The organism is Carnobacterium inhibens subsp. inhibens DSM 13024 (assembly GCF_000746825.1).
Taxonomy (GTDB): domain Bacteria; phylum Bacillota; class Bacilli; order Lactobacillales; family Carnobacteriaceae; genus Carnobacterium_B; species Carnobacterium_B inhibens.
Genome location: NZ_JQIV01000006.1, coordinates 2,489,212 through 2,544,383, shown reverse-complemented (window position 1 = coordinate 2,544,383; position 55,172 = coordinate 2,489,212). Strand labels below are relative to the sequence as shown.

At 33.1% G+C, this 55,172-nt stretch carries 76 protein-coding genes and 1 pseudogene (2 of these 77 only partly in view); 15 read left to right on the top strand and 62 right to left on the bottom strand.

The annotated features are described in order from the left end of the window. From BR65_RS13350 to BR65_RS13320, 8 genes are all read left to right on the top strand, one after another. A protein-coding gene (locus BR65_RS13350; protein WP_051932786.1) for a helix-turn-helix domain-containing protein crosses the window boundary here: on the top strand, positions 1-582 show its 3' portion. 96 nt of this gene lie to the left of the window's left edge; only the last 582 of its 678 coding nucleotides appear in the window; its start codon lies off the left edge, out of view; the stop codon is at positions 580-582. A gap of 17 nt (positions 583-599) precedes the next feature. Further along, a complete protein-coding gene (locus BR65_RS13345) occupies positions 600-911 on the top strand; it encodes a hypothetical protein (RefSeq protein ID WP_034538522.1) in 312 nt (103 codons plus the stop codon). A 111-nt stretch (positions 912-1,022) separates the two neighbouring features. Next, positions 1,023-1,658 (top strand): DUF4352 domain-containing protein, encoded by a 636-nt coding sequence (locus BR65_RS13340; protein ID WP_034538520.1) that lies wholly within the window; start codon positions 1,023-1,025, stop codon positions 1,656-1,658. A 132-nt stretch (positions 1,659-1,790) separates the two neighbouring features. Next, on the top strand, positions 1,791-2,978 hold the full coding sequence (locus BR65_RS13335) for a tyrosine-type recombinase/integrase (protein WP_034538518.1): 1,188 nt from the start codon (positions 1,791-1,793) through the stop codon (positions 2,976-2,978). A 769-nt stretch (positions 2,979-3,747) separates the two neighbouring features. Continuing rightward, positions 3,748-4,095, top strand: a complete 348-nt coding sequence (locus BR65_RS13330; protein ID WP_034536392.1) for a hypothetical protein — start codon at positions 3,748-3,750, stop codon at positions 4,093-4,095. A gap of 185 nt (positions 4,096-4,280) precedes the next feature. Further along, a complete protein-coding gene (locus BR65_RS13995) occupies positions 4,281-4,448 on the top strand; it encodes a hypothetical protein (protein ID WP_169741889.1) in 168 nt (55 codons plus the stop codon). Positions 4,449-4,807: 359 nt separating this feature from the next. Further along, entirely contained in the window at positions 4,808-5,029 is a 222-nt protein-coding gene (locus BR65_RS13325; RefSeq protein ID WP_051932609.1) for a glycine zipper domain-containing protein, read from the top strand. Between the two features lie 96 nt (positions 5,030-5,125). Continuing rightward, positions 5,126-5,764: a hypothetical protein gene (locus tag BR65_RS13320; protein WP_034536391.1), complete on the top strand. Its 639-nt coding sequence runs from the start codon at positions 5,126-5,128 to the stop codon at positions 5,762-5,764. A 157-nt stretch (positions 5,765-5,921) separates the two neighbouring features. Here BR65_RS13320 and BR65_RS13315 read toward each other — a convergent pair whose 3' ends face one another. From BR65_RS13315 to BR65_RS13100, 47 genes and pseudogenes are all read right to left on the bottom strand, one after another. Then, positions 5,922-6,914 (bottom strand): N-acetylmuramoyl-L-alanine amidase, encoded by a 993-nt coding sequence (locus tag BR65_RS13315; RefSeq protein WP_051932607.1) that lies wholly within the window; start codon positions 6,912-6,914, stop codon positions 5,922-5,924. After that, on the bottom strand, positions 6,911-7,048 hold the full coding sequence (locus BR65_RS13870) for a hypothetical protein (RefSeq protein ID WP_156098835.1): 138 nt from the start codon (positions 7,046-7,048) through the stop codon (positions 6,911-6,913). The genes BR65_RS13315 and BR65_RS13870 overlap by 4 nt, the downstream gene beginning before the upstream one ends. Continuing rightward, a complete protein-coding gene (locus BR65_RS13310; RefSeq protein WP_034536389.1) occupies positions 7,048-7,332 on the bottom strand; it encodes a phage holin in 285 nt (94 codons plus the stop codon). Before BR65_RS13310 ends, BR65_RS13870 begins: the two co-directional genes overlap by 1 nt. Then, positions 7,333-7,764 (bottom strand): hypothetical protein, encoded by a 432-nt coding sequence (locus tag BR65_RS13305; RefSeq protein WP_034538559.1) that lies wholly within the window; start codon positions 7,762-7,764, stop codon positions 7,333-7,335. Then, on the bottom strand, positions 7,754-8,167 hold the full coding sequence (locus BR65_RS13300; protein WP_034538558.1) for a hypothetical protein: 414 nt from the start codon (positions 8,165-8,167) through the stop codon (positions 7,754-7,756). Before BR65_RS13300 ends, BR65_RS13305 begins: the two co-directional genes overlap by 11 nt. Before the next feature lie 43 nt (positions 8,168-8,210). Continuing rightward, the gene (locus BR65_RS13295; protein WP_034536384.1) at positions 8,211-8,408 is read right to left on the bottom strand and encodes a hypothetical protein; all 198 of its coding nucleotides are present in this window, start codon (positions 8,406-8,408) and stop codon (positions 8,211-8,213) included. After that, the gene (locus BR65_RS13290) at positions 8,408-8,890 is read right to left on the bottom strand and encodes a DUF1617 family protein (protein WP_051932806.1); all 483 of its coding nucleotides are present in this window, start codon (positions 8,888-8,890) and stop codon (positions 8,408-8,410) included. The genes BR65_RS13295 and BR65_RS13290 overlap by 1 nt, the downstream gene beginning before the upstream one ends. Then, a complete protein-coding gene (locus BR65_RS13540; protein ID WP_051932804.1) occupies positions 8,891-13,282 on the bottom strand; it encodes a phage tail spike protein in 4,392 nt (1,463 codons plus the stop codon). After that, positions 13,283-13,978, bottom strand: coding sequence for a distal tail protein Dit (locus BR65_RS13280; protein ID WP_081901390.1), 696 nt, complete (start codon positions 13,976-13,978; stop codon positions 13,283-13,285). Next, positions 13,978-17,334 carry a phage tail tape measure protein gene (locus tag BR65_RS13275; RefSeq protein WP_051932802.1) on the bottom strand — a complete coding sequence of 1,119 codons (3,357 nt, stop codon included), beginning with the start codon at positions 17,332-17,334 and terminating at the stop codon, positions 13,978-13,980. Before BR65_RS13275 ends, BR65_RS13280 begins: the two co-directional genes overlap by 1 nt. A gap of 221 nt (positions 17,335-17,555) precedes the next feature. Further along, complete coding sequence (locus BR65_RS13270; protein WP_034538557.1) at positions 17,556-17,903, bottom strand: hypothetical protein; 348 nt, start codon at positions 17,901-17,903, stop codon at positions 17,556-17,558. A gap of 65 nt (positions 17,904-17,968) precedes the next feature. Continuing rightward, entirely contained in the window at positions 17,969-18,649 is a 681-nt protein-coding gene (locus tag BR65_RS13265; protein WP_051932800.1) for a hypothetical protein, read from the bottom strand. A gap of 17 nt (positions 18,650-18,666) precedes the next feature. Next, positions 18,667-19,077, bottom strand: a complete 411-nt coding sequence (locus tag BR65_RS13260; RefSeq protein WP_034538556.1) for a hypothetical protein — start codon at positions 19,075-19,077, stop codon at positions 18,667-18,669. Then, complete coding sequence (locus BR65_RS13255; protein ID WP_034538555.1) at positions 19,078-19,431, bottom strand: hypothetical protein; 354 nt, start codon at positions 19,429-19,431, stop codon at positions 19,078-19,080. Then, entirely contained in the window at positions 19,394-19,768 is a 375-nt protein-coding gene (locus BR65_RS13250) for a phage head closure protein (protein ID WP_034538554.1), read from the bottom strand. Before BR65_RS13250 ends, BR65_RS13255 begins: the two co-directional genes overlap by 38 nt. Continuing rightward, positions 19,761-20,069 carry a hypothetical protein gene (locus BR65_RS13245; RefSeq protein ID WP_034538553.1) on the bottom strand — a complete coding sequence of 103 codons (309 nt, stop codon included), beginning with the start codon at positions 20,067-20,069 and terminating at the stop codon, positions 19,761-19,763. Before BR65_RS13245 ends, BR65_RS13250 begins: the two co-directional genes overlap by 8 nt. A 42-nt stretch (positions 20,070-20,111) precedes the next feature. After that, positions 20,112-20,360, bottom strand: a complete 249-nt coding sequence (locus BR65_RS13240; RefSeq protein ID WP_034538552.1) for a hypothetical protein — start codon at positions 20,358-20,360, stop codon at positions 20,112-20,114. Positions 20,361-20,384: 24 nt separating this feature from the next. Then, positions 20,385-21,527: a phage major capsid protein gene (locus BR65_RS13235; RefSeq protein ID WP_051932798.1), complete on the bottom strand. Its 1,143-nt coding sequence runs from the start codon at positions 21,525-21,527 to the stop codon at positions 20,385-20,387. A 1-nt stretch (position 21,528) separates the two neighbouring features. After that, complete coding sequence (locus tag BR65_RS13230; RefSeq protein WP_051932797.1) at positions 21,529-22,254, bottom strand: head maturation protease, ClpP-related; 726 nt, start codon at positions 22,252-22,254, stop codon at positions 21,529-21,531. Next, on the bottom strand, positions 22,223-23,467 hold the full coding sequence (locus tag BR65_RS13225; RefSeq protein WP_051932795.1) for a phage portal protein: 1,245 nt from the start codon (positions 23,465-23,467) through the stop codon (positions 22,223-22,225). The genes BR65_RS13230 and BR65_RS13225 overlap by 32 nt, the downstream gene beginning before the upstream one ends. Before the next feature lie 20 nt (positions 23,468-23,487). Beyond that, positions 23,488-25,146 (bottom strand): terminase TerL endonuclease subunit, encoded by a 1,659-nt coding sequence (locus tag BR65_RS13220; RefSeq protein WP_051932793.1) that lies wholly within the window; start codon positions 25,144-25,146, stop codon positions 23,488-23,490. Next, positions 25,124-25,441: a hypothetical protein gene (locus BR65_RS13215; RefSeq protein ID WP_211251493.1), complete on the bottom strand. Its 318-nt coding sequence runs from the start codon at positions 25,439-25,441 to the stop codon at positions 25,124-25,126. Before BR65_RS13215 ends, BR65_RS13220 begins: the two co-directional genes overlap by 23 nt. Before the next feature lie 110 nt (positions 25,442-25,551). Beyond that, positions 25,552-25,875: an HNH endonuclease gene (locus tag BR65_RS13210; protein WP_051932791.1), complete on the bottom strand. Its 324-nt coding sequence runs from the start codon at positions 25,873-25,875 to the stop codon at positions 25,552-25,554. 22 nt (positions 25,876-25,897) lie between these two features. Further along, on the bottom strand, positions 25,898-26,161 hold the full coding sequence (locus tag BR65_RS13205) for a DUF6275 family protein (RefSeq protein WP_034538551.1): 264 nt from the start codon (positions 26,159-26,161) through the stop codon (positions 25,898-25,900). Positions 26,162-26,373: 212 nt separating this feature from the next. Continuing rightward, a complete protein-coding gene (locus tag BR65_RS13535) occupies positions 26,374-26,808 on the bottom strand; it encodes a hypothetical protein (RefSeq protein ID WP_280512911.1) in 435 nt (144 codons plus the stop codon). Further along, entirely contained in the window at positions 26,805-27,512 is a 708-nt protein-coding gene (locus tag BR65_RS13195; protein WP_034538550.1) for a putative HNHc nuclease, read from the bottom strand. The genes BR65_RS13535 and BR65_RS13195 overlap by 4 nt, the downstream gene beginning before the upstream one ends. 15 nt (positions 27,513-27,527) lie before the next feature. Continuing rightward, entirely contained in the window at positions 27,528-28,034 is a 507-nt protein-coding gene (gene ssb, locus BR65_RS13190; protein WP_034538549.1) for a single-stranded DNA-binding protein, read from the bottom strand. After that, positions 28,024-28,287: a hypothetical protein gene (locus tag BR65_RS13185; protein ID WP_034538548.1), complete on the bottom strand. Its 264-nt coding sequence runs from the start codon at positions 28,285-28,287 to the stop codon at positions 28,024-28,026. The genes ssb and BR65_RS13185 overlap by 11 nt, the downstream gene beginning before the upstream one ends. Continuing rightward, on the bottom strand, positions 28,284-28,826 hold the full coding sequence (locus tag BR65_RS13180; RefSeq protein WP_034538546.1) for a hypothetical protein: 543 nt from the start codon (positions 28,824-28,826) through the stop codon (positions 28,284-28,286). The genes BR65_RS13185 and BR65_RS13180 overlap by 4 nt, the downstream gene beginning before the upstream one ends. Further along, positions 28,819-29,019 carry a hypothetical protein gene (locus BR65_RS13175; protein WP_034538545.1) on the bottom strand — a complete coding sequence of 67 codons (201 nt, stop codon included), beginning with the start codon at positions 29,017-29,019 and terminating at the stop codon, positions 28,819-28,821. Before BR65_RS13175 ends, BR65_RS13180 begins: the two co-directional genes overlap by 8 nt. Next, the gene (locus BR65_RS13170; protein ID WP_034538544.1) at positions 29,000-29,371 is read right to left on the bottom strand and encodes a hypothetical protein; all 372 of its coding nucleotides are present in this window, start codon (positions 29,369-29,371) and stop codon (positions 29,000-29,002) included. Before BR65_RS13170 ends, BR65_RS13175 begins: the two co-directional genes overlap by 20 nt. Then, a complete protein-coding gene (locus BR65_RS13165; protein ID WP_034538543.1) occupies positions 29,368-29,652 on the bottom strand; it encodes a hypothetical protein in 285 nt (94 codons plus the stop codon). Before BR65_RS13165 ends, BR65_RS13170 begins: the two co-directional genes overlap by 4 nt. A 3-nt stretch (positions 29,653-29,655) precedes the next feature. Next, positions 29,656-30,066 (bottom strand): hypothetical protein, encoded by a 411-nt coding sequence (locus tag BR65_RS13160; protein ID WP_034538541.1) that lies wholly within the window; start codon positions 30,064-30,066, stop codon positions 29,656-29,658. Between the two features lie 189 nt (positions 30,067-30,255). Next, positions 30,256-30,561, bottom strand: a pseudogene (locus tag BR65_RS14120) (MazG-like family protein); the annotation flags it as partial. After that, on the bottom strand, positions 30,562-30,729 hold the full coding sequence (locus BR65_RS13865; RefSeq protein ID WP_156098871.1) for a hypothetical protein: 168 nt from the start codon (positions 30,727-30,729) through the stop codon (positions 30,562-30,564). It abuts the pseudogene before it with no gap. Continuing rightward, positions 30,730-31,050 carry a hypothetical protein gene (locus BR65_RS13150; RefSeq protein WP_034538540.1) on the bottom strand — a complete coding sequence of 107 codons (321 nt, stop codon included), beginning with the start codon at positions 31,048-31,050 and terminating at the stop codon, positions 30,730-30,732. It abuts the gene before it with no gap. 1 nt (position 31,051) lies between these two features. After that, positions 31,052-31,276, bottom strand: coding sequence for a hypothetical protein (locus tag BR65_RS13145; protein ID WP_034538539.1), 225 nt, complete (start codon positions 31,274-31,276; stop codon positions 31,052-31,054). Beyond that, a complete protein-coding gene (locus BR65_RS13140) occupies positions 31,273-31,458 on the bottom strand; it encodes a DUF6877 family protein (protein ID WP_034538538.1) in 186 nt (61 codons plus the stop codon). Before BR65_RS13140 ends, BR65_RS13145 begins: the two co-directional genes overlap by 4 nt. Beyond that, positions 31,455-31,667, bottom strand: a complete 213-nt coding sequence (locus BR65_RS13135; protein WP_034538537.1) for a hypothetical protein — start codon at positions 31,665-31,667, stop codon at positions 31,455-31,457. Before BR65_RS13135 ends, BR65_RS13140 begins: the two co-directional genes overlap by 4 nt. Continuing rightward, positions 31,660-31,845, bottom strand: coding sequence for a hypothetical protein (locus tag BR65_RS13130; RefSeq protein WP_034538536.1), 186 nt, complete (start codon positions 31,843-31,845; stop codon positions 31,660-31,662). The genes BR65_RS13135 and BR65_RS13130 overlap by 8 nt, the downstream gene beginning before the upstream one ends. A 2-nt stretch (positions 31,846-31,847) precedes the next feature. After that, positions 31,848-32,069, bottom strand: a complete 222-nt coding sequence (locus BR65_RS13125; RefSeq protein ID WP_034538535.1) for a helix-turn-helix domain-containing protein — start codon at positions 32,067-32,069, stop codon at positions 31,848-31,850. Between the two features lie 11 nt (positions 32,070-32,080). Further along, positions 32,081-32,263 carry a hypothetical protein gene (locus BR65_RS13120; protein WP_034538534.1) on the bottom strand — a complete coding sequence of 61 codons (183 nt, stop codon included), beginning with the start codon at positions 32,261-32,263 and terminating at the stop codon, positions 32,081-32,083. Positions 32,264-32,281: 18 nt separating this feature from the next. Continuing rightward, on the bottom strand, positions 32,282-32,485 hold the full coding sequence (locus BR65_RS13115; protein ID WP_034538532.1) for a hypothetical protein: 204 nt from the start codon (positions 32,483-32,485) through the stop codon (positions 32,282-32,284). A 26-nt stretch (positions 32,486-32,511) separates the two neighbouring features. Then, positions 32,512-33,135 carry a Holliday junction resolvase RecU gene (locus tag BR65_RS13110; protein WP_034538530.1) on the bottom strand — a complete coding sequence of 208 codons (624 nt, stop codon included), beginning with the start codon at positions 33,133-33,135 and terminating at the stop codon, positions 32,512-32,514. Positions 33,136-33,244: 109 nt separating this feature from the next. After that, positions 33,245-34,189, bottom strand: coding sequence for a DnaD domain protein (locus tag BR65_RS13530; protein WP_051932787.1), 945 nt, complete (start codon positions 34,187-34,189; stop codon positions 33,245-33,247). 118 nt (positions 34,190-34,307) lie between these two features. Continuing rightward, complete coding sequence (locus BR65_RS13860; RefSeq protein WP_156098870.1) at positions 34,308-34,463, bottom strand: hypothetical protein; 156 nt, start codon at positions 34,461-34,463, stop codon at positions 34,308-34,310. A 12-nt stretch (positions 34,464-34,475) separates the two neighbouring features. Further along, entirely contained in the window at positions 34,476-34,748 is a 273-nt protein-coding gene (locus BR65_RS13100) for a helix-turn-helix domain-containing protein (RefSeq protein ID WP_034538528.1), read from the bottom strand. A gap of 102 nt (positions 34,749-34,850) precedes the next feature. Between BR65_RS13100 and BR65_RS13095 the strand changes: the two genes are divergently transcribed. Further along, positions 34,851-35,105 (top strand): hypothetical protein, encoded by a 255-nt coding sequence (locus BR65_RS13095; RefSeq protein WP_034538527.1) that lies wholly within the window; start codon positions 34,851-34,853, stop codon positions 35,103-35,105. 120 nt (positions 35,106-35,225) lie between these two features. Here the strand turns inward: BR65_RS13095 and BR65_RS13090 are convergent, their stop codons facing one another. Beyond that, on the bottom strand, positions 35,226-35,954 hold the full coding sequence (locus tag BR65_RS13090; RefSeq protein ID WP_034538525.1) for a BRO family protein: 729 nt from the start codon (positions 35,952-35,954) through the stop codon (positions 35,226-35,228). 24 nt (positions 35,955-35,978) lie between these two features. After that, a complete protein-coding gene (locus tag BR65_RS13085; RefSeq protein WP_034538523.1) occupies positions 35,979-36,248 on the bottom strand; it encodes a helix-turn-helix transcriptional regulator in 270 nt (89 codons plus the stop codon). A 167-nt stretch (positions 36,249-36,415) separates the two neighbouring features. On the opposite strand from BR65_RS13085, the gene BR65_RS13080 reads away from it, so the two are divergent. From BR65_RS13080 to BR65_RS13065, 4 genes are all read left to right on the top strand, one after another. Next, positions 36,416-37,093, top strand: a complete 678-nt coding sequence (locus tag BR65_RS13080; RefSeq protein WP_051932786.1) for a helix-turn-helix domain-containing protein — start codon at positions 36,416-36,418, stop codon at positions 37,091-37,093. A 17-nt stretch (positions 37,094-37,110) separates the two neighbouring features. Next, positions 37,111-37,422 carry a hypothetical protein gene (locus BR65_RS13075; RefSeq protein ID WP_034538522.1) on the top strand — a complete coding sequence of 104 codons (312 nt, stop codon included), beginning with the start codon at positions 37,111-37,113 and terminating at the stop codon, positions 37,420-37,422. A gap of 111 nt (positions 37,423-37,533) precedes the next feature. After that, positions 37,534-38,169, top strand: a complete 636-nt coding sequence (locus tag BR65_RS13070; RefSeq protein WP_034538520.1) for a DUF4352 domain-containing protein — start codon at positions 37,534-37,536, stop codon at positions 38,167-38,169. Positions 38,170-38,301: 132 nt separating this feature from the next. After that, positions 38,302-39,489, top strand: coding sequence for a tyrosine-type recombinase/integrase (locus BR65_RS13065; protein ID WP_034538518.1), 1,188 nt, complete (start codon positions 38,302-38,304; stop codon positions 39,487-39,489). Positions 39,490-39,541: 52 nt separating this feature from the next. On the opposite strand, the gene BR65_RS13060 is transcribed toward BR65_RS13065, so the two are convergent. From BR65_RS13060 to BR65_RS13040, 5 genes are all read right to left on the bottom strand, one after another. Continuing rightward, positions 39,542-41,125, bottom strand: a complete 1,584-nt coding sequence (locus BR65_RS13060) for a peptide chain release factor 3 (protein ID WP_034538517.1) — start codon at positions 41,123-41,125, stop codon at positions 39,542-39,544. Positions 41,126-41,263: 138 nt separating this feature from the next. After that, the gene (locus tag BR65_RS13055; protein ID WP_034538516.1) at positions 41,264-41,818 is read right to left on the bottom strand and encodes a thermonuclease family protein; all 555 of its coding nucleotides are present in this window, start codon (positions 41,816-41,818) and stop codon (positions 41,264-41,266) included. 164 nt (positions 41,819-41,982) lie between these two features. Continuing rightward, entirely contained in the window at positions 41,983-43,338 is a 1,356-nt protein-coding gene (locus BR65_RS13050; protein WP_034538515.1) for an FAD-dependent oxidoreductase, read from the bottom strand. Positions 43,339-43,466: 128 nt separating this feature from the next. Then, complete coding sequence (locus BR65_RS13045) at positions 43,467-44,576, bottom strand: AI-2E family transporter (protein ID WP_023177342.1); 1,110 nt, start codon at positions 44,574-44,576, stop codon at positions 43,467-43,469. Between the two features lie 18 nt (positions 44,577-44,594). Further along, positions 44,595-45,629, bottom strand: a complete 1,035-nt coding sequence (locus BR65_RS13040) for a M42 family metallopeptidase (RefSeq protein ID WP_023177341.1) — start codon at positions 45,627-45,629, stop codon at positions 44,595-44,597. Between the two features lie 156 nt (positions 45,630-45,785). Here BR65_RS13040 and BR65_RS13035 point away from each other — a divergent pair, with 156 nt between their 5' ends. Further along, on the top strand, positions 45,786-46,223 hold the full coding sequence (locus BR65_RS13035) for a GNAT family N-acetyltransferase (protein ID WP_034538514.1): 438 nt from the start codon (positions 45,786-45,788) through the stop codon (positions 46,221-46,223). Positions 46,224-46,299: 76 nt separating this feature from the next. On the opposite strand, the gene BR65_RS13030 is transcribed toward BR65_RS13035, so the two are convergent. The 6 genes from BR65_RS13030 to yjbM form a co-directional block, all read right to left on the bottom strand. Continuing rightward, positions 46,300-46,539, bottom strand: a complete 240-nt coding sequence (locus BR65_RS13030; RefSeq protein WP_034538513.1) for a DUF3006 family protein — start codon at positions 46,537-46,539, stop codon at positions 46,300-46,302. Next, a complete protein-coding gene (locus BR65_RS13025; protein ID WP_244877177.1) occupies positions 46,523-47,539 on the bottom strand; it encodes a ComEC/Rec2 family competence protein in 1,017 nt (338 codons plus the stop codon). The genes BR65_RS13030 and BR65_RS13025 overlap by 17 nt, the downstream gene beginning before the upstream one ends. A gap of 66 nt (positions 47,540-47,605) precedes the next feature. Continuing rightward, the gene (gene mgtE, locus BR65_RS13020; RefSeq protein WP_034538512.1) at positions 47,606-48,970 is read right to left on the bottom strand and encodes a magnesium transporter; all 1,365 of its coding nucleotides are present in this window, start codon (positions 48,968-48,970) and stop codon (positions 47,606-47,608) included. Between the two features lie 28 nt (positions 48,971-48,998). After that, positions 48,999-49,910 (bottom strand): RluA family pseudouridine synthase, encoded by a 912-nt coding sequence (locus tag BR65_RS13015; protein WP_034538853.1) that lies wholly within the window; start codon positions 49,908-49,910, stop codon positions 48,999-49,001. Next, positions 49,900-50,712, bottom strand: coding sequence for an NAD kinase (locus tag BR65_RS13010; RefSeq protein WP_023177330.1), 813 nt, complete (start codon positions 50,710-50,712; stop codon positions 49,900-49,902). The genes BR65_RS13015 and BR65_RS13010 overlap by 11 nt, the downstream gene beginning before the upstream one ends. 94 nt (positions 50,713-50,806) lie before the next feature. Continuing rightward, positions 50,807-51,454 (bottom strand): GTP diphosphokinase, encoded by a 648-nt coding sequence (yjbM, locus tag BR65_RS13005; RefSeq protein ID WP_023177328.1) that lies wholly within the window; start codon positions 51,452-51,454, stop codon positions 50,807-50,809. Between the two features lie 450 nt (positions 51,455-51,904). Between yjbM and BR65_RS13000 the strand changes: the two genes are divergently transcribed. Beyond that, complete coding sequence (locus BR65_RS13000; protein ID WP_034538510.1) at positions 51,905-52,591, top strand: DsbA family protein; 687 nt, start codon at positions 51,905-51,907, stop codon at positions 52,589-52,591. Positions 52,592-52,933: 342 nt separating this feature from the next. Here BR65_RS13000 and pepF read toward each other — a convergent pair whose 3' ends face one another. Further along, entirely contained in the window at positions 52,934-54,751 is a 1,818-nt protein-coding gene (gene pepF, locus BR65_RS12995; RefSeq protein ID WP_034538508.1) for an oligoendopeptidase F, read from the bottom strand. Positions 54,752-54,842: 91 nt separating this feature from the next. After that, on the bottom strand, positions 54,843-55,172 hold the 3' portion of the coding sequence (locus BR65_RS13525) for a competence protein CoiA (RefSeq protein ID WP_051932785.1). The gene runs 837 nt beyond the window's last position; only the last 330 of its 1,167 coding nucleotides appear in the window; its start codon lies beyond the right edge, outside the window; its stop codon occupies positions 54,843-54,845.

Sequence of the window (55,172 nt, the reverse complement as noted above, 5' to 3'; positions counted from 1 at the left end):
AGTCCGTCTACAATGAGTGATTATATTAATTTAAGATCAAAACCATCACATGCAGTTTTACAAAAAATTGCTGACTATTTTGGTGTAGGTAAAAGCGATATTGATACCACTTATAAAGATATCGAATTTATAAGCACTTTAAACAAAATTCCATCAAGAACATATAAGCTGTTTAATGGCTCTATTGCGGCAGGTTTACCAAGTACAATAGAAGCTGTATTTGAAGATGACTTAAAAGATATAGAATTACCAGACGTAATTATGAATGGGTACGCAGGTCATAGCGATATATTGATTATGAAAGTAAATGGGGATTCTATGAATAATGTTATTCCACATGATTCAATGATAGGTGTCAAAAAATGGGAAGTTAATAACCTAAAGAAGAACGATATAGTAGTTTTTTCAGATAATGGCGAATTTTCTATGAAAAGATATCTTAATGACGAGAAAAACAAACGAATTATATTTAGACCTGATTCTTCTGATGATAGCTTTTCAGATGTTGTGATAAGTTACGAAAGTGCAGATAATTTAAATATATTAGGAAAAGTTATAGTTTCAATTATTAATTACGATTAAAATATAGGGGTGAAAAGATGAATTTCAAAGATTTTGTAGAATATATGGATTCTAATTTTGCTGGTAAAAACATATTTTATCAAAAAGCGATGGAAGATCAACTAGCAAGAAATGCTAGACGTCCACAAAAAAAGCGGTGGAATGAAAATAAAATTGACAGAGCTATAGATAAAATTTGGGTTGAATTAATGAGAAATGTTTACGATAAATTCAAAACTGTTATTAATTCGAAGTCAGCTGATCCATATCAATCTTGGATTAATTATATAGAAAAGAACGAGGCTTTAGAAAGTTTAGATGAAATGATAGTGGATTTAGAGTTTGAATAAAAATAGCAAATAAATATAGCGTTATCAATATAAATAGATATAATTAAGTTATCCCTGAAGGTTGCCAACCATCAGGGATAATAAAAATACATATACATTGGAGGAATTAAAATGGCGAAAAGAAAATTATTTGACGAACATGGTAACGAAGTTAAAGGAAGAATTAAGAAGCCTTTTTACAAGAAAGTTTGGTTTTGGGTTGTAGCTGTTATATTAATCGCTATTATAGGTGGTAGTCTAGGTGGAGAAGAAACTGTAAGTGATACTACAGAAACCAAAGACGCGACTGAAACAAAAGATTCAACACCAGCAAAAGAAGAATCAACATTTAAAGTTGGTGATTTAGTGACTGTAGGAGATATGGAATATACTGTCAACGGAATGGAAGTTAGCAAATCAGTTGGTCCAAGCATCATGCCCACAGAAGCTAAAGGAACTTTCTTGATTGTGGATGTAACAGTTAAAAATAACGGAAACGAAGCAAAAATGGTTGATAGTTCTTTTTTCAAATTGAAAGAAGGAGATAAAAGTTTTGAAGCAGATGCTACTGGTTCTATGTCAGCGAACCAAGGTGAAGATGGTCAAATTACAAATTCTTTCTTCTTAGAAAACTTGAATCCCGATATTGAAATGCAAGGTAAAATAGCGTTTGACATCTCTGAAGAACAAGCAAACTCTACAAAAACTCAGTTAGAAGTATCTACAGGAGCTTTTGGAACAGAAACAGAAACAATCAATTTACATTAATATACACAAAAAAAGAACACTCCCCCACCGACTAAAATTGAGGAGTGTTCAACCTAATATTCTGCAAAATGCCACGCTGTCATACGGTGCTATTTGCTATATCCAATTATAACATAGAGAGGAGAAAAATAAATGGCTAGTATACAAAAATATACAACAAAAACTAAAGGATCTCTTTATTTATTTAAAGCCGTTTCTGGTTATGATAAATCTGGTAAAGCTATTACAACAACAAGACGTGGTTTTAAAACTAAAAAGCAAGCAAAAGATGCAGCAGTTGATTTTGAGGCAGCTGTAAAAAATGGCGGTATCGTTAATGATACTAATTCTACTTTTGAAGCAGTCGCTATTGAATGGCTTGAAAAACATAATAATGAAGTCAAACAATCAACAATCAAATCTCAAAAATCGAAAATAAATACAGCTTGCACCTATTTTGGAAATCGAAGAATAAAAGATATAAAGCGTAGAGAAGTTGAAAATATGATAGCAGACTTATTAGACAATGAAGAAAAGATAGATATGCGCAAAAGCGGAAAATATAAAAGAGGCACAGTAATTAATATTTTCCAAGTTGTTAAGATGGTATTTCGCTATGCTAAGACATACGAACTAATTAACATAGATCCTACTATTGATGTCGGCTTACCTAGAAGAGTTAAAACCTTAAGTGATAAAAAGCAAAATAAAATAAAATTTTTAAATAAACCTGAGCTTATTAATTTTTTAGAAAACGTTAATAAATACAGTCTTGATATTGAACAAGCTTATCTACATTTATTAGCCTACTCCGGCATGCGTGCTGGTGAAGGTTTAGCTTTACAATGGAATGATATAGATTTCAAAAACAATACCTTAGACATCAATAAAACGTTGTTTACAGATGGAAATTCAAATAAAAGATACGAACTAAATACACCAAAAAGCGAGGCATCAAATCGTCTGATATCTATTGATCCTTTAGTAATTGAACTACTAAAGAAACTAAAGCAATATCAAAACGAATCGAAACTCGCTTTTGGAAAAGGATATCATGATGCTAATTTTGTCTTTGCTGCACCAGATGGACGACCCAAAACAATTGGTTTCATGCAATGGCGTTTAGAACGTATTTGTAAAATGTATGGATCTAAAGTTAATCTTCACATGCTAAGACATACACACACAAGTTTGTGTATTTCTTCTGGTATGAGCATATTTGAAATACAAAAAAGATTGGGTCATTCAGATATTCAAACAACTATGAATGTCTATGCTCATTTAACAAAAGAAACAGAAGAAATTGCAGCCGAGAAATTTTCAGCTTTTATGGCCAATTAGGTCATTAGTAGGTCATAAACGAAATGCAGATATGAATTAGTCACTAGAACCCTTATAACAGTGACGTTAATTCAACATTTGGATATTTATCCGCGGACTATATAATAGTAGAAACAATATATATTTACAATAAATATATCTGTTAAACCTACGTTAAAAAGAGATATAAATATTTTGAACACATTTGAGATGAATCTATTATAATTAGTTTTCAGGTCATAAATAGGTCATAACCATTATGACCTGAAATTAAATTTCTAAACCTTAGCGAGTAGGATGATAAAATAATCATAACATAAATAAATCAATTGAGATAATTTGCATATATTATAGATACCCAACCTTCACTACTCATCCGGTGAGGGTATTTTAATATAAAGAAATAACCCCTAACCTTTGCGGAGACAAAGTTAGGGGTTACCGGTAACCTCCGTGAAAAGAATACCGTATACTTTTTTGAGCTCATACAAGCAAATGAGCTCTATTTTAAAATACTGTGACTAAAATTCTAATTACTCTCATAAATTGGCTCCGGAGATGGAGAGCAATGAAATTGAGTAATAGGAATTTTTTAAGTACAATGTTTTAATAATTTTATTATAAACTACATTTATTACATTATGAAAGCGATATCCATTGCTTTTTTTTGTAACTTGTAACTTTTTAGTCACAATATTCTTATTTCTAAATGTATTATTTTAATATCTATGTTATTTTTTTCGTTTAATCGTTATACTAACAGCATATTGAGCGCAAGGAGCGTGCACCTGTGTTAGTTAACTTAGATAATGAATTTTATGAAAGAATATCAGCTTTATCAGAAGCCTTGGAGATTACTCCAGGAGAATACTTAGAAAGACAACATGATAGTAACGCTAATTTAAAAGGGGTTCTCCTTACAGAAAAGGATGAATTCGTAAAATTTGTTAAAGACTATAAACACATTTTAGATGAATTATTTTTCTTATCAGACGATTCTTTACAATGTTTGAGTACAGTTGATGATTCTCCAGAAATGAAAAGAGTTTTTTCTCGTTTAAATACCCTCGTTGGTGAAGATGTTGGTTTTATTACTAAACTTTACATGGTATACAAAGAAAAATCACTAATTAATTGATGTATTATTAATAATCATAAGCAATTGATCATTCAAGTATATAAAATTTATAGTCAGCCAACCCTTCTTCGCCAATCGTGGGGTTATAAAGGAATAAGATTGCCCCATAAGAAAGTTATAATTCAAAATTAAAGTATTCTTTTTGAATATGATTGTTTACAATTGTGAAAAGAGGAGTTGGTTATATGCCAAGCGAATATTGTGAATGTAAAAATTCAACAAACGTTTTTACTAAGATTAATGATAAAGGAACATTTGACATATGTGATGATTGTAATAAAGAAATTGAAGGTTCTTTTAAGTACTTTAATCAGCATGATGGAAAAAAACACGATTTTTATGATGAATACTAAAACAATAACCCTACCTCAATTAGGAGGTAGGGTTTTGTTTATATATAAATAAAAAAAGGAACAAGCAGTTTCCGCTACTCGTTCCAATTAAGTATAAAAGTCTAAGTACAAATAAATTTTATCATTTTTTTTGATTTATCACAATATATTACGTTTCTTTATACTCAAAATTTTATATAAAAAAAAGCCACTTCAATTAAGAAGTGGCTTCTAAAATAATAATTGTTGGATAAACATAATTTAACATATTTTAAAAATTCACACAAGTGAAAACGGTTCATTTTATATAGTTTAAATTCAAATAATAGACTATTTATCCTACTATGCTAAAATTAAATCATAAGGAGGAGGTGTTCTTTATGGGAGAATTGAATAATAAAGAAAATAACCAGAAAAATGTTGAGGAGAAGACAGATGAAACGTCTTATCTTGCTTTAGGTATATCTTTAGGTCTTTCATTTGGTGCTGCTTTAGGACTGGTATTTGATAATCTAGCTATTGGAATTGCTATAGGTATGGCTCTTGGTGTTGCAGTTGGTGCAGGTGTGGATAGTCAAAAATCAAAAAACAAATCAAAATAAACAAAAAAGCCACCTCAATTAAGAAGTGGCTTTTACTATTTACTTAGTTATTTTTTGTCTAATATTATATACTCAAACGAGAAAGGAGTTGTTGATATGGATAAAGATGAGAAATTGAGTTGGAAAGAACGCAAAGACATTATTATAGAAGCGGGTATAGTAAGCATTCCTACTGTTGGAGGTGCTTTGCAAACTTTATATTTTGGAGCAAAAAACGAAAAAAGATTTAAGCGAGTGGAAAGATTTTACGAAGAATTGTACATAGAGATTGAGAGTATTAAAGAAAAATTACCTATTATTCATGAAACTGAGAATGCTGATGAAGCTATTAGTATTTTAGAGTCAATAAATGATGAAGTTGAAAAAGCCTCATCTCAGTCTAAAATTTATAATTATAAAAAAGCTTTTAAAAATGTACTGCTTAGATTTAATAACGATTCTTTTGATGAAGAAAAATACTATATACAGTTATTACCAGCTTTAACTGACTTAGAATTAAATATTTTGTTCAGTTCTAATAAAAATGAGTATAAGAAAGTGAGCAAAGGTGATTTCTATAATCATGACAAGAGCAATTCAAATCTTGTAATGGGAAATATAAATAGATTATCAGACTTAGGGCTTCTACACATAGTATTCGGAACTCTATTATCAGGTGGACAAGGTGCTTATATTGATCAGAGTTTTGCTGTAAGTGACTTAGGTTCAAAATTTATCAGTTTTATTTTTGAATAATTCATAAACAAAAGCAATAATTATAATGATTAGCCATATCCACCAGTATTTTACTAGTAATTCACCTTGAGTTAAATGTATAAAATCATTTAAACACACCATTTTAAACCTCCTAAAAATACCCCTACCTCAATTAAGAGATAGGGGTTTATTGTGTTTATTTTTTAATAGCATCCCAGTCGTATATAATACCTCTGAAAGTACCATTATCAATATACAATGTGTTGCCCTTGATACGTTCACGAACTGAATACTCTGCTTTTTTCATTGCATCTGTTAATTTAGAACCACCGAACCAATGGGTAGCTTGTGGACGTAATGTAATAATATCATCTTTCATAATATTATTATTGCGAACATTTTCGATGTCGCTTTCTAATACATTACCGCCCCAATCAGCACCTACTGGTTTAATATAAATCGTTCCATCTGCGTTTAGCCAATCAACTACATAAATTGATTTGAATGAACCTAAATCAAAACTGGAACTACGTAGCCACGTTTTTGCAGATGGTGATAACCTCACCTTATCTCCTCTTTTGAATTTTGTTGAACGTCCTTCTTTATCTGGATTTGATGCTAAACTTTTAACTACCACTGTTTTTCCTCCTTTTAATTCTAAATAACGAGCTTTCACTCTAGCAACATAAGTGTTCCAATACCCTTCTTCAATCATTCGTTGAGGGCAATTCTTTTTACTATGATCATAGTGTCTCCAAATATTCTTGCCAGCTTCAGGAGTTCCCCACTTCGGATGATCAATAAACAACCGAGCAATTAGTTCAATTCCATTTGACAAGGATTTTTGATACAAAGCATTATACTTAGGATCATTTTTAGTAGTTGCTTTACCATTCCAGTTATAACAATGTTCAACGCCAATTGTTTTTGCATTACCTGTTCCGCGACTTCCATCACTTGAATGATAGCCATTACGAGTTAAAGGCAAACCTTGCACTGCTCTTGTATCATCAACAGCAAAGTGATATGAAGTAGATGTATCGTTTCCGATCATATAAGAGATTTCTGACATAGCTGTAGCTTTATTACCAGTTTCATGAACCGTAACCCCGATTGGGTCCATTGCGTTAGGACATTTCAGATAGTATTTGCTAGCAGGCAACAACATTTTAGTAATCAATAAAGTCATTCTTCATCTACTCCTTTCCCATCTTTACCCTCATACGTTTCTTTTGGTGAAAAGTCATTTTCTTTCAAGTTTCTTTCGTAAAGTTCTTGATCAAACTTAACTTCATTGATTACTACTTTGTTTTCTTCGCTCACTATTTATCATCCTCTCTAGGTTCTGTATAGTTTAAAGCTTGCTTACTATCTGATAAACCTTTTGTCGTTGGATCAATTACAGCATTATAAACAGCTACCGCAATAGTAATAAGAACGTATGGGTTGCTTACTGCAGCTAGAATTAAATCAAATAAAATAGCCCAAGAAGTGATATCCTGCGCTGTGATTCCTGCATAAGCTAATATTGGTCCAAATACTGATACGATTAGCTGAATAATGAATTGTGGATTTTTGAATCGGACTTTCCAGTTAATAGTTTTCATTTAAATTCCTTCTTTCATTTTTTCTATTTTTTTCATTGCATCATTAAATTTCATTTGCATAGCCATAAAACTTTCTTTCCATTTTTTAGCTTCATCACGTGCAGCATTTCGTTCAAGCCTAAGACGGACATTATCTTTGTTGCTATTAGACAAATCTTTTTCTAAACCTTCGACTTTAGAAGATACTTTAGCTAGCTCTTTATAAACTTTTCTAAATTCTTCATCCTTGTCATCCATTCTTTCTTGCAAAGTTTTGATTTCAAATTCCTTATCTTTTTTATCTTTTTTTATTTCGTCTACCCAATATTTATCAAGTCCGTCTTCTCTATCGCGATTCGCCTTTCTACTTTCAAAATATTTACTAACAATAACCGCAATAATACTACTTAACGTTCCTCCACCAAGTAAAGCAACCCAATCACTACCTTCCAATAGTTCTCCCCTCCTCAACATAAGCACCTACAAGATTGAGGATGACATAAGCAGAAAAATAAAGACCAACTGCCGGTATGCCGTTAATAAGTTGGATTAAATATCCGGCAAAAATCAAACTCCAAATGAATAATAGTACGATTAAAAATATTTGTTTAGTTTTCCAATTAAAGTAAATTGCACTCATTTTAAGTGCTCCAGCTATAATTAAGCATGCTGGTAAAAAAACATTTCCGAATACATCTGCCAATTCACTCATAAACTTATAACTCACTTGATTATTTATTAGATTTGGATTATCCAATAGATATCCACCATATCCAATCGAAAACAAAGTAGTTGTAAACGCTAAATAACGATAGAAAAAAATATTAGTCAATCTTTCTTTTATTCTGCTTATCATTATTCACCTTCCTTTTCTCAAATTAAAAAGAGCAACCCGAAGGCTACTCTTCAATTTTTTCAACTAATTTCCCTTTAATTTTACTGACTTTATCACCAGTCGATTCCCATTCTTCAGCTGAAAACTCGACTGTTCCACTAATATAAATATTTCCACCAACATTTCCAAAATCAACTGTTACTGCTTCCACTTCACCGTTTTCACCATATCTATAATTTGCTGTTTTTAATCTGATTTCCATTATTTTTCCTCCTTAGTTTTTGCTTTTTTATTTTTTTTATTTGTTTTTGCTTCTTCTTCGCTTGATTCATAAGCATCTAACAGCTCATCATAAGATAGTGCATCTTCACCACAAAGTTCAACTTCGGAATTTTCTAAAGCCTCAAACATTGCTTCGAATTTACTAGTATGTTCTGAAAAACTGATTTCAAATTCTTCATTATTTAATTCCAATAAGCGATCACCAAATTCCTTTTTACCTTCTTTAGTTATATCCTTTTTAAAAGTATATTTATTTTCTTTAATTAAGAGTTCTCCTGTTTCATCAGTTTCAAAATAATCTTTTCGAATAACAAAAATACCCTCATTAAAATCATTTTGCTTTTCCTCAAGTCGCTTTATGAACTTAATTGCTCCGCGGCTTGCTGCTCCTTTAAATTTAGTTTTCTTTAGAAACTCCCCTGTTCTAATAATTGCATCATTCTTCATTTTGATTGTTTTCATTTATGCCACTTTCCCTTCAAGGTCTTTTATTTTTTTTTCTAACTCTTTGATTCTTTTTTCGTGATCTGTTAGTTGTAACTCGTTCACTACAGTTAGGTTAATACAATCATTCAGCTCTTTTTCTACTTTACTTAATCGAACTGAATCTAAATCAACGATATTGCTTAATTCTTGGATTGCTTGCGTATTAAGCATATTTTGTTTGCTGCTGTCTAACACTAAATATCCATCAGGTCCTACACTACTTAGATACTCAGTTTCCTGAGCAATCAAACCAGTCTGCAATCCTTGTGGCTTATCTTTATTTATCCATAAGAAATCTACAAACCGATAACTTTTAATTAGATCTAAGGCTCTTAAATCTGTATCTCTGATTGCTGTTTTTAAACGGCTATCAGATTGATTAGTGATAGAGTTCCCATTCATATTGAGATTTTTGAAAAAGGTAATATCATTGACACCAAAAGCTGCTCTTTCATAGACAGTTTTACCATCGTCTGATAAGTGGCCAATTCTTGTACCCCACTTACCACCCATCCACAGCCAATTATCTGTTGAGTTAAAAACTCTTGACCCTGACTTTGAATCTAAATCATTAACTAGAGAAATCATATTTACGTTATTTAAATCATTTAACCTCATATTAATAGGGGCATAAGCATCAATAAATGGGTTTATTCCATTTCCTCCACCAACTGCAAATCTAACTGAATGTTGGCCATTCACTACAGCGCCTAATTCAACACCGTTATAACTTGAAATAGCAATACGTGCATTACCTGCAATGTATTCAACTTTAGCTGGTACTCCTCCACCAGAAGGATAAAACGTAAATCCTGTAGAAGTATAAGACGTTGCTTTCCCTTCATATTCAACACTTAAGCCTTGAGAGGTTAACTCCCAACCCCAAAACTTTGTTCCGTTACTTTTATAATTTGTTGACGACAAAGCAACTGGTGATATGAGGGTATTCCCATATTGCCCTGTGGTAGGTATTCTATAATCAACTGTATAGTTTCCGGAAATAGTAGTGGTACCAGTCATGGTAGCTCCCTCAGCAGTTATTGAGAATGGGTTAGTGATTTTAGAACCGGTAATATTGATTGACGTTAATATACCTGAAGTGATTTTTGAAGCATCCAAGTTAATAATAGTTACATTGGCAGCATTTAGTATTCCTGTTTTAATTTTGTCTGCTGAAATATCAATAGCCTTTATATTGGTTATAAAGGCTGAATTAGATGTCAGGATATTAACATTAGCTGCTGTAGCAAATAACTTAGTTATCGTAGCTACATCAGCTTTAAGCATGGTTGCATCTACAACATTAGCGATTAGTACTTGAGATCGAATAGTCGCAATGTTTGCAGTAATAGCAGTCAATGTTTTGGCGTTTAAATTATCTACAAAAGCCGTCTTAGTAAACAAATAATTAACTACTGCAGTAGTTGCGGTTAGTTTATCCATCATGGCATTATCGACTTTTAAATGAACGGAAGTAATCACATCTGCTGTTAAGAATTTAGTTCTTAAGGTAGCGATGTCAGCATAGACAGATTCTAAAGATTTGGCTTTAATATCATTTGCAAAAGTAGTACCCATGATGTAAGTGTCTGCGTCAAGCAATAACTGTCCGTTTTTAATGAGCGTTCTTCCAGCTTCTACAGTGATTTGCCCAATTACATCACCTTTAACTACCCTTAAATCAATCTGCTCTCCTAAGTTGCTGATTTGACCCGTATGTCCATTAGCTAATGTTGTTGTTTGATTCCATTGATTAGCTAATTGGGTAACTTGTGTTTTATCAGCTTTGTCACCAACAGTCGTTTGAATACCGTTTACTTTTATATCTAAAGTTGTGAATTGTTCAAGCGTAGCTTGATCTTCAGGCGCTGGTGTCCAATCTGCAGAAGCTTTGTTTCCTTTGACTATTTTAATCCACTCAACATTTAAGGCAAATGAATCATTTGGAAATTGAAATAAATAAACTTCGTTTAATACAGTTGTACTCCCCAGGTTTGCAGTGGTTACGACACCGGTTCCGATATACACACCTTTAACCGCATCATACTGAATTCTTTTAAACACAAAAGTTCCGCCATTATAGTAAACCCCAATGTCTTTTCCGGTTTTGAAATCGGCTTTAATAACTACGGTATACTCTGAACCAACCGACCAATTTTCTGATAATGTGTAATTGGCGAAGTTGTAGCTTGTTCCCGGTTTTACTGTTTTATTAGATGCAAGTACTAGATTTCTGTCACCAACATTTAAATTACTCAACTCATTACTCACTTGTGTTAATGCTAAACTCCATGTATTTGACGTGGCTGATAAAGTAGCCTCATTAACGTATTTTTTTGTGGATAAAAGATTATCTACTTGTATAGTTGTCAATCGTGCATTGATTGCTTGTGCTTGAATACCTAATTCAGCCGTATGGTTATCTACAGTACCTTTTATTGTGTTAACTAGACTAGCATCGGCTTTCACTTTCAACCCTTCAGCATTCGCCTTAATATCCAGTGTATGCTTATCTACCGTTTGATTAAGGATATTAACGACTTCTTTATCCGCTTTTAAACCAACAGTTCTTGTTAAAGCATCATAATTAGTCGTTAACGTTCCTGTAATAGTCTCTATAGCTGTTGCCTTATTTAAAGCTTTAGTTGCTTCTGTTAATGAATTTTGGGCTGTACTAAAGGCATCATTTGCCCTGGTTGTTACTGCAGTTAAATCCAGCTTCATAAACCCTACATCTGCTATTGATTTATCTGCTTTTATTATTGCATCATTCGCTTTATTCGAAATAGAAAGAACATCTAGTTTGACGGTTTCTAAATAGTTATTTAGTTCCGTCGTTTTAGTATTCGTATAACTTTTAGCATCAGCAATAGCAGCAGTCCTTGCATCATTAATATCTATATTGATTTTATTTACTTCAAGGTTAAAATCTTCATCCCACTTTACAGATAAAAATTCAGCATAATCATTGGCTTCTTGAATGGCGTTTTTGATATCTTGCTCTGTTTTAATACGATCTAATGCTACCTGTCCAATTATAGCTTCTAATTCTGCTCTCAATTCTTCTTGAGTAGCATCTGATAACTCAAGAACCCATTGTAGTGCACTATTGACTTTCCTTAGAATCCACATCTCCGTTTTATCGCCATTTTTTCTAAACCATAAATCACCTTCAGTACTGTTCTGATTTATAACCGGTTCAATTTCTCCTGTATGGATTTGGTTCTTTCCATTTGCGGATAAATAAACTAATTCAATTTGATCATTAAGATCTTTTAAATCCGTTTGAATTTTATCTAATTTATTGACCGTAGACGTAAAACTTTTTTCGTAATTCCCTAAAGTAAGATCAATGTATTCTTTTAATAAAGGATTCCAATTGTACTCCACCATTTGAGCGGTGATGTTTACACCATCTTCTACGTGCTTAACGGCTACTACATCACCTGGTAAAATTTGTTTTAAAGGAATAAAGTTTTTATATTCTTCAGTTTCTTTTAAGTTTACAAAATCAATTTTGTATACACCGTTTGGGACATCTACTTTATTTTGACTGTATTCTAATTTAGCTAAACGTCTTAATTCAGCGTAAGCCAATGCAGCTGTAGGGAACTCACCTTCTTCTGTCCCTACCTTTACATCAGAATACTCATACTCTTGTATTCGCGGTTCAGGGTAATGATTGATTAAAGGACTATCAATGAATAGTTCAGGCAATATCAAACCATCATACCCAACAGGACGTATTCTAGTTACTACTGTGGATTCATCAATAACAGCTTCGTAACCAATCAAGTCTTTTTTATGTCTGATCGTATAGCCTTTATTGCTGCCATAATGTTGATTCATACTAATATTAAAACCATGTCGGATAATGTGGCCACCCCAGCGATTAACAAAAGAGTTATCCAGATTACCATCCAGTAAAAACTCTACTGGATTCTTCCGAACAACTCTTGAATTAGCTGTATTTAAAATATCACTAGCGAATTTAAACTTGTGCGGGTACTGTGTGGCTCCAGACATTTGTGAAAGAGAACCTTGACCTGTTTTATTGACAATAAACGTATCAGTAATGGTATTAAAGGCCAATTTATAAAACATTTGATACGCGTATACTTTTATATAACCCATACTTGGTACTACTTTATAAACAAAAAACAAGTTATCCTGTTCAGGATCCCTTGCTTTAATGATTGAGCTATTCGTTATTTCTAATCCATGCTTTGCAAACAACGGGTATTCAAACTCAAAAGAAAAAATTCCATTATCAATCCAATGTATTTTAGGATCAATAATATTTTGGTCCAGACTTCCAATTCCATTATGTTCAAAATCGGTTTCTAATTTATCGTATAGAGTGATCATCTACAAATAGCGCCACCTCTCATCTATTTCTATTTTTGTGACGGCTCCTGTCCAACTAATACTATTTTTACCAGGAACAAATAATGGGAAATCACCAATCATACTGTCATTCATGTTAGCTGTTAACCCCTTATACGCTTCTTCTAATTCACTATCCAATATAATTTCATCTGTTAAGTTTTTAAGAGTTATCCCCACGTTATTAACAGTTAGTACTATTGTTCCTGTTCCTTTAATTTTTATCAAAGGTTGGCTGAAATAGGTTCCAGGATTTGTTAGTGTTACTGGTGAAGTAGTATAGGTTTTAGCAGTAGTCTTTTGGTGCTCAAATGGACCAAGTAAAAAATCTACTGTAAAGGCTCCGTAAAATTCAACTTCATTATCAATACTTCCAATATCAATATTTTTAATTTTTCTAAAATAATTGGGATCATCAGAAAAAGAAAGCACTGACTTATTCATCAGCCATGCTTTAATCTTCCGAATGTCTTCTTTAATATTGCGATCTTCTAAGATATTAAAATCAATCGGCAATGATACATCTTCATACCCTTCAAATTTAATTAAGTCACCGTCACGTCCTGGTACAGGTATCTTAATGATTTTTCTTTTTGCAGTAGGAACAATTGGACGGTTAGCAACAGAAAGAAAAACCGTTTCATCTTTTATTCCATCTAATAAAACATTTAATCCCACTAACTAAACCTCCCAGTTGTTCCAAAGTTTAAGCTGCCTGATTTATTATTTAATCCAGTATCAATTGGATCTAATAGTTCATTTGCTATCATTTTACCGTTTAGCATACTTTGGACAGTGATATAGATAGGACTAATTGTTACGGTAGAATTCAAATGTTTATCTGTATTTTCTTTATTTAAAGCTTGCAAAATACCCATTCCAATTCCACCAAGGTTTTTATCATTAAGCGGAAGTATAGCTTCACTTTCTCCACTAACTTCTCCACCACCCAATAAGTTGTTCCCCATAGAACCAAAGATAGTAGGTTTATTCATAATCCCACCTTTTGCGTTCCATTTAACATTGATCCCTGAGGGATAAGTTATCTCTTTACCTAAAACCGTTTTAGAGGATGTTTTCAAACTAAAACTTGGCATGCTTGGCATACTTGGTTTTGGTATCTTCAGTTTTAAATTACTGAAAAATCCTTTGATACTTTCAATGAATCCACTCACTTTATCTTTAGCTTCGCGAATCGGATCAACGATTGCATTTTTTACTGAGTTGAATTTAGATACAGTTGAACTTCTTATTTGTTCAAATTTTGAAGTAAGACTTGACCAAATACCACTTGCTACACTGACTACCGTATTCTTTGCGGAATTGAGTGGTTCAGTAACAGCTGACTTAATTCGATTCCATTTCTCAATGGCAGAATTTTTTGTTTGATCAAACTTCGCAACTACAGATGACCAGATAGCAGATGCAATTGAAACGACTGTATTTTTTGCTGAAGTAAAAGTATTTGAAATCGAGTTTTTTATTTCATTCCATTTTGCAACGGTTGAATTTTTCACTTGATCAAACTTCGCAACCATTCCAAACCACATTTCTTGAAGTTTTCCTGAAACAACAGACCATGCTTCTTGAATTGGTGTAACAATCGCCTTTTTTATGAAGCCCCATGCTGCACTAGTAGCAATTTTCAAAGCTTCCCAGGCAATGGTGGCACCAGCCACAAGTAATAACCAGATGGCTTGTAGCCCTACTTGTAGTAAAGAAATTGGAACCATAATGACATTGATTAAATTTTGGATAATTGGTGACATGAAAGCAACTAAGGAATTCCAAGTTTCAACAGCTTTTGCAGAAATGTTAGTCCAAATTCCTGCGAAAAATTCAATAAAACCAGACCATAAGCTTGCTGCTCCTTCAGTAAACCCTGTCCATATTTCTGAAATAGATGTTGCGAAACTAGACCAGCTTTCTGAAGCGTTTTGAATAATGGTAGACCATAAATTACTAAAGAATTCACCTAACGACGAAAAGACCTCTCCAGCTTTTTGATAGAGAAGTTGCCATGATTCGGATAGCCAATTTGTAAAACTACTCCATTTTTCTGAAAGCCAATCGGTTATAGCTCCCCAGTTTTTAACGGCCATAATGATTGCTGCAATTGCTCCAACAACAAATAAAACTGGTATCGCTAAAGATCCTAGTAATGCTATTATCCCTACAATAGCTGCTGCTATAGGTGCTATTACTAATGCCAGTCCTGCAAATATACCAACAAATTCAAAAATAGCTTTTGCATGTGGCCCTAAATTTTTAAACCATTCCACCATTCCCTTAATACCTTTAATTACTTTAGGCATGTAATCAAGAGCTAACTTCATAAGTTGCTCTCCAATAGGTATTAGCATAGTTGTTAAATCCCGCCACATTTCAGTGAGTTTACGGCCATCATTTGCTTCTAATAATTTGTCTGAAGCACCCGAAACATCATCATATTTACCTTTAACGTCTCCCATTTCATCAGACAAACCACCCATTGCTTCTATTACTTGTACCGCATTGTCTTCACCAAGTGATCCAAATATAGAAGAAATCAGTGTAGCCTTTTCTTGCTCTGTTCCAACCTCTGAAATTTTTGTTGCTAATGCACTAAAAATTTCATTATTACTAGCTCCTCCATTTTTCATGGTGGTATAAAGAGTTTGCCATTCACCGCCTAAGTCACCTACCGCTTTTGAAATTGATTCATCGGAAACTCTTACACCAAATTCTTTAACTAAATCATTTACCTTATCAAGATTATAGGCTCCACCTTTTAAACCAGCTTCTAACGTTTCAAACATTTGTTGAGCGCTATAACCATTTTGTTTAAATTGAGGTGCATACTCAGCTAAGTTGTCCCCTAATTCATCAGTTTTATTTAATCCATTTTGTGCTCCAACGGTCATCAAATCAAAAGCTTGAGTAGCGGTTATACCGTATGTTTGCATCAAACCATTAGCTCCACGCAATGTCTCAGGCATATCTGTATCAAATGTTTTTGTGAAGGCTACAGCTCTCCTAGTGATATCTTCAAGAGATTCTCCATTCAATCCACTTAACTGTTCCCTTGTATCAATTAAAACTTGAGCTGCTTCTTCGTAACTATCTACTAAACCAGTTTTGTACATTGCTACAATTTTATCTTTTGTTTTAGCTGCTTCATCTCCAGTCAAACCAAAAGCATTATTGTAACGACTGGCAAGGTCATCAATAGTCATTGCGGAATCAAATGCTGCAGTAGCTATTTCAGTTACCTTGTCTGCTACTCCGCTTAAAGCTTCAGCGCCTTCTAAAAGATTACCAGCATTTATTTTATCGCCCATATCTTCTAAAGCATCGGCTGTTTTATCTGATTCAGTGGATAGTTCTTTTAAGTCTTGGCTGACAGCATCAATAGAACTTCCGTTGTCTACTTGGTCCAATGCATTTTTCATTTTACCTAAATCAGCATCAGCACCTAAAGCAGACTTCCCAATTTTATTAATGGCCAACTCTAATTGATCACTGCTTGCTTCACCTTTACGAATAGCATCAACTAAACGAGTACCTAATACATCGGTATAGTCATCTAAGCTTTTACCTGTAGCTTCAAATAAAGTGTCTAACCGTTTAGTGTTTTGCGATAATTTTTCTTGTTCTGCAGACAATTGAGATTCTGCTTGTTTGGCTTTATCTAAAGCTTGATTTGTCTCGAGTAAAGAGTTCTTTAAATGTTCCTGGTTCTTTTGCGCATCAAGTAATTTGTTAGCCCACTGTTGTGTTTCTTTAGAATTTTCTCCAGTGATCTGTTTAGTATTTTGTAGAGCAGATTCGACCATTTTTGTTTTTTGTTCAGCTAAGGTATATTCTTGATTCAATTTACTTACGCTGGCTTCTAACTTTTCAGATTCAGAAGCAGTATTTTTCATTTGTTCTTTTTGAACCGCAAACTCTTTATTTAATGTTGTTGCTTGGCTTTGCATTTCTTTAAGACCTTGATTGAATGCCTGATTAACTACCTTATACTCAATTTTTATTTCAGGGTTTTTTCCTGCCATTTCCTACCTCCTTCCTTTATTGGCATCTTCCATTGCTTGTGCTTCAACTGAGTTCTTCCAGTTTTTTAAAGCGGATCTATTTTCAGCAACATGATTAACTTCTATCAAAGGAAATTCTAAAACGAAGTACGGATCTATTTCATAGACATCTACATAAAAGCTATAGACATCGGCCCATGAAGAAATTTTAAATTCAGGATTTTGGTAGTTTCTTCCTGTACCTACTTTTTTTTGATAGCTTTTTCGACAGATTGTTTGTAACTGTCATTCTTCTTTTGAGTAAAAAGTAGTTCTGTATACGCCTCTAATGCTTCAGACATATCAAATGTATAGTTATCGACAAAATCATCAAAAGGTAAAAAATTGGTCATGTTCGCTTGACGGTAAGAGATATAAATAGCTTGTAAACCTTGATAAAGAGTAATTGTCATTTCTTCTTCTTTTTTAGTATTCATTGTTAATGTTGCAAACTCATCTGTATTGAAATCCTTGTTAATCATTAATAATTTTTTGATATTTAGTTTTGTATCAAGTTTTGCAATTTGACCATCATTTAAAATAATTTCCATTGTCTTTTTTCCTCCTATATTGAATAAACAAAAAAAGAGAGGATGTCCTCTCTTTTTGTTTAGCTTTATTCTGTTTCTATATCAGTTGATTCAGGTTCTAATTCTTCTTCAACTACTGTTTCTAAGTCAGTTGATTCAGGTTCTACCATTCTAGACATTTGTACAGCTGTACCTTCTGCAGTATTTTTAACTAACTCTGGTGTAAATTCTTCACTCCATTTAGTTTTTACATCTTCATTCGTAATTTCAGAGTCAAAACCTTCATAGTAAAATTTACTATTCGTATCTTTTAATGCTTTAAAACTAGTTTCAATCATGGCAATTTCTTCACCGCCATTTTCAATTTGCCAATTCATTCCACCGGAAAAGGTCAGATTAGGAAACGCAATTTTCTTCTTCAATTCCCCAAAGAGATCTTCTACATCAAATGCAACGATTCCAGTTGAAGGTCTTGAATTAGTTCCGTATGAATAAACGCCTGAAGTTAATCCATCGTTGGATAACCCAAAAGCTTTTCTAAAAACGGGTACTGGCATGTGTAAAACTAATGTGCCGTTAACTCTAGTAGGAATATCTACAGACATTACTTCGTCACCTTCACATATCTTCACTACTGTTTTTAGTTCGGTTTCTAAACCTAATGTACCTACACATCCGAGTTTTTGAAATGTGTCATATGAATCAGCTGTTTTCCAACGGACAGTTCCATTTGTTACTTTATATTGATCAAATGTAGTTACTACCATTTTTTGTTTCCTCCTAATTAATTAAAATTATTTGCTTCTTCCAAAGCCTTTATGACTTCTGTTAATATTTTCCCGTTTGAAGCTTCTGCTCCCTTTTCAAAGAAACGTTGAGCAATAGGGTTATGTGGTCCTCTTCCTTCATTCGGAAAGACTAAGTAACCAAACGAATTTAAGTTTTTTGCAGCGCCACCTTTTGTGGTAATAACAAACCCTAAATTTCCCATTGTTCCTTTTAAAGGATTACTGTTTTTTGCATGTCTTTTATTTGAGTTACTAGTTGGTATGAATCGAATAATATCTTGAATCATCAATTTCATACCTTTAGCTTTTAATGTCTCATTAACTAGTCGTTCTGCTTTACCAGGTATTTCTTTCATAGCATTTGCTAACTGTTGCGATTGTTGGTCATCAAGAGAATACTTAACCAATTAGCACACCACCAATGACTGGTGAAAGTAAAAAGTTACCATTTTGGCTTCTTGATCCGTTTCTGCTATACGTCCATATTCTTTTTGAGTTTCTCTAAAAATAAGCCCACATGGTTGTAGGCCCATAATCAAATCAAATTCATTCACTTCAATGTTTTCACGAGTGACAAAGGAGACCACAAAATCTTGTAAATATTGATTTGCACTAGAAGCCTTACGAATGTCTCCTTTATCGTCATAAATTAGAAAAGTAGGATTGTTAGTTACTTCATCTTTAGTCATGTCCGTAGCAAACACTGGATAGCCGGTTATACTTTTAACTTGTTGAATCGTCTTTGATAAACTGAATCCCATCAAATACACCCACCTTTGTTAAATACCAATACATATATTTTCTTTTTACATCTGGATCTATAGCAATCACTTCATAGACTTCATCTTCAAACTTAACTTTATGAGATTTTTGAACGTCTTTAGCAAAGAAAGTTTTAACTTTCAAATCTACAGTCTTATCTAAGTTCCCATAAAACTCTATGTCACCTTGTCTGATTCCAGCAAAATTAAAAAAGAGAAATCCCAAACTCGTGAATTTCTCTCCTGTCTTTTTACCTTCATTATTCCTCAAAGTTTCTATTGATCCATATTCAACCACACCATCATTTAATAGCTCATCCACTCTTCTTTTAGCCATTAGAGAAAGCCTCCTGTGCAACAAGAATTTGGAGAGCGATAATTTCGCTTTGATAGTCTATCCCATAAAAAGCTGTAGTACCATTCCAAGCATACTGACAGTATTCTTTTAACAAACTTCGTGCTTTTATGCTTGAAAGAGTATGAGAATCTTTTGAAAAATCAATCTCACCAGCTTTCTCACGCAAAAAGGCTCCACCTTCTTCAATGAAGTCTTTTATATCATCATCAACTTGAGTAAATGTAATACGCAATCTCTTTTTTACAATAGGCAACAAAGCATCTATTTGATCTTCAGTCATGACTTCTCCTTTCCAAAATAAAAAGGTCAGCCAATTTTAGGACTAACCTTTTGCTTTACTTTGTTTTGCAGTTTCTTTTTGCGCGGTTTCAACGGTTTCTTTTAGTGGTTGAATTTCATCTGAATTACCTGAAGAATTTTCAACTACTCCTTGTAGTGCATCTACTTTTCTTTTTAATGCATCAATCTCATCACTCTTATCAGAAGCCTCTTTAACTGCTTCCTCTAATTTATTTAATCTAGCAATGCTGATTTTGTCGCCTTTTTCCCAAACTGTTGGTTCGTATGCCATGATTGTTATCCTCCTTTTGTTTTGTTACTCAGCTACAGTTGCTCCTACTTCGCTAGTTGTTGCAGGTGGAATTACTAAGTTCCATAAAGCAGCAGCTTTGTTGTCTTTAGCTTTACCATAAGCAAATTGTTTTCCAACGTATAAATTCAAGTCTTCTAATGCAAGAGTTTGATCATATCCTAAAATGCTAATTCCGCCACCGATATAAGCATCGTAACGTTTTGCTACTAATGAAATTACTTCGCCAGCTTCAATTGCAGGTGTTTCAGCAATAATCAAATTGAATGGTAAAGCTGTGACATAAACACCATTTGCATTTAAGCTTGTGTATTGCTTTTTAACATCCCATGCATCTAATGGGTTAACTAACAAGACCACTTGACCATCAACAGACAACGGTTTTAAATTTTCTTTTACTGAATGAAATTTATAAACCTCAGTCAATTCATTAACAGTGGTTTGAGAGTTTGCAAAGGTTAATGTTCCTGAAGGTGCTTTTTCTGGATATACACCATCAACGATTGCTGCATCTTTAGAAACATTTCTATTAAGTCCTACAGGCTGATCTTTTCCAGTACCAGCAACGAACGCTAATTCTAAAGCTACTGAAGCTGCTTCTTCAATTTGTGTTTTAACAAACTGTTTGATCCATGCAGGTCCAAACTCTTCTAAGTCTTTAGGAACAACAACAAAACAGGTTAATTTGTTAGAAATTTCTTCTTCTTCACTAAACGCTGCATCCAATTGTCCTTTGATATCTCCAAAGATTTTACCCCAAACGGCTACACCACTTGTTTCAGATTTTAAGAACTTCAAACGTAAACCAGCGTTTTTCAAACCAAGTGCAGCAAGTACTGGGTAATCTCTAGTTAGATCTTCAAAGATTTCATCTACCGTTGTTTGTGGCAATAATTTTTCTTCTTTGTAACCAACATCTGTATTGATAGCATTAAAGAATTTAACTTCTTTTGCAGTGATACCTTTGCCATCAAAAGCGCTGAACTCTTCAGCATAGTTTTTAGCAGCATCTTTAAAAATATCTTGTAGTCCATTTACAAATGTTTCGAAACCTTCAGATTGAACTTTTTCATCTTCTGACTTTAAAGCAGTAAACAAACCTTCTCGTTGCTCTTTTAATTTATTTTGAAATAGATCTAAATTTTTCATATTATTTTCCTCCTAATAATTTAACAAAATTTTGTATTGGATTTTCTTTCTTTTCATTAGCTGGTAATTCATCTTCATTTTTTGGTTTAGCATTTGCAGCTATCTTTCCATCCAAATTATTGGTTACTGGATCAACCAAGTCTTCTACTATTGTTGCTTCGTAATTCAAAATTTCATCGGCTAACCCACAACCCGCTGCTTCTTCAGCAGTAAAGAAAGTCTCGTTTGCCAAATAGTTAATGAGCTCTTCTTCAGTTCCTTCAAATCTTTCCATATAGGAAGCAATCAAAGAAACTTTGATTGAATTTAAAGCAGCAATTGCTTTTTCAAAATCTTCTGCGTAACCCCAAACACCTGTCTGCGCATTGTGGATCATTAACTGAGTGTTTTTAGGCATAAACCTTTTGTTTCCACCCATAAAAATGATAGATGCTGCACTAGCTGCAACTCCATCTACTATGGTGTTAATCGTTTTATCTGACTGTTTAAAAACGTTATAAATAGCCAATCCCTCAAAAACATCCCCACCATAAGAATTAATATGAACATTAACTACATCCGTTGTAATTTGTTTTAACGCGTATCGCACACTTGAAGCTGTGATACCATCGCCCCAATAGCTCTCTCCTACGTCTCCATATAGAATCAAATCTGTTTCTGTTGAATCTACTTTATTTTGAATTTGTACCTTAGTTTTAATTTGATTCATCATTGGTTTTCGCTTCATTTGTTTTATCACCACCTTTCAAATTATCTGTTCGTTCATAATTTTTCGTAACATAATGCTCATCTGCCCAATCTTCGGCAATGGGTTCTTCTCCTAATTTTTCTAAAATTTTATTTGTAGAAAATGCTCCTATTCTGAATAAGGCTTCTCCAGCATTCGCAAACTCAACAGGATCATGAGTATTAATTGTGTTCGTTTGAATTTTTAGTTTGTTCCCCTTAAGGACATTTTCTTTTCGATAATACTTACGATTAATTTCATTCTGCAAATTATCTGCTAAGGATCGGACTGGATAATTTATAAAAAGTTTATGCATACCTTTATTATCAGCGGTGTCCCCTTTCAAAATTCCTCTGGGTATGCCAAAAGCATCCGCAACCATATCGCGGATGTCCTCAAAAGTATCTGAAATATCTCTAGTAGTAACAGAACCACTTTTTGTATTACCAGGTGTTGCAGAAATAGGTTCTAAACCTAATCCTTCTTCCATAGGCGTTACAGAATCTTGATCTGTAAAAACACCCTTAAATCGATTATCAAATAAATCATTCAGCACTTGATCATATTCAGTAATTTCTGTTCCATCTTCTTTTTTAATTATCTTGGTTTTAAATTGTTGAAAGATAGCACTAATAGACAATTTCATTTTTATGGCATTTCCGCGATTATAATTACGAATTGTCCCTGCAATCAATTTCCCATAGTCATCATAAACAGAATCTATAACTTTCTTAATTTCAGAGTTGTGAAGTTTGAAATGAAATACTTCACTTTCAGTTCTTTTTCCAGTTAATTTATAATCACCTGGTAGTACTATGTTTGAATAAATGTTTTCATAAAAAGCATATTCAGTAATGTCATAATCATCTGCTACAACTAACTCATCATCTTTGCTCCAAATGACTAATGCTCCGTTATCGTCATACACCATCTTATAGATGACTTTGCTCCAAAATTCCGACTGATTTTGATTCTTGTTAGGCTCAACATTAAACAAATACCAGTTATCTTTTTTAACGGGCTTCCCCTTTTCAAAAGTCTGGAATTCACACAATGCCAATGCATCAGCTAATTTGTTAATGGCTATCTGCAAGGCATAGTTTTTATATTTAGCATCTTTCTCATAAACCATAGTAAAGTCTTTTAACGTAATACTTGACCTAGGAGACGGCTCTCTTGAAGCCAACACCTTATTAAAAAATGGTATCTTCAATATTTATCACCCCCTTCACTTTAATAAGTGCGTGTTTTAAGGCCACTGCTATAAGTTGCAACCGGTATATTCAATACATCCTTATGCTGTAGTGCATGTAAAAACATATGAAACCCATCGGTCTTTCTTAATTTTGGTTCGATCTTCAGGTATTCAATATTTAATCGTGCATCCCTATCTTTATAGGAATTATTTGTATACCACCTCATCATAAAATCATCATCACAAAAGATGATATTTTTATAACTAAATAAGTCATCTACAATAGGCTCTAATTCGGTATGGGTTTTAATCCCTTTTCTTGCTTTCTTTAGTTTGTCTCCAATACCTACTTCATCAAATGCAGTCTTTAAATAGGTTAATCGGAAGTCATCTGCTGCGATAACTTTTATTTGGTAGTAACGGCCCATTTCTACAAACCAATTCGCTATGGTTTTTGGCTTAATCGTTTCATCATTTATGATTGTGATTAATCCTCTTTCCACACCGACATCAATTGGAACCTTATACTCACGTCCAACTAAAGATTTTTTATTGATAAAAGTATGCTGTTTAAGGTAATACTTTTCTCCAATTTTAAATAGCAGTCCCACACTAACAAAGTCTGTTGTTTCTGCGTAATCAATCCCACCAACTGCAGACATACCTTGCAAGTTTGGTGTTGGTTGTTTAGTGGCCAGAATGTTATCCCAGCTCGTAACTTCATTCCAACTATCTGTTGTTGGTATATTCATACGCTTTGTCATAAATTCAATTCTTGCGCTGGGACGGTCTTCTAATTTTTCATATTCGTCTAACATTTCTTGTTTTAGATCCGGAAAATAATTAACAGATGGATTAGCTTTTTCCCAATTTCTAGGATCATGCACTTCTTCTGGATCATCTAATTTGCAGATGAAAGGAAACATTCTTCTTTTCGGTCTCTCACCTGTTAATACAAGTTTTGCTTCTTCTTTGAATCCATCTAAAAAACCACCGCGGATATTTCCGTCAGTGGTGAAATGTAATCTTCTTGGATGTTTCTTTTTACCTAAACCGGATGTAAATACTTTTACAGATTTATCATCTTCATATGCATGGTCTTCATCAAACAATACTGCACCTTGACGACCACCATCTTTTGTTTTTGCGTTGTTCGTTCTATAACGCAACATAGAATTAGTTTTTCTAAAGACAATTTTTTCTAAGGTCCATTTAAAGAATTTTTTATACTTAGGTTTATTAGCTTCTAAAATGCTGTGAACTTCCATGACGGATTCTTTCGCTTGATCTTCAGATGTGGCCACAACATCCACATGGTATTGTTTGATTCCTTGTTTCGAGATCATCCACCATTCAATAACAGACATGAATCCAGTTTTACCACCGCCACGTCCCATCATAATTAAAAATTCGTTAAAAACTAACGTATCATCTTTATAAAAGACACCACATATAAATGCCATTACAAATTCTTCCCACTCCATTAACTTAAATGGGAAATGCTTTTTAATATTTTCTAGGGCATCATCAATGACATCTTGTTTTATAACTACTTCTGGATCTGATAAACGGTCATCCAAAAAATCCATTAATTGGTGAACTTCTATACTAGCTAATACTTCACCTGTTCGAACCATATTCATGTAGCGGTCAATAACTACATGGTATTTAACATTAGAAGTCATCGTCATCATCATCGCTTATTGATTCATCCACTCTTAAATTCAACTGCTGCAATATTTTCAGCATTTGAGCACTGACCTTTAATAGCTCTGTAACCGAATCATTTTTTTTAAAACCAAATTGAGTGGGGGAGTTTTCCCAATAGACAGAAACACCACGCACTTTAATATCATTGATTAGACTATTTTTGATATCCCATAACTGGAGATAATCTTCAATCAAGTCATAAAAGTGTCTCCCTATTACTCCTTGATTTTCCAGCTGATCAACCAAAGCATCTTTGATAATCGCTCGTTTTCCTTTTGCCAATTTTACCCCACCCCCCCTCATGCGATTTTTCGATATTTTTGTCAAGTCTGGAACCCTATCCGTTTCGCGCCCCCCTTAAAAGAAATTGCATTTGGTTTTGACCGGGGGCTTTACCAGCGCTCTTCGTTCGTAAACTCCTTTTTTTTCTCTAATTTTTCCGGATGTTCTCGATTATGATTCGATTTTGAGATAGATTCTAAATTACTTAGCCTTAAAGCTAGCCTAGGGTTCTCTCTCACTGGAATAATATGATGGACTGTATCAGCTTTAGTTACTATCCCTAATCGTTTATCATACTGACACTTGTAATCGTCTCTTCGTAAAGCAACAAGCCTTAGTACTCTCCACACTTTCAATCTATAAAACTTATCTACCTCATCGTTTAATATATATTGATGCAACTTCTTTAAAAGAGTTGGTGTCATTAGATCCATTACTTACACCTCAATGACTGCACTACAAATCATATTTAATATTTTCAAACTTCTTATATGCATCAAAGTAGATTTCGTTTTTATCTCCATTGAAAGTAACTTCATAGTACATACCATCAGATAGTGGTGTACTTAACAATGCTTTGTTGTTTTGTAATGTCTTAGCAGACCAAACAACATAAACTTCCCTTGGAATAATTGCTTTGTTATCTGTTACATCTAAATGGTTATTTGTATACTCAGCAACTAATACCTTACATCTATCAATAAATTCTTGTGAATCCATTCATCTCACTCCTTTAAATTTATGTACAAAAAAAGCACTCACGATTAAATGAATGCTTTTTAACATTTTACTTTTGCAACTCGCATCATGTGCATGTCAGTTGCTTACATTTAAGAAAGCCGTAACGAACAATAAGAATAGTCTAGTGTGATTTCCTACGCTTTCTTGATACTACCAGTATATACCCTAAAACGTTGCATGATGTTGCAGGTTTACTTTTTCTCTGCTTTTTTTAAATTAATCAGTTCATTTTTATAAATTTGTCTGATTTGATTCTTCCATCGCCACAATGTTGTTCTGTCTATATACAAACGTCTAGCGATTTCTTTATCTTTTAATTTAGGATCACGATCAATAAAGTATGCCAACATCATCTTTTGTTTTTCTTTTGGTAATAAAGCATAAGTATTTTCTATTGCTAATCCTATATTCTTAATATCATTCAGTCCATCGTCTTCAGCAAGTCTGATTGCTGTCATTTCAGTTGGATTAGATAAGAATCCTGAAGAACCGCCACCAGTATTTGTATCTGTAATTACATGAGGAACCATAATGTTTTCTCTAATGCGAAGAAGCTGTACTCTTAACTGTCTATAATTGCTAATCATTATCTCAAGTTCTTTATCTGTATATTGCAAATAGGTCACCTCGTATTTTTCAATTTCATAAACTGTTCTTGATTCATCAATATCCCTAAGACATGCTGCTTGTCTGCAAATGATTTATGCCCTATTGATTCTGCTTCTTGATAATGATTGCTGCATAAGCACATTACTTCATGTCTGCCTGGTATTTTCTTAGCACCTGTAGTCGTTACTTTATGAACCATACCTGGTTGCCAGCAAACTGCACACTTTCTTTCGTACAAGCACATGATCAATTGATGCTTAAGGTCCTCAGCTAATTCAATTGGTGGATCAGATAAAGGTACACCATACTCTAAACAGAAATCTAAAAGGAATGTAATGAATTCACTTGCTACAGTTACCGTACAGTCACCAGTTAACTCGCTGGTGCTGAACTCATCAATTCCTTTTGATTTACAAAATATCAATTTCATATCTTCTTTTATAGACTTAATATCATATGCGTTCTTACCATCACCTGAACTATTCACTATATCGCTTAAAATAGCATGTATCTTCTTTCTTTGATGAACGGTGATGATTCGGTTGTCGAATAGAGTGAACTCACCATAAAGCTCTCCTTTGCTATTCGTATAACGTTCTAATTGATAACCGATAATTGGTTCATCCAACGTAATCAATAATTGTTGCTGACCTTCTTTATTAAATACACTTCCTGTTACCTTTGACAATATGTTCGTTGCATTCTCTATTTTTGTTTCCATTTGTTACACCTCACTTTAGAAAGGAAGATCATCATCACTGATATCTATTGGCTGTCCTGATTTGTCAAAAGGATCTTGATTATATGATGCATCAATAGTATTTGGTTGTTTAGTCTTAGGTTCATCACCATAATTATTGTGGTCATTATTGTTTGAGTAACTATTAGAAGATTGATTGCTGCTTTCTTTATTTGAATCTTTGTTTTTTGGTTCCAGTAAAGAGAATGTTTCAACTACTACTTCAGTAACATAAACACGTTGCCCTTGTTGATTGTCATAGCTTCTTGTTTGAATATGTCCTTCTATACCAACTAAAGACCCCTTACGTGTAAAATTAGCCATGCTTTCAGCTGATTTACGCCAAATGACACAATTGATGAAGTCTGCATCTCGTTTCCCATTTTGATTCGTGAAGGATCTATTTACAGCGATAGAGAATGTTGCTACCGCTGTCCCATTGGATGTATACCTTAAATCAAGTTCTTTTGTTAATCTTCCGACCAGCACTACATTATTGATCATCAACATTCTCCTTTATTAATTCAGTGACATGATACAGTTTATTTATTTTAATAAAACTCAATTCATTATCTTCTTCTGCAATTAATACAGATTTATCATTTTCAGTAGCTCTAACTTCTGGTACATTACCTAACATTGGCGCTAAAGCTAAAGGATGATTATTAATAACTACTGCAGGCTTAATCGTGTATCCGTATAGCAATCCATCGCTTTTCCTAAAAAACCAATTAAAACCAAATACTTTTTTATTCATTTTCCAAACCATCCTTTCACTTTTCCTTTTGCTTTCTGCCATTTTGTTTCTTTCTTTATAAATATATTATTATCTTGATCCATTGCTAAAAGTGATGGTAAATGTTCTTCAGTGGATTTATACAAGTTATCGAATCCCTCAGCATCAATTCCATCTAACCCCATTGATTCACGTGCTTGATTAGGATTATTTTTTCCTAAACTAATTGTACTTGTCATATCAGAACTTTCAGCAGTATCAATAAATTCATTCAAAGGAACATTAATAAACTCATTAAAAGGAAAATCTTGAACTTCTTCATTATCTTCTTGATCAGCTTCTTTCATCTCATCGGACAATTCATTAACTCTTTCAGTAACAATTTCAATTACAGTTGAGATGACCTCTTCTGCTGCTTTTCTAACAGCAGTGAATGTCTCTATAAAAGTAGGAAGTATATTTTTTGTGAAAAATTTAGCTTCAAATTTACTTAATGGTTCTTTATTCTTGATTTTAATAAGTACTCTCTTAGTTACTTTTTTCTTTATACGCTTATTCATTTGTTGTTTCCTCCTGTTCTTCTACAAGTTTATAAACAGATAACAAATAGTTTGCTGTTTTAAATCCAAAGCCACTAAATCTTATATTCTGCATAGAAATTTCAACAAAATAACCTAATGCATGATACTTCCCAATCAATTTTATTAAATCATCTTTGTCACATTCCAACTCATCAATTTTTACTTGTATCATTAGGAACCTCCCAACGGATAGAAATCCAATCTTCTGTTCTTCTAGTAGACATACCTAATAGTTTGCCATGATATACTTCAAATTTATGTTTGACAGTGAAGCCTTCACCTAATTTACTTTGTATATTAATAGGTGTTCGACTATCTCTTAATCTTCTAACCAAATATTTTCTTTCTTTTTTCCAGTCTGATTCTGATTCGTATGTTTCTTTAATCCTTATTGTAAAACCGCCATACCCTTGTTTTGCAGACTGAATAATTGCATTTTCAAGGTTTTGCTTACGATACCAACGTTCAAACCATTTATCGTATGATTCATCTTTAATCTCTTTTATTTGATCAATTAAACTCATTCATCCTCACTCCATCCGTTATCTTTATTTAATAAATCTAACTGGAATTTATAGCCATTAGCTGTATTCTGCCATTCCACCAAGTCACCTTTAACGTCCTCGATTTCTTTCTTAGCAGCATCAATTTCCTCTTCTTTTTGTTCGATTCTATATTCAGTCATGATATTAACAAATCCCAATCGTGTATTATCGAACAGCAGATAGATTAAGCCAATGAACATACCTATTACTATGAGCGCTGTTAAAACTGCAATAAGTACATTTCCTATTTTTAATCTCATAAATTAGCCTCCAATATCTGTTTTTATTTCGAAATATTCAATCAGCATATCTTTAAGATCATCAATATCTTCTACATCTACCAAAATGTCTTTTACATCATCTTGGGTATTTCCTTTATTTAATGTATTCCCTTCAACTGCATCAGCCACCCATTGAGGATGCGTACCAGCTTTGCTAAAAGATGATTGAGGTAGTAATCCTAATAACGCTTCATAACGTTCCTCCATATCAATTAAAGCTCCATGCATTCGAATGTAGTCAATATCATCTTTCTTAACTTCATATACGTCTGGAGTATTTTCTTTTACCATTTGGTGATAGATAGCATCCCATTCTTCTTCAGAAAATCGACTTTGTTTAACATAAGGTCCATAATTTATGTCTTTACCATTAACTTTTACTTCATAGCTCATCTACTTGTCCTCCTCATCGAATGATTGATTATTCCAGTTAAGGCAATTAGCATTTCCATATCTGTCAATTGATTCTGTTTTCATTTTTCCTTCTTCTGAAAACTCAACTTCTAACCTTTTAATCCCGAATTCTTTTTGAAATTCTTTGCTAGGTTCTTCGAAGCGTGAACCGTCAAATGTCAAAACTGGTGCTTTTTTCAAATCAGCTTGTTTAACAAAAACACCATCAATCATTTTGCCTTTTCTACCTTTAATTTCGTCATAGGCCATTTGCAAGCATTCCTCTAAGCTTAATCCATTCTGTAAAGCTAAAATTATTAACGTAACGACTACATCACCTATTCCATCAGTCAGCATTTTTTTATCACTTCTAGCTAAAGCAGCTGCTACTTCTCCAACTTCTTCAGTTACTTTAAGGAATTGTTTGCTTGATTCAGCATAATGCAATTTTTTATTTGTAGCCCATTCTTCTACTTGATAGATCAACTCATCCATTTAGTTGTCCTCCAATTCAGCAACTCTGTGTCTTACTTCTGCAAACATAGATCCTAATTGCATTAAACCTCTGACTGGATCTTGTTCAATAGAAATCTCCCATTGTTTCAAACATTTTTCTAAAAATTCTTTTTCTGTTTCTTCTCCAGTAAAATGTACAAATTCCATTTATTTGACCCCCTCAAAATCTTTTCTTAATACATCAGAAATATATTCATTAATGGAACGTTGCATTTCTGGTGTTGGTTGTATTTCTTTAAATAATGCTGCATGATGCGGACAAAAATCGTAAATATCATTGTTTTTAATAGTGCAACCTTCACATAAAGGCATATCACAAGTCCCATGCAACTGTTGCTCCGTAAAATCTTCGTAATTGCTAAATAAAATGGGCCTTTTATATTGAATGACAAAATCACATAACCGTGTTGATACTTTTTTCTTACAAACTCCACATTTTACTTTTTGGAAAATTTCAGGATCATTCAATCTAAACTAAACCTCCTTTTATTCCTAAAGGTCTTGATTTAATCAACTTTCTTTCCGCTTGATCTAATACCAGCATTGCGATATCAATTTCTTTACATTTAAAACGTTTAGACATAAGATTTACGCTCTTACCTTGCTCCCACATTTTCCGGAAGAGGACTAAATCTGATTCTAACCAGCTAAACTTTCTAGCATCAAGAATGATGGTTGTTTTGTCCTTACTCATTTGTGGCTCACTTCCTTCTGCTTTTTTACGAATCGATTAGCAAAACTCAATTGTTGATGTATATACGGATCATCCTCTTTCCCACCAGTTGCCAACCAATCGCCACATCTTTGATTGACATCTTCTAATACTGGTAAAGGTAATAAATGGGAAATTGATGCTAATTCATCCATTGCTGTCATTTGTTATCATCCATTCCATTTTCAAATTTTTCTCTTGCCCAATGTGTCTGATTACGAGAATAGCAATCTCTATGAACTATTCTGACATCTGTTTGGTCGTGTCCTTCTAGAGAAACAAAGTAATATTCTTCAGGCGACACTATATTACTATTACAAAAGTCACATTTTGGAAGGTAAACAGGTTGTATATATTTAACTGCTCTACTCATCGTCTTCCTCCAATTCGATTGCTATTCTTATATTTCCTTTAATTTTATTTTCTCGACCTCTTGTAGCGTATGCATAGATTGTTTGTGCTACTACGCCCAACTGCTTTCCACTTTCAGTGGCAGTACCCATAGCTATTAGATCTTCACCTTTATAAACAGCATATTGTTTCAGCTTCATCACTATTCACCGCTTTTTGATTTACTTTGGTTCAATTCATTTCTAAATTCATCTAAAGTTATTCCAAGACCATCTACAATCTTGCACATCAATTCAAAACTAGGGTTAATAATCCGTCCATGCTTTAGATCACTTAAAGAGCTAGAGCGTACACCCATTAAATTAGCTAACTGCTCTTGATTCATATTTTTTAGTTTTAAGAACTTATCAATTGTGTTCCACATTTTCGAGCCTCCTATAAAACAAATAATTTGTATTCAACTCCGTTTGATAAGAAATAAACATCGTTTGCTAAATCCAATCTATTCTTTGTTGCAAGGGTCTCATCTACTTCATCATGAAGACTTTCCATATCGCCGAACATTCCAATAAACTGTTTACCACCCTTTACCTTTGCAAAAACAAATATTTCTTTCACAATAATTCCTCCTAGTCATCAATTAATGGTGGTCCATTTTGCACGTTTGTATATCTTAATATCGCCTTTTGGTGTGATACGGAAATAATTCATTGAACCAAATTCATTTTTAGCATCCATTTGAAGTTCATCTTCAATTGGATAAGATGTTACTGGAGTATAAGCATTAAGTATTAAGTGGTCTTCCAGTGTTTCCTTCATTTCTTTCTGTTTAAGTACCATCTGACTAGCTCCTCTTAAGTTAGTATTTACTTCAATTCATTCTTGTTAGATTTATAAAGAAAATTGATGATGCCACTTTCAAACTTCACTCTAAATTCTTGAATGTCACTTTCTTTTAAATGTTTACGTCCATAAAGTTCTTTCATGTCTCTCCAGTTGACCCAAGGTATACGGTAGAAGTTTTTAAAATTAAAACTTACAAGGATAAAGCAAACAGCTCCGAACTTGTCATAGCTTCTTAAGTTATTAATTTGTTCTGTAGATAACCGACCATAAGGCATTGTTTCGGTGTTAGTGTGTTTTGCTTCAAACATGACTGATTTACCGCCCATCAGTATGCCTTTATAATCTGCTTGCGCTTGTTTTATAAAGACTGCGATAAATTTCCCTGGTTGACTTGGCATTGATTTTAAAGGTTTCATTGGTTCTGGAGTCTTTTGTATATCAGCTACACCAACTCTCTTGTAGTGCTCTAGTGTTGCATCAATATATGTTTCAAATGCTGCACCTGTTGCTTTTGCTTTTCTCCCTTGAGCCACTCTTTTAGGACTCTTAAGACTGTTATTACTATTAGAACTCTTGGTATTTTTTAAAGCAGCATAAGCTGTTGGATCCGGATAATGTTTTGCATTATATTTATCTATACTCATTTGTTTTCCACCCTTATAAAGATTAAATTTTGTTGAATTCGATAACCATCATCAAGTCTTTTAGTGAAGCGATAGACTGACCCATCTAGGAAACAGATATAAACATATTTCATGCCTGGGCTCTTTCTTGATCGTTGCCTTGAAAGCTTTGAATTTTCTTCAAACGTTCCATGAATTCTTGTTTATCTTCTTCACTCATTGGAGTTTCTTTTACATCAGGATTCATAATGTGTTCTGGAATAGTTTCTTTTCGTACAGTACCTTTATTGAAGTTATTTCTAGGGGCTGACTTCTTAGCTTGTTTTTCTGACTTCCGTTTCTTTTCAGCTGCATCAAAGTCTTCACCAACTTTAAAACCTCTATTTTTCCAGTCTTTCAAAATAGTTCTTAAGTAAGCCATATTTCTTTTGTCTGTTCCTAAATCATTAGCAACTTTAATTGCTTTGATAATAATCGAATCGTTATCATCAAATTTAGCAATCCATTCTCCTAGTTCTTTTATATGGTCTTGGGTTATATCGCCAAATCCATTTTCTTTCCAAGTAGTTATGAAATTTGGTTGATTATCTGAAGCCGGTTGTTGTTGTTTTATAGAACTGTTATTAATAGAACTGTTATTAGTAAAACTGTTATTATTAGTGACTTCATTTTCCAAGCATGGGTTATCCAACGTTGGTTTATCCATGCATGGGTTTTGATGTGTTGGTTCGTCCATCACGTCATTTTGAAGGGATGGTTGATAATTAATAACGCTGTTTATTGTGTATACATTACTGCCCCAAGAGCCTTTACTAGTGCGTTCTCTATTCACTTCAATGTATCCTTTTTCTACTAAAACTTTCTTGTGTTTATGGAATCTGTTCTCGCTAATATCTAAATCTGAACAAATTAGACTAACACTTGGAAATGCTGAATTTCCGCTACCTGCATAAGAGCTTATATAAGCGTATATAGCTTTGGCTTCAATTGTTAAGTCGCTATCCTTCATAACAAGTTTTGGGATGATCCCGTACCCTTTTGATAGAACTCCTTCAATTTTTATTTTGTCTCCCATTTCAATACACCGTCTCTTTCATTTTTTGACCATTAATGATAAAATGTTTGTAATGTTATTAAATAAATCTTTTTATCTCGCCTAGCAAATATGCCAATTTGTTAGGCTTTTTTTATAGTTAAAATATCCAAGCTAGTAATAGTGTTATAAAACTTATTACGAATGCTCCAAACAACAATCCATACCAAAATGCATAACCAGGTCCTACTTTTCTTGTACCGAAGAAATACATATTTGAAACTAAGATTAATTTTTTTACTGTTTCTAACGACATATAAAATTCCTCCTAATTCTTTCCTGCTAACCATTTATCTAATTCATAACGGTTAAAACGGTAAATACGGCCTACATTAACACCTGGTATCTCTTTGTTGTCTAACATATCTTTGATAGTAGGCTCGCTTACTCCAATGTATTTGGAAGCTTCCTTCATAGTCATTGCTGGGCTTTCCGCATCATACTGTTTGATAATTTCTATTTGCATTTCTTGCATTAATTCTCGTAATTGGGATTTATTCGTTACAATTAAGTCGTCCGATAATTGAAGTTGGATTGACATTATTCAGCCCTCCTTTTTCTATTCCAATTGTTATTTATTAGTGAGATAATATCCTTATCAGCAAGTGGCCTGCTGAAATAATTGATAAGGAGGTGATAAAATTTGGCGAATATGAATATCGGAACATTCAACTACGATGGTCAAGATGCAACTTTAATCAAAAAGGAAAAACGATTAAAAAATAATGGTAATACCGTCATTAGAGCTACTTTTGATAACGGAGTTATTTTTGTTTACACAACAACTCCTAATGGTTTTGAGAATATGGACACTAATTTTGATTTAGTAATGCAGCCTAGCGGTTATTACAAATCTGATCTTTCAAGTCCTAAGAGAGATTTCCACGATTACTATTAATTAAATTCATTTTTTTACCGGATAGAGTTCCTCTGTCAATTTTATTCGGTATATTTCTAACGACCTTCACGGCTACTCCAATAGCTGTGAGGGTAATTACTGTTTTAAATAATTTATTCATCAATATTCCTCCTCGTTCTTCGGAAATACTTCTATATCTTCTAAAGCATGTACCAACATTCTGGTAGCAATTGAAGGTTCCCAATCATCAATTAAGTCCATTACTTTATCAAAGTGCTTTTCTCTTAATTGGGATCTAGTTCTTACTCCTGAAACCTCAGCTACTGCTTTATTAATATCCTTGTATAACAAAGCGATTTGTTTTTTATTCATGGACCATTGTCTTTCTTTACCAATCTGTCTAACTTTTTGAGAAATACATTTACCAATGTAGCTATACTTACCTGGATCAATTGATACGTTCTCTTCTAGATTGACGACTCTAGTTTTCACCTCATCAACTTCTTCTTTAGTTTGTTTAGACGCTTCGAACATTAAGCTCAATGCATCCCAGGGATCACTTTTAACTTGATAGCCACCAGTCTTTCTAATAGCAGGTATTACATCATGCGTAATCCAACGTTTAAAAACTTTCACTTCTGGTTTTCGGCTAGATAATACTAAGTTATATAAACCAAATTCATTAACGATGGAATAATTTCTAATTTGGCTGCCGTCGGTTAAACCGACAGTAGCTTTTTCATCATCATCTAGTCTGCTAACAGCGTCACGGTTATTTGAAATTTCTAAAATATCGCAAACATCCTTTGCAACAAACCAAGGTTCATCATCAATAAATTGAGTTCTGACTTCACTAGATTCGAAATTAAAAACTTGTAATTCAGTCATGACTTTTTCCTCCTCACTTTCAATCTAAGGTGTTAAATCTTTTGCTCTTTCAAAAACAGTAGATTTATTTTTATTTTCAAATACGAAAATATCGTATTTGTTTCCTAAAAAAATATCATCATATTTAATATCAAATGTGTACATATATTTTTTTAATAGAGAATCAGAAATCTTAGAAGAATCTTTTTCATGATTATATATAGTACTAGACGATACTTCAAAGGCTTCTGCTAGCTTACTTTGAGAAATACCATATTGTTCTCGCAGTTCCTTTAAAGTTTTTTGTTTTTTCATTTTGGTACCTCCTCTCTATATAAAACATTTTAATACGAAAATAACGTATAGTCAACAATTATATACGAAATTGTCGTAATATTTTAATCAAAACCATTTACATTACGAAAAATACATACTATAATCTATATATACCTAACAGGTAACGGTTTTATAGGAGGATAATAATGAACAATCAAAAAAAAATTATTGCTAGTAACATAAAAAGACTTATAAACGAAAATGATATATCTCAAAAAGAACTATCTGAACAAATAGGAATTAGTCCGTCTACAATGAGTGATTATATTAATTTAAGATCAAAACCATCACATGCAGTTTTACAAAAAATTGCTGACTATTTTGGTGTAGGTAAAAGCGATATTGATACCACTTATAAAGATATCGAATTTATAAGCACTTTAAACAAAATTCCATCAAGAACATATAAGCTGTTTAATGGCTCTATTGCGGCAGGTTTACCAAGTACAATAGAAGCTGTATTTGAAGATGACTTAAAAGATATAGAATTACCAGACGTAATTATGAATGGGTACGCAGGTCATAGCGATATATTGATTATGAAAGTAAATGGGGATTCTATGAATAATGTTATTCCACATGATTCAATGATAGGTGTCAAAAAATGGGAAGTTAATAACCTAAAGAAGAACGATATAGTAGTTTTTTCAGATAATGGCGAATTTTCTATGAAAAGATATCTTAATGACGAGAAAAACAAACGAATTATATTTAGACCTGATTCTTCTGATGATAGCTTTTCAGATGTTGTGATAAGTTACGAAAGTGCAGATAATTTAAATATATTAGGAAAAGTTATAGTTTCAATTATTAATTACGATTAAAATATAGGGGTGAAAAGATGAATTTCAAAGATTTTGTAGAATATATGGATTCTAATTTTGCTGGTAAAAACATATTTTATCAAAAAGCGATGGAAGATCAACTAGCAAGAAATGCTAGACGTCCACAAAAAAAGCGGTGGAATGAAAATAAAATTGACAGAGCTATAGATAAAATTTGGGTTGAATTAATGAGAAATGTTTACGATAAATTCAAAACTGTTATTAATTCGAAGTCAGCTGATCCATATCAATCTTGGATTAATTATATAGAAAAGAACGAGGCTTTAGAAAGTTTAGATGAAATGATAGTGGATTTAGAGTTTGAATAAAAATAGCAAATAAATATAGCGTTATCAATATAAATAGATATAATTAAGTTATCCCTGAAGGTTGCCAACCATCAGGGATAATAAAAATACATATACATTGGAGGAATTAAAATGGCGAAAAGAAAATTATTTGACGAACATGGTAACGAAGTTAAAGGAAGAATTAAGAAGCCTTTTTACAAGAAAGTTTGGTTTTGGGTTGTAGCTGTTATATTAATCGCTATTATAGGTGGTAGTCTAGGTGGAGAAGAAACTGTAAGTGATACTACAGAAACCAAAGACGCGACTGAAACAAAAGATTCAACACCAGCAAAAGAAGAATCAACATTTAAAGTTGGTGATTTAGTGACTGTAGGAGATATGGAATATACTGTCAACGGAATGGAAGTTAGCAAATCAGTTGGTCCAAGCATCATGCCCACAGAAGCTAAAGGAACTTTCTTGATTGTGGATGTAACAGTTAAAAATAACGGAAACGAAGCAAAAATGGTTGATAGTTCTTTTTTCAAATTGAAAGAAGGAGATAAAAGTTTTGAAGCAGATGCTACTGGTTCTATGTCAGCGAACCAAGGTGAAGATGGTCAAATTACAAATTCTTTCTTCTTAGAAAACTTGAATCCCGATATTGAAATGCAAGGTAAAATAGCGTTTGACATCTCTGAAGAACAAGCAAACTCTACAAAAACTCAGTTAGAAGTATCTACAGGAGCTTTTGGAACAGAAACAGAAACAATCAATTTACATTAATATACACAAAAAAAGAACACTCCCCCACCGACTAAAATTGAGGAGTGTTCAACCTAATATTCTGCAAAATGCCACGCTGTCATACGGTGCTATTTGCTATATCCAATTATAACATAGAGAGGAGAAAAATAAATGGCTAGTATACAAAAATATACAACAAAAACTAAAGGATCTCTTTATTTATTTAAAGCCGTTTCTGGTTATGATAAATCTGGTAAAGCTATTACAACAACAAGACGTGGTTTTAAAACTAAAAAGCAAGCAAAAGATGCAGCAGTTGATTTTGAGGCAGCTGTAAAAAATGGCGGTATCGTTAATGATACTAATTCTACTTTTGAAGCAGTCGCTATTGAATGGCTTGAAAAACATAATAATGAAGTCAAACAATCAACAATCAAATCTCAAAAATCGAAAATAAATACAGCTTGCACCTATTTTGGAAATCGAAGAATAAAAGATATAAAGCGTAGAGAAGTTGAAAATATGATAGCAGACTTATTAGACAATGAAGAAAAGATAGATATGCGCAAAAGCGGAAAATATAAAAGAGGCACAGTAATTAATATTTTCCAAGTTGTTAAGATGGTATTTCGCTATGCTAAGACATACGAACTAATTAACATAGATCCTACTATTGATGTCGGCTTACCTAGAAGAGTTAAAACCTTAAGTGATAAAAAGCAAAATAAAATAAAATTTTTAAATAAACCTGAGCTTATTAATTTTTTAGAAAACGTTAATAAATACAGTCTTGATATTGAACAAGCTTATCTACATTTATTAGCCTACTCCGGCATGCGTGCTGGTGAAGGTTTAGCTTTACAATGGAATGATATAGATTTCAAAAACAATACCTTAGACATCAATAAAACGTTGTTTACAGATGGAAATTCAAATAAAAGATACGAACTAAATACACCAAAAAGCGAGGCATCAAATCGTCTGATATCTATTGATCCTTTAGTAATTGAACTACTAAAGAAACTAAAGCAATATCAAAACGAATCGAAACTCGCTTTTGGAAAAGGATATCATGATGCTAATTTTGTCTTTGCTGCACCAGATGGACGACCCAAAACAATTGGTTTCATGCAATGGCGTTTAGAACGTATTTGTAAAATGTATGGATCTAAAGTTAATCTTCACATGCTAAGACATACACACACAAGTTTGTGTATTTCTTCTGGTATGAGCATATTTGAAATACAAAAAAGATTGGGTCATTCAGATATTCAAACAACTATGAATGTCTATGCTCATTTAACAAAAGAAACAGAAGAAATTGCAGCCGAGAAATTTTCAGCTTTTATGGCCAATTAGGTCATTAGTAGGTCATAAACGAAATGCAGATATGAATTAGTCACTAGAACCCTTATAACAGTGACGTTAATTCAACATTTGGATATTTATCCGCGAACCAACGCATAGCAAACTGATTTTCAAACAAAAATAAAGGATTGTCAAAACGGTCACGTACAAGTAAATTACGACTTGAAGACATATTTTCATCAAGGTCTTCAGATTTGATCCAACGTGCAATTTTACTTCCCATCGGTGTCATGATTATTTCAGAGTTGTATTCATTTAACATACGGTATTGAAAAACCTCAAATTGCAATTGCCCAACAGCACCAACAATGTAATCTTCTGTGTGAAAAGTTTTGTACAATTGTATAGCGCCTTCTTGAACAAGTTGCTGTACGCCCTTATGGAATGATTTTTGTTTCATTACATTTTTCGCTTGTACTTTCATAAACATTTCAGGCGTAAATTGAGGAAGCTTTTCGTATTCCACGTTTAACTTTCCTTCAAAAATGGTATCTCCTATTTGAAAATTACCTGTATCATAAAGTCCAATAATATCTCCGGCTACAGCATGTTGGACGACTTCACGGGTCTCAGCCATAAACTGAGTTGAATTAGATAATTTGATTTTTTTATTTGTTCTCGCTAACGTAACGTCAATTCCACGGTCAAATACACCTGAACAAATACGTACAAAAGCAATGCGATCACGATGAGCTGGATTCATATTCGCTTGAATTTTAAAGATAAATCCAGAAAATTCATCAGCAGTTGGTTCTACTTTTTTGTTATCCGTTGTCATGTGAGCTGTTGGACTTGGAGCAAAGTTAATAAACGTATTCAAAAATGTTTCTACTCCGAAGTTCGTTAAAGCAGAGCCAAAAAATACTGGTGTCAACTCTCCAGAAGCGATTTTTTCTTCTGAAAATTCATTACCCGCTTCATTAAGCAACTCAACGTCATCTAAAGCTTGCGTGTATAGACTAGATTGTTTGATAGGATGGTCTCCTTCAATTTCACCAGCTTCATTCAATGGTATAACTTTTTGTCCGTTTAAGCCATTCACTTCTGGGCGATGGATCTCAATTGTTTTATTGTAATTATCGTAAAGGCCAAGTAGACCTTTACCCATACCTATAGGCCAATTCATTGGATAAGAATCAATTTCTAAAACTTCTTCAAGTTCTTCTAACAAATCAAGCGGTTCTCTTCCATCGCGATCTAATTTATTAATAAACGTGAAAATAGGAATCCCACGCATGCGACAAACCTTAAATAATTTTTTCGTTTGCGGCTCGATACCTTTTGCGCTGTCAATAACCATTACTGCACTATCAACCGCCATCAATGTACGGTACGTATCTTCAGAAAAATCCTCATGTCCTGGTGTATCTAAGATGTTGATTCTTTTCCCTTTATAATCAAATTGCATCACAGAACTGGTAACAGAAATTCCACGTTGTTTTTCAATTTCCATCCAATCGGATTTCGCAAACTTACCCGATTTTTTCCCTTTTACAGTTCCTGCTTGACGAATTGCTCCACCAAATAACAGTAGCTGTTCAGTGATTGTTGTTTTACCCGCATCCGGATGGGAAATAATTGCAAATGTCTTTCGTGCTTCTACTTCCTCTTCTAAATAATGATCCATTTTTATCCCTCATTTTAAGTCTTTTTATTTATTTTGCTTATTTAATTTAACCATATCATCCTAGTCAAGAATGCTACAGGATGGCAATTGTATCATTAACTCAATTATTATAGCATATTTAGTGCTGCCTTTTATACCCTATTCCTTTTTATTGAAGCCATATTCTCCAACATATCCTTCAATAGACCAAATATTCACATTTATTTTATCTGCTTTTTGCTCTGCTTCTTCTAATTGATTTAAGTAAAGCTCATCACCATTTTCATAACCCACACGTGCTAAACCTTCTTCAACCATTACTTCTTGCACTAATTTTCCATCTGCGTATAGGTACGCCAATACTCTATCGTAATCATCTACTTTTTCATGGGAGGGATCATATTCGATCGACAACGTTTTCCCTTTTAAATAATCTGTAAGAAATTCTTTTGCTTCTATACCATATGGCTGTGCAAAACCAGTTTTAGTTGTGCTGCTTTCTGGAGTATCTATCAGAAGCAATCTCAGCCGTTTTTCTTTGTCATTTTCAATGAAAACTATTGTATCTCCATCAATCACTCTTTTAAGTTCAATAGATGTTTGGTCATTTGTTACAGTTGAAGACTTTTCTTCTTCTTGATCTATAACATAGGATCCGGTAAAGAAAAGAATAAGTGCAATAATCCCTGACAAAATCTTTTTATTGATTTTCAAACTATATACCTCCAAATCATTGACCTATAAAAAGGACCTGAGACAAAAATCTCAGGTCCTTTACCATTTTATTCTGAATCTTTTAAACTAGCAAGCTTAACAAAGTAAACTTATTCTTTTTTACTTACTTACAAGCTTAACAAAGTAAACTTATTCTTTTTTACTTACTTAGCTAATTCGTCTTCTTGATCACAAGCTGCTTGAGCTAAGATGTTCAAGTAGTTCCAAGGACGGTCAAAATAAGGTTGGAAGAAGAAATCTACATAAGCAAGGTCTTCAATCGTCATTTTATTTTGAATAGCTAATGATAATGTATTAGCAGAAGCTGTTACATCATATTTAGACATGATTTGTCCACCAACGATGCGGTTTGTTCCTACTTCGTAAACTAATTTCATGAAAACTTCTTCAGTAGTCGGCATAAATTCTGGACGGTAGTTGTCTTTAACGAAAACTGCACGAACATCTAAACCAAAGTGTGAAGCACTATTAACGTTTACACCAGTTGACCCAATGTTGTAGCCAAACAAGTACAAACCAGAAGTTGATTGTGTTCCTCTGTATTTCACTTTAGGTTCGATAATGTTTTTACCTACTAAAGTACCCATACGAACAGCGTTAGTTGCTAAAGGAATGTAAGCTGCTCCACCATTTGGATTGTAATGAACTGCACAACTGTCTCCAGCTGCATAAATATCTTTGTTGCTTGTTCTCATGTATTCATCAACAATGATTGCGCCATTTGGCATCATTTCAACTTTATCTTTTAATAATTCATTGTTTGGACGGAACCCAACACATAAAATAACTAAGTCTGCTTCGTATTCGCCTTTTGGAGTAGTTACAGATTTAACTGAACCATTTTCATCAGCGTTGAAAGAAGTTACGGCTTGGTTTAATGCTAATTTGATTCCACGTTCTTCTAAAGTACTTTCTAATACATCAGTAAATTCTGGATCTAGGTATTTGTTAAGAATACGATCTAATCCATCAATTAATGTAACTTCTTTGCCTGATTGTTCAAAAGCTTCTACTAATTCAATCCCGATGTATCCTCCACCAACGATAACAACTTTTTTAGCTGTTTGGTTTTGTTTGATAACTTCTTCTGCTTGGTTGTAGTTTTTACATAATAAAACATTTTTAGTTTCAATACCAGGAATTGGCGGTGTAATAGGCCAAGAACCAGTTGTATTAACTAATTTATCATAGCTTTCTTCAAATACTTCTCCAGTAGTCATATTTTCTACTACTACTTTTTTAGCTTCAGTATCAATACTTTTAACGTTGTGTTCCATTTTTACGTCAGCACCCATTTGAGTTAATTCTTCAGGGTTAGAATAGAACAAACCTGCTGGATCTTTCACAACTCCACCAACATACATTGCAATTCCACATGATAAGAATGAAACATTATCATTTCTTTCAAAAACAGAAACTTCAACAGATGGGTTTTCTTTTAATATAGTTTTAACAGCTGAGGTACCAGCATGTGTACATCCGATAACGACTACTTTCATTATTTGTATCCTCCTATAAAGCCATTTAATTATGTGATTGCATTACTTTATCGCAAAAAAAATTGTGATATAATGTTCATACTTTCACTCTGAACACTATATCACAAACTATATAAAAAATTCAACTACTAATCAATAATTTTTTGAGTTGAGGCATGTTTTTTACGAATCATAAACATATCTCTTAAATAGACAACCACTGTTTTAACTACTGCATAGGTAGGAACTCCAAGAATCATTCCAATTATACCCGCAATGTTCCCAGCAACTAGCAATAAAACAATAATCGTTAAAGGATGAATTGATAAAGTTTTCCCAATCACGTTAGGAGAGATAAAATTACCATCAATTTGTTGAACCACTAACACCACTAATGCAACTAATAAAGCTTGTGTTGGTGAAATAGTTAACGCAATAATGATAGCAGGTGCTGCCCCAATATACGGTCCAATATAGGGAATAATATTCGTTACTCCTGCAATAATCCCTAGCAAAAGACCATAAGGCATTCCAGTAATCAGGTACCCTAAGTAGGTAAATACTGCCACGAATAAACAAACTAACGCTTGCCCACTGATATAAGAAGCAATAGTCTCATTCATTTGCCCAAGTAATTCAATCATTTGCCCACGGTATTCCTTTGGAAAAAACTTAGCAACTGAAGGCCTAAAATGTTTTCCATCTTTAAACATATAAAACAATATAATTGGAACTGTAACAATAACGACCGTCGTATTCGCTAAAGCCCCAACCAATGAACCAACACTTGCTGTTAAAGCAGTCAGTACTGTGTTTGCAATATTTTCAATAGAAAGATCCATTTTTCCTAAAGTTTGCTCCAAATCAAAATTAGCAAACATTGGCTTTTGAAGCATTTCGTTAGAATAATTTTCTAAAGCTTTTAAAAACGAAGGTATACTTGTAATCAACTGTCCTAATTGTTCAATTAAATTAGGTAAAACAGATATAGCTAAAAATACTACTACTCCTAAAAATAATAGAAAAACAATGATGATCCCATATTTTCTTTTGATTTTTATTTTTTCTAATTGTCCAATCAAAGGATTTAACAAATAGTATAAAAAACCAGCTACAATAATAGGGGTAAACAACGTTGAAACAAATGTGGTTAAAGGTTGAAAAATAAACTCGATCTTCGTACTCATAAAAATCAACGTAGCACAAACTAATAACCATACTGTCCAAAACATTAATTTCGATTTTTTAAAATAATCCATAACATTAATCCTCTCCGGTTAATCTAGCATCTCACTTAATAAATACTGTTCGATCAATTGTTCAGTCGCTGTTATAGATTCTTCATGCGTTCTTTCATAGGCATGGCTTGCTTCTATTCCTGCACCAACTAAAGCATGACGAACATCCGCTCCTGCTTTCATAGCAGCTGAAGCATCACTTCCATAAAATGGATAAATGTCTAACTGGTAAGGAATATGATTGTCTTCGCAAAGTGCAGTCAGTTTTTTCCTCAACTCGTAATGGTACGGACCGCTTCCGTCTTTTACACAAATGGATACAGAATATTCATCAGTTTGTTGGTCATCTCCCATGGCACCCATATCAACCGCCAAATACTCCACTACTTTGTCAGAAATATTTGAATTTCCGCCATAACCAATTTCCTCGTTATTTGAAATATAAAAATGAGTGGTATAAGGAAGCACCACTTTTTCAGTTTTTATTTTCTTTAAACATTGCAGTAAGATAGCTACACTCACTTTATCATCCAAATGACGGGATTTAATAAATCCATTAGTCGTAATTTCAGTTCTAGGATCAAAGCTAATGAAGTCTCCTACAGAAACACCTAATGATTGAGTTTCTTCTTTTGTCTGAACTTTCTCATCAAGACGTACTTCCATATTCTCTTGATTTCTTTCAGCTGTTCCAGCATCTTTGTAAACATGAACGCTAGTTTGATGCATTAGAATCGTACCTGATATCTTTCCATTAGCTGTATGTACTGTACAGTATTCTCCTTCGATTGCATTGAAACGAAACCCACCAATTAAATCTAATTTCAGTCTTCCATTTGGTTTAATCGCTCTTACCATGGCTCCTAACGTATCAACATGTGCTGTTACAAAACGATGCTTTTGATGATTTGCTCCTTTTACAGTGATCATCAATCCACCTTTATTTGTTTTTGTAGTTTCATAACCGAACTGATTTAAATAATTTTGGATAAAAGAAATTATTTCATACGTATTTCCCGTTGGAGAAGGAATTGTTGTTAATTTTTCAACAAGTTGAATCGTTTTTTCATTCATTGCATTGACCACCATTCTTGTTTAATTTATATTCTTTAGTATAGTTCATCTACCTTAATAAATAAAGAACGTCTGGATAAAAGCTCACGTTGTTTTCATCTAGATTCATTTGATTAATTATGTTACGATTTTAATGTAAAAGAAAGAAGGGAAACGATGGAATTTATTTGGACAGTAGATTTAACATCTGGTTATTACAATGATGCTATATCAATCAGAAAAAAAGTTTTTGTGGAAGAACAACATGTTCCGCCAGAATTAGAAATTGATGATTTAGAAGATAAAACGATTCATGTTATTGGATATTTAGAAGATAAAGCAGTATCTACAGCAAGACTTTATCAAAAAAATGACACTACTTTTAAAGTTCAACGTGTAGCTGTTTCGCTTGATTTCCGCAAACAAAATTTGGGCAATCAATTAATGTTAGAAATAGAACGTTACGCAAAAGAAAAACAGGTAAATCAATTGATTCTTGATGCACAAGATCATGCCTTATCATTTTATGAAAAATTAGGTTATCAGATTGAAGGCGATAGCTTTATGGACGCTGGAATTCCTCATCATAAGATGGTTAAGAGGCTTAATTTATAAACGCCCAATCTGACAAAAATTAAAGGTTGTAAAAACTGGAACTAAGTTCTCCGTTTTTACAGCCTAATTTTAATAGTTATTTTTTTCTTTTATTTAATAATTTCTTTCGCTTTTGTCTCATTTTAGCAAGTCTTTCCTGTGTTTCTTCTTTTAAAGGCTCAATCATACTAACTTGACCTTCAGAAATATTAACTTCATACAATTCGCCTATTTGATACTTTTCTGGCAGTAAACTTTTTTTCACATGAAAAGATGCACCTTCATCCGGAATAAAACGAGCTAAATCACCCTCTATTTCTTCAAGCACCATTTTCATTAATGTTCTCTCCCTTTTCAGTCTTAATAGTATACGTTCCGTCTTCATGGATGACAAGAGTAATCGTTCCATTTTCAATGGTTCCATAGACTGGAATATTATATTTTCTTAAACGACCAACCGCGTCTTTACCGGGATGCCCATAACTGTTATTTGCACCTGCTGAAAATAGAGCAAGCTCTGGTTGGCTTGCTTGAATCCATTCTTCACTAGTACTCGTGTCCGATCCGTGATGTCCCATTAAGATAAAATCAGCTGCTAGATCCACGCCTGTATCTATAATAGCCTTTTCTATACTTTGAGAAGCATCTCCACTAAAAAGTCCGCTAACTTGATTAACTGTAATTTTAGTTACAATAGAATCGTCATTTTGATCATTATCTGATGGATCAGTAGGGTTCAACACATCAATTTTAAAAGGACCTACTTGATGTTTTTCTCCAGCTTTCGGTTCTGCATATAAGGCATTACTTTCATCTATGGCATCTAATACCCGTTCATAAATTTTACTTGTAGCATCGTTCCCATTCATCCAGACTTCTTTTACATTATAATAATTAAGAATAAGATCTCCATAACCAATATGGTCTGAATCGTTATGTGTAAAAATCAGCAAATCAATTTTACCGCCTGTACCAACGTATTGGTCCAGTTGTTGAATAATTTTTTTATCTTTGTCTTCATAGCGTCCACTATCAATTAAAATATTTGTACCGTCTTTCGATTGAATAAGTGTTGCTGATCCTTGATTAGCATCTAAAAAACGAATGGTTGTTTCTTGATTCTCTGTCTCAGCTGGTTCTGGATCCTCAGAATTAAAAAGACCAGCTGTTTCTTCCATAAAAATAGTTATTCTTTCCTTTAAAGAAAGCTCACTATTTTTATTTTCACCCAGAAATAAGCCAATCGAAAAAACAAACAAAAGTATGATTCCAGTAGAAATCAACTTTGTTCGTTGTTCTTTTTGTTTTTTAGTCATCTTTTTTTTTCTTTTTGGCACTGCCTGTCATCCTTTACTCTTGCACATATGTTTTAGTTGTACGCGCCATTTTAGTTACTAATAAATTTAAGTTAGGTAATTCATAAATAATGCAGCTATATTAAAGTAAATTAAGACACTAGTTAAATCTGTAAGTGTTGTAATAAATGGACCACTTGCAACTGCAGGGTCAAATCCTATTTTTTCCATTAAGATAGGAATAAAGCTTCCAGCAAGATTAGCAATCGTTATAGCTGCTAACATCGCTATACCTATGACTAATCCCAACACAAAATTTTGTTGCCAAATTCCTACTGCTAAGAAAATAGTAACACCTGTTACGACACCGGTAATCAATCCTGATGAAATTTCGCTTAAAATGAGTTTCCCAAAGTTCCTTTTATTTTCATCGTTATCCGCTAATTTCCTAACAGCTACGGCGAGTGATTGAGTTCCTGCGTTCCCCGCAGTTCCTGTTATCAGCGAAATAAAAACTGCTAAAATACTTGCTTCGCTGATCATTTCTTCAAAATTACTAATCAAAGTAGATGTTCCAATACCTAGGAATAATAAAATGATCAACCATGGAAGTCTTTTTGAAGCCACAACAAAGGGATTCTCAGATTTCTCTTCAACATCGACTCCAGCTAAACCAGAGTAATCGCTGGCTGCTTCATCATTAATTACATCAATAATATCATCTACCGTAATAATACCAATTAATCTTTCTTCATTATCCACAACTGGAATAGCTAAAAAGTCATAATCTTGTATCGTACGAGCAACATCTCTTTGATCATCATTAACATTTACTGATACTAACCGATCACCCATAATATCGAAAATCATTTCATCATCTTCATGAACAATTAAGTCTCTTAATGAAATAACTCCCACTAATCTTCTATTTGAGTCCACAACATATACATAATAAATTGTTTCAGCTTCTGGTGCTTTTCTTTTTAAAATTGACATCGCTGATTTTATAGTTTGATTAGCAAAAATTGAAATATACTCAGTAGTCATGATAGAACCAGCAGTATCGTCTTCATATTTCAATAATCTTCTAATGCCATCCGCATCTTCTGCTGGCATTAAACTCAAATATTTTTTAATGGTAGCAGGGTCTAATTGATTCAACATATCTACAGCATTATCTCGGTACATTTCGCTTAGCATATCTGCAGCATATTGAGGGTTCATTTCTTCCAGATACTTTTCAACTGATTCTTCCTCTTCCTCAAGAATCTCAAACATATCTGCCATTTCTTTAGGAGAAAGAAAATTATATCCTCTTAATCGTTCCTCATCTGATAAAGATAAATAAACCTGACTTTGTTCATACACATGTAATTCTAAAAAGTGGTCTCTAAATTGATTGATGTCCTCAGCATCTAGATACTCTTTTAATTGTTTTATTTGTTCTTCAAATTCAATTTGTTCCTCTTTCAAGGGCTACACCCCTTTCCAATTCATTTCATTAACTATTGATCTCTTGCTGTTTATGCTGATGTAGCCATTGAGCCATGTCTTTAGGGTTTTCAAGTTTGAGGCTTATTTTTTCATTAGTAAACGGATGAAAAAATTTTAATGCTCTACAATGCAACGCTTGCCTTACTACCCAATTGTTTTTGGATCCGCCATATAGATCATCTCCCATTAATGGATGACCTATATGAGCAAAATGGACCCTAATTTGATGCGTTCTTCCAGTATGCAACTGAATATCGACTAAAGTAGCTTCCGGAAATGATTCTTTAACCCAATACTCTGTTAAAGCTTCTTTTCCAGAAGAATGAGCTCTTCTTGTAATAATTGAATCAGTCGTACGAGCAATTGGGGCATCAATAAATCCATGGTCAGCTTTTTTTAGTTGACCCATAATAAGAGCGATATATTTCTTTTCAATTTCTTTTGCTCTTAATTGGATATCCATTAACGCATGTGCGTATCCATGTTTGGCAAATAGCATTAAGCCAGTCGTATCACGATCAAGTCTCGTTACAATATGAATAACTTGATTAGCGTATCCTTGACGCACGTAATACCCTTTAACTCGATTAGCCATTGTACCTTCCGGATGAACTTGGGAAGGCACTGACGCAACTCCATAAGGTTTATTTACAACTAAATAGTGCTCGTCTTCATATACGATATCAATAGGAATATCGACAGGAATGGTTGTTTCATGAGGTGCTTCATCTGGAATCGTAATTTGTACAGTATCTTTATCTTTTAAAAGGTAACGTACAGTTACTTCCGTTTCATTGACTTCAATTTTCCCACCATGAAACTTTATTTTTGCTAGTAAACTACGTGATATGCCTTTTGTTTTTAAAAATGACTTCACTTGTAAACTAGTTGGCAATTCATATGTCCAACTAAACTTCATAATTTTTTTTCGCTCCAATAAAAGCATCTTCAACCCGACTCCAGAAATGAGTATGTCTGTATCGAGCAAAGTGAATGCGTTCTTTCGCAATGCAATAATTTAATTCTGTAATATTTTTCTCAGAAGACGTCAATTGATCAATTGTTAAAACAAATCCTTCTGTTGTAAGTGGTTTAATTCTAATCCACTCATCTCGTGCTACGATCAACGGTGAGCCTAAAATGCGAAAAACGCGATTATTAATGGGCGCAATTTCGGTTAATTGCAGAGCTTCTAATCTAGGATGAATGACCGCACCTCCTACAGACTTATTGTACCCTGTTGAACCTGTAGGTGTTGAGATACACATTCCATCACCCCTAAACCGTTCAAATAACTCATCTTTTATGAAGACATCACAAACCATCGTTCCATCTATACGTTTCATCGTAGATTCATTCAAAGACAAAAAATGAGAAGACTCTTTTTGTCCTTGATAAGTTACTTTAACATCAAGTAAAGGATAACTTACACTTTCACCTTCATCATGAAGCAAACTTATGACTAAATCTTCTAATTCATAATCTCGCCAATCAGTATAAAAACCTAAATGGCCTGTATGGACTCCTACAAATCGTACTTGATCCAGCATGTGGGCATATCTATGAAAAGCAGATAACAAGGTTCCATCTCCACCGATTGTTACAACGACATCTGGGTTTTTATCATCTAGCAAAAGATTATTTTGCAAACACAGTATTCGAAACTGTTCGGCCAATTTTAAAGATTGCTCTACGTTGTTATTAACTACAGCTATTCTCAAATCTGTCCTCCCCTTCCTTTTTTATTTAAACATGTTGCTGCAACAGCCTCAACCAATACGCTTTTAAAAAAACTCATTCAAGAATCTAATCCTATCAGTCTTTTTGCGTTTTCTCGACCGTCGCTCTCTTACTATTAGAAAATAAATGCTGCGCCTCTTGTATTTCTTCTCTAATTTGTGACATTTCTTCATCTAATTGAAAAGCGGCTTCTGCTGCTCGTTTTAAACGAACATTAATGGCATCTGGAAATTCACCTTGATACTTATAGTTCAATGAATGTTCAATCGTTGCCCAAAAGTTCATAGCTAAAGTACGTACTTGTATTTCACCAAGAATCCTTTTTTCCCCATTAATAAGTTGGACCGGATATTCGAATACAATATGATAAGACCGGTAACCACTTTCCTTTTTGTTCGTTATATAGTCTCGTTCTTCAATAATTTTCATATCGTTTCTATTTCTTAAAAGTCTAACTACTTCGTGAATATCCTCTACAAATTGACACATAATCCTTAATCCGGCTATGTCTTGCATTTCTATTTCTAATTTATCGAGAGGGATATTTCGTAGTGCAGCTTTTTCAATAATACTATTAACTGGTTTTACTCTTCCAGTAACAAATTCAATTGGAATATGTAAATTACCTTTACTAAATTCCTTGCGCATACCTTTTAATTTTACTTTTAATTCTTCAACTGCTTGATTATAAGGTGTTAAAAATTCTTCCCAATTTTGATCCATCTTTTATACCCTCTTTTAGAAGCTTAAGATTTCGCACTTTAAAAGTGCTATATGACTATATTTTAACATATTTATTAAGAAAGAAGAAATAGCCTAAGATTGAAATCATATAACGAATAATTGAAAAAAATTTTACACTTAATTAAATATGAAGTACGGCGAAAAAATTAGTTCAACACCAGTATATAATTTTTAAACAGAGTTTAAAATTGAACCATTTTAAAAGAATAAGCGAAAAATTGAAGATTAGACCACTCAATAAACAGTAGTATTAAAGGGTTTCAAATGAAATGTGGCGACTTTGTTACAAATCGTACTAATTTTTATTCAAAAGCAAGATCCTTTATTATATTTTTTTAGTCATTTTTGATAAAGTATATTTGTTAGCAAAACAGATTGCTTATGCACTATATATAGAATAAAAAAATACTAAGACTAAGGTGAAGATAAATGTTCTCAACTATGCATACTAAAAATGAATCTACTTATAATGAAATGCTTGAAATTTATTTGTTTATTAACCCAATTGACCCTAACTGTTTGAACTCTGAAAAAGAAGTTTTACAATTCATTGAAAAATCTACTAGTAAAATTCGTGTTAACTTTATTCCTGTTCATAATTTAAGTACGATTAATAACTATCTTTCTACCAATAACTTGCCAAAAAATGATTTAGCTTTTCGTAATGATGTTTGCTCAATGACTTATGATATTTGTCTTTATTATTCAGCTGCAACTATGCAAGGAAAGAAAAAAGGTCGCAACTTTCTATTAGAATTGCAACATGCACTTATTGAAGAAAAACAGTTTTTCTCAGAAAAACTTGTTTTAGAAGCAGCTAAAAAAGCTAAATTAGACATTCCTATGTTCCTTGAAGATAAAGACTTAGAATTCACAAAAAGTTCTTTTGAAGCAGATCAAAAAATTGCCCGTGAAATGAATGCTTATAATACTCCTTCTTGTGTGCTATTCAGTGATCAACACAAAGAACATGGTTTATTAATTGATGAAGGAATTACAGTTGAATTACTTCAAGCGCTACACAATCCAAATCCAATGATTGTTGAAGCTAGAAACCAAATGATTGCCAAAGAAGGTATTCGTGCCATTAATAAAGCTTCTTTCCAAGTCCTTTAGAATAGGTATATGTTATTTCGTTCAATCAAAAACAAAAGAGTGTGAGACGAAAAAATGTCTCACACTCTTTTGTTTGATCTATTTTAGTATGCATAGTTAAATAAAGGAAAAAAGGTTATCCTCAACTTTATTTTCTTATGTTCCTGAAAAACTGATTTCATTTTTGATGTGGTTTCTCTAAGTTAGGCAAAAGGTAAGCAAATAAATTGAAATAAAGGTATTGAGCCAAAAATCTGCTTCATAACTTCTATAAAGTCAAAAAAACATTCATTGCAATTTTCGCAAATGAACGTTTTTTTGTTGCAGAAATTTCTAACCAACCTCATTTTTAATTAGTTGAGTTTAATCTTTTAGTGTTTCAATCAATTCTTCTAACTCGTTTAACCTTGTTTCAAATACTTTCATAGCATCTTCTATATACGTTTTCTCTGTCATGTCTACTCCAGCTTTTTTCATTACTTCGATAGGATAATCACTATTTCCAGATTTTAAATAGGTTAAATAGTTATCTAAAGCTCTATCTTCACCTTTAACAATTTTATCTGCTAGAGCTGTAGCAGCTGAAAAGCCTGTTGAATATTGGTAAACATAATAATTATAGTAAAAATGTGGTATTCTGGTCCATTCTAAAGCTATTTCAGGATCTTTTTCAACATCTGGGCCATAGTAACGCGCATTAAGTTCACCATAGTAGTTATTTAAAAATTCGCTAGTTAAAGGTGTACCCTTTTCTGCCTCTTCATGAATAAAATGTTCAAATTCAGCAAACTGTGTTTGTCTGAAGATCGTTCCTTTGAATCCATCTAAATAATGATTTAGTACATAAGCTCTAACTTTTGGATCTTTTTGAGTTTCCAATAAATAATCTGTTAAAATATTTTCATTTGTAGTAGAAGCTATCTCTGCTAAGAAAATGGAATAATCTCCATATACATAAGGCTGATTTGTCCGAGTGTAGTAACTGTGAACGCTGTGCCCTAATTCATGAACGAGAGTATATAAATGATTAAGAGAATCATGCCAATTTAAAAGAATATAAGGACTTGTTTCATAAGCACCTGAAGAGTATGCTCCACTTCTTTTCCCTTCATTCTCCATAACATCAATCCATCGATTATTGAAAGCTTTCTTCAACACAGATAAATACTCTTCTCCAAGTGGTTTTAAGGCTTTCATAGTTTCTGCTTCAGCTTCTTCATAAGTATATTTAATCCCAGCCTCACCACTAATAGGCGTGTACATATCATACATATGAAGCTCTTCTACATTTAAAAGTTCTTTTCTTAAAGCAACATAGCGATGCAACAAAGGCAAATGCTCATGTACGACATCAAGCAATGTATCATAAACAGATTCCGGAATATGGTTACTGCTTAATGCTTTCTCCCGTGCAGAGTCATAATGGTGTACTTTTGCATTGTAATTGTGGTATTTAACATGAGAAGAAAGGGTACTTGAAAAAGTATTTTGCAATCCATCATATACTTTATAAAGATTTTTAAAAGCAGCTTCACGAACAGAGCGGTCAGTACTTTCCATTAACTGTCCATAAACTCCATGCGACAATTGGATATCATTTCCATTTTCATCTTTAATAGTTGGAAAAGTAATATCTGCATTATTCAATATGTTAAAAGTTCGGCTTGAAGCATTAAAGATTTCTCCAGCACCTGCTAATAAAGCTTCTTCATTAGCGCTAAGTACATGCTTTCTAGCAGCTGTTAATTGATCAATAAAATGTTTGTAGATAGCTAAGTCATCGTTTTCATTAAAATAGCGCGCCAAAGTTTCTTCAGATAATTCTAATACTTCCGGTTCAAACCACGAAATAGCTTCACTTGCTTGTGTTGCTAATTTAGTAGCTTGTTCATACATGCCTTGATACGTTGAATTAGTTGTATCTTGATCGTTCTTTAATTGAGCATACACGTATATTGTTTCTAATTGATTCGATAAGTCCAAAATAGCTTGAATAGCTTTTAAGAAACTTTTTGATCCTTCATTTAGTGTACCTTTGTAAGACACAACAGTCTTAACTTTTGTTTCTAATTCTTTATAAGAAAGAGTAAAATCGTCATCTGACTTAAAAACAACTTCTAAATCCCATGTCCATTCACTCGGTACTTCGTTTCTTTTTGGTAATTTTTTTGACTCGCTCATTAAAAAACCCCCTTGAAATTTACTTATCTTTAATCTTACCATAAACTATTTTAAAATAAAGACAATTTCATTCACTTATTTTCCTTACGAGTCAACTTTCAAATAGTTGATCAAAAATAGAAAGTTGGTCTATTTTTTCCTTTTCATTTTTAAACCGTGTAGGCTTTCTTTGCACGATCCATTCAGAGTTCGATACCATTACTAGTATGCCTCTTTCATTTAGGAGGGCCATATAGTTTTCGAGACACTTTATTTTATATTTATTTGAAATAAGAGGCATTACATGAAAAACAATCTCCTCATTTTTTATCATATATTTTACTTTATTCATAAAATCTTTTTTAGTGATAACATCTCCAATACTTTTATTCATAATCCATTCCAAAAAGATATATTTCCAAAAATAAGGAAGTGATTTAAT

What these genes read in the sequence shown, in the direction of transcription:
- yjbM (WP_023177328.1), bottom strand. Translation starts at nt 51,454, where the DNA reads ATGGATCAAAATTGGGAAGAATTTTTAACACCTTATAATCAAGCAGTT.
- BR65_RS13210 (WP_051932791.1), bottom strand. Translation starts at nt 25,875, where the DNA reads ATGGATCTAATGACACCAACTCTTTTAAAGAAGTTGCATCAATATATA.
- BR65_RS13255 (WP_034538555.1), bottom strand. Translation starts at nt 19,431, where the DNA reads ATGGGATTCAGTTTATCAAAGACGATTCAACAAGTTAAAAGTATAACC.
- BR65_RS13085 (WP_034538523.1), bottom strand. Translation starts at nt 36,248, where the DNA reads ATGAAAAAACAAAAAACTTTAAAGGAACTGCGAGAACAATATGGTATT.
- BR65_RS13250 (WP_034538554.1), bottom strand. Translation starts at nt 19,768, where the DNA reads ATGGCTAAAAGAAGAGTGGATGAGCTATTAAATGATGGTGTGGTTGAA.
- BR65_RS13075 (WP_034538522.1), top strand. Translation starts at nt 37,111, where the DNA reads ATGAATTTCAAAGATTTTGTAGAATATATGGATTCTAATTTTGCTGGT.
- BR65_RS13995 (WP_169741889.1), top strand. Translation starts at nt 4,281, where the DNA reads ATGCCAAGCGAATATTGTGAATGTAAAAATTCAACAAACGTTTTTACT.
- BR65_RS13180 (WP_034538546.1), bottom strand. Translation starts at nt 28,826, where the DNA reads ATGAATAAGCGTATAAAGAAAAAAGTAACTAAGAGAGTACTTATTAAA.
- BR65_RS13080 (WP_051932786.1), top strand. Translation starts at nt 36,416, where the DNA reads ATGAACAATCAAAAAAAAATTATTGCTAGTAACATAAAAAGACTTATA.
- BR65_RS13865 (WP_156098871.1), bottom strand. Translation starts at nt 30,729, where the DNA reads ATGGAATTTGTACATTTTACTGGAGAAGAAACAGAAAAAGAATTTTTA.
- BR65_RS13040 (WP_023177341.1), bottom strand. Translation starts at nt 45,629, where the DNA reads ATGAATGAAAAAACGATTCAACTTGTTGAAAAATTAACAACAATTCCT.
- BR65_RS13245 (WP_034538553.1), bottom strand. Translation starts at nt 20,069, where the DNA reads ATGACTGAAGATCAAATAGATGCTTTGTTGCCTATTGTAAAAAAGAGA.
- BR65_RS13230 (WP_051932797.1), bottom strand. Translation starts at nt 22,254, where the DNA reads ATGAAGCGAAAACCAATGATGAATCAAATTAAAACTAAGGTACAAATT.
- BR65_RS13115 (WP_034538532.1), bottom strand. Translation starts at nt 32,485, where the DNA reads ATGGTACTTAAACAGAAAGAAATGAAGGAAACACTGGAAGACCACTTA.
- BR65_RS13015 (WP_034538853.1), bottom strand. Translation starts at nt 49,910, where the DNA reads ATGAAGTTTAGTTGGACATATGAATTGCCAACTAGTTTACAAGTGAAG.
- ssb (WP_034538549.1), bottom strand. Translation starts at nt 28,034, where the DNA reads ATGATCAATAATGTAGTGCTGGTCGGAAGATTAACAAAAGAACTTGAT.
- BR65_RS13035 (WP_034538514.1), top strand. Translation starts at nt 45,786, where the DNA reads ATGGAATTTATTTGGACAGTAGATTTAACATCTGGTTATTACAATGAT.
- BR65_RS13315 (WP_051932607.1), bottom strand. Translation starts at nt 6,914, where the DNA reads ATGACTTTATTGATTACTAAAATGTTGTTGCCTGCTAGCAAATACTAT.
- BR65_RS13160 (WP_034538541.1), bottom strand. Translation starts at nt 30,066, where the DNA reads ATGAGCTATGAAGTAAAAGTTAATGGTAAAGACATAAATTATGGACCT.
- BR65_RS13135 (WP_034538537.1), bottom strand. Translation starts at nt 31,667, where the DNA reads ATGAGTAGAGCAGTTAAATATATACAACCTGTTTACCTTCCAAAATGT.
- BR65_RS13300 (WP_034538558.1), bottom strand. Translation starts at nt 8,167, where the DNA reads ATGATAAGCAGAATAAAAGAAAGATTGACTAATATTTTTTTCTATCGT.
- BR65_RS13530 (WP_051932787.1), bottom strand. Translation starts at nt 34,189, where the DNA reads ATGGGAGACAAAATAAAAATTGAAGGAGTTCTATCAAAAGGGTACGGG.
- BR65_RS13265 (WP_051932800.1), bottom strand. Translation starts at nt 18,649, where the DNA reads ATGGTAGTAACTACATTTGATCAATATAAAGTAACAAATGGAACTGTC.
- BR65_RS13310 (WP_034536389.1), bottom strand. Translation starts at nt 7,332, where the DNA reads ATGAAAACTATTAACTGGAAAGTCCGATTCAAAAATCCACAATTCATT.
- BR65_RS13100 (WP_034538528.1), bottom strand. Translation starts at nt 34,748, where the DNA reads ATGTCAATCCAACTTCAATTATCGGACGACTTAATTGTAACGAATAAA.
- BR65_RS13240 (WP_034538552.1), bottom strand. Translation starts at nt 20,360, where the DNA reads ATGGCATACGAACCAACAGTTTGGGAAAAAGGCGACAAAATCAGCATT.
- BR65_RS13130 (WP_034538536.1), bottom strand. Translation starts at nt 31,845, where the DNA reads ATGAAGCTGAAACAATATGCTGTTTATAAAGGTGAAGATCTAATAGCT.
- BR65_RS13195 (WP_034538550.1), bottom strand. Translation starts at nt 27,512, where the DNA reads ATGGAAACAAAAATAGAGAATGCAACGAACATATTGTCAAAGGTAACA.
- BR65_RS13170 (WP_034538544.1), bottom strand. Translation starts at nt 29,371, where the DNA reads ATGAGTTTAATTGATCAAATAAAAGAGATTAAAGATGAATCATACGAT.
- BR65_RS13345 (WP_034538522.1), top strand. Translation starts at nt 600, where the DNA reads ATGAATTTCAAAGATTTTGTAGAATATATGGATTCTAATTTTGCTGGT.
- BR65_RS13320 (WP_034536391.1), top strand. Translation starts at nt 5,126, where the DNA reads ATGGATAAAGATGAGAAATTGAGTTGGAAAGAACGCAAAGACATTATT.
- BR65_RS13045 (WP_023177342.1), bottom strand. Translation starts at nt 44,576, where the DNA reads ATGGATTATTTTAAAAAATCGAAATTAATGTTTTGGACAGTATGGTTA.
- BR65_RS13125 (WP_034538535.1), bottom strand. Translation starts at nt 32,069, where the DNA reads ATGTGGAACACAATTGATAAGTTCTTAAAACTAAAAAATATGAATCAA.
- BR65_RS13205 (WP_034538551.1), bottom strand. Translation starts at nt 26,161, where the DNA reads ATGGATTCACAAGAATTTATTGATAGATGTAAGGTATTAGTTGCTGAG.
- BR65_RS13060 (WP_034538517.1), bottom strand. Translation starts at nt 41,125, where the DNA reads ATGGATCATTATTTAGAAGAGGAAGTAGAAGCACGAAAGACATTTGCA.
- BR65_RS13030 (WP_034538513.1), bottom strand. Translation starts at nt 46,539, where the DNA reads ATGAAAATGGTGCTTGAAGAAATAGAGGGTGATTTAGCTCGTTTTATT.
- BR65_RS13235 (WP_051932798.1), bottom strand. Translation starts at nt 21,527, where the DNA reads ATGAAAAATTTAGATCTATTTCAAAATAAATTAAAAGAGCAACGAGAA.
- BR65_RS13335 (WP_034538518.1), top strand. Translation starts at nt 1,791, where the DNA reads ATGGCTAGTATACAAAAATATACAACAAAAACTAAAGGATCTCTTTAT.
- BR65_RS13185 (WP_034538548.1), bottom strand. Translation starts at nt 28,287, where the DNA reads ATGAATAAAAAAGTATTTGGTTTTAATTGGTTTTTTAGGAAAAGCGAT.
- BR65_RS13050 (WP_034538515.1), bottom strand. Translation starts at nt 43,338, where the DNA reads ATGAAAGTAGTCGTTATCGGATGTACACATGCTGGTACCTCAGCTGTT.
- BR65_RS13325 (WP_051932609.1), top strand. Translation starts at nt 4,808, where the DNA reads ATGGGAGAATTGAATAATAAAGAAAATAACCAGAAAAATGTTGAGGAG.
- BR65_RS13090 (WP_034538525.1), bottom strand. Translation starts at nt 35,954, where the DNA reads ATGACTGAATTACAAGTTTTTAATTTCGAATCTAGTGAAGTCAGAACT.
- pepF (WP_034538508.1), bottom strand. Translation starts at nt 54,751, where the DNA reads ATGAGCGAGTCAAAAAAATTACCAAAAAGAAACGAAGTACCGAGTGAA.
- BR65_RS13065 (WP_034538518.1), top strand. Translation starts at nt 38,302, where the DNA reads ATGGCTAGTATACAAAAATATACAACAAAAACTAAAGGATCTCTTTAT.
- BR65_RS13110 (WP_034538530.1), bottom strand. Translation starts at nt 33,135, where the DNA reads ATGAGTATAGATAAATATAATGCAAAACATTATCCGGATCCAACAGCT.
- BR65_RS13275 (WP_051932802.1), bottom strand. Translation starts at nt 17,334, where the DNA reads ATGGCAGGAAAAAACCCTGAAATAAAAATTGAGTATAAGGTAGTTAAT.
- BR65_RS13000 (WP_034538510.1), top strand. Translation starts at nt 51,905, where the DNA reads ATGTTCTCAACTATGCATACTAAAAATGAATCTACTTATAATGAAATG.
- BR65_RS13290 (WP_051932806.1), bottom strand. Translation starts at nt 8,890, where the DNA reads ATGAAAACAATCAAAATGAAGAATGATGCAATTATTAGAACAGGGGAG.
- BR65_RS13340 (WP_034538520.1), top strand. Translation starts at nt 1,023, where the DNA reads ATGGCGAAAAGAAAATTATTTGACGAACATGGTAACGAAGTTAAAGGA.
- BR65_RS13070 (WP_034538520.1), top strand. Translation starts at nt 37,534, where the DNA reads ATGGCGAAAAGAAAATTATTTGACGAACATGGTAACGAAGTTAAAGGA.
- BR65_RS13145 (WP_034538539.1), bottom strand. Translation starts at nt 31,276, where the DNA reads ATGAGTAAGGACAAAACAACCATCATTCTTGATGCTAGAAAGTTTAGC.
- BR65_RS13295 (WP_034536384.1), bottom strand. Translation starts at nt 8,408, where the DNA reads ATGGAAATCAGATTAAAAACAGCAAATTATAGATATGGTGAAAACGGT.
- BR65_RS13270 (WP_034538557.1), bottom strand. Translation starts at nt 17,903, where the DNA reads ATGGAAATTATTTTAAATGATGGTCAAATTGCAAAACTTGATACAAAA.
- BR65_RS13220 (WP_051932793.1), bottom strand. Translation starts at nt 25,146, where the DNA reads ATGATGATGACGATGACTTCTAATGTTAAATACCATGTAGTTATTGAC.
- BR65_RS13140 (WP_034538538.1), bottom strand. Translation starts at nt 31,458, where the DNA reads ATGACAGCAATGGATGAATTAGCATCAATTTCCCATTTATTACCTTTA.
- BR65_RS13540 (WP_051932804.1), bottom strand. Translation starts at nt 13,282, where the DNA reads ATGATCACTCTATACGATAAATTAGAAACCGATTTTGAACATAATGGA.
- BR65_RS13175 (WP_034538545.1), bottom strand. Translation starts at nt 29,019, where the DNA reads ATGATACAAGTAAAAATTGATGAGTTGGAATGTGACAAAGATGATTTA.
- BR65_RS13860 (WP_156098870.1), bottom strand. Translation starts at nt 34,463, where the DNA reads ATGTCGTTAGAAACAGTAAAAAAATTAATCTTAGTTTCAAATATGTAT.
- BR65_RS13165 (WP_034538543.1), bottom strand. Translation starts at nt 29,652, where the DNA reads ATGAGATTAAAAATAGGAAATGTACTTATTGCAGTTTTAACAGCGCTC.